Origin of the sequence: Sphaerisporangium sp. NPDC051017, assembly GCF_040683095.1 — a bacterium.
Lineage (GTDB): Bacteria > Actinomycetota > Actinomycetes > Streptosporangiales > Streptosporangiaceae > Sphaerisporangium.
Genome location: NZ_JBFBCI010000050.1, coordinates 1 through 57671, shown reverse-complemented (window position 1 = coordinate 57671; position 57671 = coordinate 1). Strand labels below are relative to the sequence as shown.

Sequence of the window (57671 nt, the reverse complement as noted above, 5' to 3'; positions counted from 1 at the left end):
GTGAAATACCAGGCATAGACACCGGCCGCCGTCGGCATGGGGCAGTCCCGTGCCCGGATCTCCTCCGCACTGTAAAGCCGGGCAGGACGAAGCAGGGCGTCTTCCGGCGTCACAGGCAGCTCCCACCAGTCTTACCCGCAAGGCGCCGCTTTGCCCGATCTCGGGATCGTTTGATCACAAATTAGAAGAGTACGCGCAAGGTCCGCTACGGGATATATACGCAATGATCTTCGTCCTCGCAGAGACCAGTGCTACGCGAGAGTGGTTCGGCGACGGCCTGGCCACGGCCGAGATGATCAACATGTAGTAGCCGATGTTTCCGGCCAGCGCATCCACGGCCTCGGTCGAGGCGGCCATGCGCGACAGCAGCGTCGGGCTGCCTCACGTCCAGGCCGCCGAAGGTTCGCCCCGAGCATGTGATCGGCGCCCGGGCCGTCCGCTGCTTGGTCAGGGGGCCGGAAGAAATAGCCGAATCCCGGAGAGTCACCTACGCATCACGATTGGTTATGCCAGGTTGGCATGGCGGAGGTGGCGGGTGCGCCGTACGGTGACCTGCCTGGGACGACGGCGGAGAGGTGGCCGATGAGTGTACGGCTGTGTCCGGGGTGCCGGGGGACCAGGTTGAGCCGTGACCCGGTGTGCGCGCCGTGCCTGCGGGCGAGCCGGGGTACTCGTCCGGCCAACCCGGCGTGGCTGTGGGACTCGGCGCCGATGCGCGAGGTGCTGGCCCGCGGCGACCTGCCGGCGTTCGTCGCGCTGGTCCGCGCGACCATGGGGCTGAGCCAGCTGGAGCTGGCGAGCCTGGTCGGCTGGTCGCAGAGCACCGTCAACCGCATCGAACGCGGCGAGCGCGGCACGCTGTACGACGTCCGGGAACTGGTGCGGTTCGCCGATGCCATCGACATGCCCCGCCATGCCCTGCTGCCGTTGATCATGGGCAAGCCGGTGGCGATCGATGACTTCGCGGGCACCAATCCTGATATGGAGATGGATCGGCGGCATTTCGCCGGCGTATTGGCCGGTGGTCTCGTTGTAGGGATGGGCTGGGGCTCGGCAGAGATTCCAGCCAGGGTCGACGTGGCGCATCTCAGATTCCTGGAGGCGACGCTTCGGCGTCTCTGGGTCCAGGACCAGCAGATCGGCGGTGGCGTTCTGCTCGGTCCCGCGCTCCGCCGGCTCGCGGGCGTACGGCGCATGCTCGACGAAGCCGACTGCACCGAGGCGGTCGGGCACCGGCTGTTGTCCATGGCCGGGGAGCTGTGTCTCTGCGCAGGATGGCTCGCCTACGACTCCGGACATCGGGACGCTGCCCGGCAGTTGTACGGCGAGGCTTACCTGTATTCGGGCCAGGCCGGTGATGAGCAGCTTCGGGTGAACGTCGCGTCCTATCTGGCCATGCAGGCCGTGCGGGACGCGCGGCGTAATCCCGGCCGGGCGCGCGAGGCGTTGCGGATGGTCGCGGTGGGAAGGGACGCGGCGCGCGGCTGGGCGACGCCTCGGGTGTACGCGCTGTTGGCGATACGGGAGGCCACCGCCCAGGCGGCGCTGGGTGAGCAGCTGCCATGCCGCCGGGCGATCGCGACGGCCTGGCGGGAGATCGAACGCGGCGGCCACGACGACGACCCGGAATGGACCGGGTTCCTGACGCCCAACGTGCTCACCTACTTCGAGGGGTTGACCACGATGGTCCTCAGCAGACCGCTGGTCGCCGTCGACCGCTTCCAACGTTTGCTCGCCGATCCGGAGCTCGGGGAACGAAACCGTCTCTACTACCGGTCATGCCTGGCGAACGCGCTGCTTGCCTCGGGAGAGACCGCCGATGCCCTGGCGGAGGGAATGGACCTGCTGGCGAGGGTGAGCGGCTCGCGCAGGACGCTGGAGGAGCTGGCTCCGCTCCGCGACGCGGCCGGAGCCTCCTCGGAGTTCGCCGAACTGTACGACCACAAACTCGCCGCGTAATCGTACGGTCCCGCGAAGGATCGGCTCCCCGCCATCGCAATCGGGCGTGCACCGGGCCGGACTGCTGGCTGCGCCTGATCGGCTTCGCGGACAGACCTTCTGTCCCCTCCCCCGCGTCCGGAGCGGAACTTCCGCGGTTCGGTAGGGCACCGCACCTGGACCCTGCGGGCCACGACCGTCACCGGCGGTCGGGTGACCGGCTTCACGCTTACGTACACGGTCACGGATCCCACCCGCACCTGCGGCGGCACCCTCGGCTTCCGCGGCGCCCACCCCTGACCGGGCGGCCTGGGGGCCATTGCGAGATGTGCGCGGAACAGGGCCGCTGACCAGTCGCCGGAGGGCCTGGTCGGAGCCGTCCATGTCAGAGCACGCGGGGCAAGGCTGAGCGAGAAGCGCGCGGTTAGGGTGCCAGCAGTCAGATGAGGTGCAGCTTGTCGAGCGTGTGCAGGCAGTCGTTGAGCCGGGCTGGGGTCATGCGCTTCGCCGCTGCATCTTCGGGGGCTTCCTGGGCTGCGCCGTACTGCCACCACACGCGGCCAGTGGCCCGGTCGGTGACCAGGAACCGGTCCTTGACGGCGGGGCCGCGGACGATGAGGGAAACCGTGTCGGGTTCGGCGACCGCAGCGTGGACCATCGTGTGGTGCAGGGTGTAGCTGTCGCCGGCCTGCTCGACGCGCACCATCTTGGCGTGCAGCTTGGCAACGCCGGTCGACTCGTCGAACCCTTCCTCGGTGCCGTAGAGGGTGTGGGTGTAGCTGCCCGTGAGGAGCCGGGCGGAGTAGGTCCACCGGTGGTTGTGCGGCCGGTCGTAATGGTCCGGGCCGAACAGATGCAGCCGGATCCGGAAGCCGGATTCCGGGTCGTCGTGCAGGACCAGCTTGTCGAGGATGTCATAGTGTTCGCACAACCCCTCCAGGTGAGGATCGCCGCTGATCGCCTCGACGGCGGCGCGCAGCGCGGCACGGTCAGCGGCGAGTTCCGCCAGCAGCCCGGCGGTGGCGAGCTGGACCTGGGTGGTGTTCTCCCAGTTGATGGTGCGCAGCGCGGGCAGGTAGGCGTCGATCATGGACATACCGCTACTCCTGTAGGTGACGGTGTGTGGCCGAGGCGGCCGGGATGACCACTCGGTGGGGCGCAGTGCGCCGTGCCGATGACGCAGGCCCGACGCAGGGATATGGAGATGTCGTGGCCGGCGAGGTAGGCGGCGGCGAACCCGGCGGAGAACGCGGCACCAGCGCCGTGGGTATGGGCGATCGGGCCGCGACCGGCCAGGGCGCGGTGCCGCGCGCCGCCCCGGTGGGCGATCGCGCCGAGACTGCCGAGGGTGACCAGTACCATCTCGGCGTCGAGGCGGCCGGCGAGTTCGTCGGCCAGGTCGTCGGCGCGGTGCGCCTGGTGCTCGGGCAGGCTGGTCTGCACGATGGCGACTTGCCCGACTGCGGCGTGCTCGATGTCGGGGTGCAGCGGGTCGCCGCCGAGATTGAGCATCAGCGGGACGCCGGCACCGACGGTCGCGGCGATGGCCTGGGCCGCAGCCATGGTGATCACTTGGTAGCAGTCGATGTAGGCGAGCCGGGTGGTGGTCAGAGCGGCCAGGTCCGCGCCAGCCAGGCCCGCATAGGCGGGAGCGAGGTGAGCGAACCAGGTGCGGGTCCCGACTCGGTCGGTGACGACGGTGAGCTCGGCGGTGATGCTGGCGGCCCGCAGGGACAGCTGGTGCTGGACGCCGGCCGCGTCCAGGCGGGAGAGTACGGCCTTTCCGGTGACGTCGGCGCCGACGTGGTTGGCCACCAGCGCCGTGCGCAGCCCGAGCGCCCGGCCGGTCATCGCGGTGATCGGGCCGTCTCCGGCCAGCGAGTGGGTGACGCTGTGGACCTCGGTGCCGGTGTCGGCGGCAGGGTACCGATCCACAGCCAGCAGGCGGGCTCCGGCGAGGTAGCTGAAGCAGGCGAGGTCCACAGCGCCGTCCATGTCAGGCCCAGCCGCGTTCGGAGTACACGTCGCCCTTGGCGTAGTGGGCGAGGGCGTCGACCGCGTAGGGGATCATCTGCTCGGGCAGCGCGTCGAGCGGGAACCAGGACCAGCCGGAGCACTTGTCGGGCTCTCGGTTGACCACCTCGCCGGTCCACCGGGTGACCTCGAAGAACAGGGCGGTGCGGGCGTCGTCGGTGTAGTGGTGCATCAGGTGGACGAAGCGGACGTCGGCCGGTTCGACGGTCACGCCGATCTCCTCGGCCGTCTCGCGGATCAGCGCTGCGCCGGCGGACTCGCCCGGGTCCAGGTGACCGGACGGCAGGTGCCAGTCGCCGTCACGCCACCCGGTGTTCTGCCGTCGGCCGAGCAGGATCTCACCCTTACGGCGGAGGATGAGGTGGACGTCGACACACGTCTTGTAGCGCTCCTTGGGCATGTTCACTCCTTGTCTTCTCGCTGGTACGGCTGGTAGCCGCAGGTCGGCAGCATGGCGTGGTACGGCACGCGCTGCGGTGGGATCGAGGAAACGGTGGCAGTCAGTTGGCAGGGATCGACTTCCACAGCCGGCAGACCGGGACGACGTCCTTGTCCTCGGCGCACGACGCCGCGCCGTCGACGATCTGCTCGGCGGGGCAGCCGCCCATGCAGGAGCCGGGGGCCTTGCAGCCCCCGCAGCCGTGCTGGGCGAGGGCGCCGGTGAACAGGTCGAACTCGTTGGGGCCCTTGTTCAGCTCGATCCGCCCGTCCGGGGTGATGGTGGCGAAGTGCAGGTCGGTGTCGAACAGGAAGGAGCAGACGTAGGCGCGACCGTCCGGGAAGATCGAGATGCGGTCCAGGGTTCGGCCGATACAGCCGCGGTATCCCTCTGCCTCATAGCGGGGCATCTCCTCCCGCCGGGCGAAGGTCGGCTGGTACCAGACGCGGGTCCGGTGGCCGGCTGCGGCGGCGGGAAGCCGGTCGCAGAAGTCCAGCCACTCGCGGGGCCGCATCCCCCAGTTTTCGTTGCCGTGTCCGCGGCCGATGACGGAGAAGACGTGGTACTTGACCAGTGACACGCCGAGGTCGTCGGCGATGTCGAGGAGGTTCAGGCAGTCACCCTGGTTGGCCTTGTTGACGGTGCAGATGATCCTCGTGTCGAACCCGCGCTGAGCCAGCTCGCCCGCCGTCTCCAGTGTCTCGGCGAAGGTGCCATGGCCGCGGACGACGTCGTGTGTGGCCGGCGAACCGCCGTCCAGGCTGATCTGCACGTAGGCGAAGTCGGTCGGCTGCAGGCGAGCGAACTTGCGGCGCGCGGGCCGCAGCCCATTGCTGGTGGTGATGACGTGCTCATAGCCGAGCTGCCCGGCCAGGCGAATGGTGTCCTCGTACCGGGGGTGCAGGGTGGGCTCCCCACCCAGGATCGTGAGTTTCGACCCGCCCATCTGCCGCCACGCCACCAGGTTCGCGCGGATCTGCTCGAACGGCATCTTCAACGCCCGTTCCAGCCGGGCGCCCATGTAGCAGGAGCCACAGCGCAGCTGGCATGCCTCGGTGATGTACAGGTACACGTTGCGGAACCGGCCGTAGGGAATCCTGTCGATGTGCCGGGCGTTGGCGGCGTCGCCGGAGGCCGGCATACGGGCGTGCCCGTAGGCGTCCAAGCGGTCCCGGGAGGGCATGGGCAGGTCGACGGTGGTCATGGGATAAGCGCTCCCGGGTCGAAGGACAGGTACGGATGGTTGCCGAGGACGGCGTCGGCCGCCGCCACGACGGCCGCAGGCGGGCACCGGGTGTCGATCGTGTGCCAGGGCACACCACGTTCCTGGAGCCGGCTACGGATGCGCGGGTAGTGATGGTGGAATCGGCCGGTACGGGCGGCCAGCGAGCCGGCGGTGTCATCGCGGCGTTGCTGCAGTCGGCCTCCGCAGCGGGCGCACTCCCCGTCCGGCCCGACCTCGGCGGGCCGGTGGGGTTCGGCGCCCGAGCCCGGCCCGCATACCGGGCAGACCCGCCGGGTTCGTGCGCGCTGCCAGGCGGTCTCCTGGTCGACCTGCAGGTCCAGGACGAGCAACGCCGCCCCGACGCTCGCTGCCAGATCGGCCAGGTGGGCGGCCTGAACCGGGTTCCCGGGATACCCCTCCAGCAGGAGCAGGACGCCGGGCGCCGGGCGGAAAGGGCCGCGCACTGCGTCGTTGACGAGGTTGCCGGCCACCGAGTCGGACAGCCACCCCAGCGGGTCCTTGCTCGCGCGCACGGCATCGGCGAGCGCCGCATCCTGCGCCGCGCGGTGGCGGGCGTACTCGCGTAGGCGAAAAGTCGAGCTCGGGTGCCGAGATGCGAGGGCCGCGGTCAGGGTGGACTTACCGCTCGCGGGTGGTCCGAGCACGGAAACAGCCACCGGCCGATCCGGAGTAGTCGTCGTCACAGTGGGCTCCTCACGCGCATCGAGCAGGGGCGGCGCTGTTGTAGGCGCGATGACGGGTGCTGGTGACACATGTTCGATGGATCTCCTTGCTCGTCTTTCGTGCCGTCGCCAGCACACACCGGCACCAGGCGCGCCATCCAGATGCGCGCCCATGCGCCACCGGGGCTCATCCTTGAGAGGGTTGTGCGGGGTTGCGTGACGCCGGTTCAGGAACACAGCCTGCGTACGCGGCTCTACGGTGAGTGCAAGAGCCTGGGGCCAGGCGCCGTTCGTCGGGAGCGTGGGTGTAATGCAAGGACGGCCGGTCACCAACCACGAGCTGCGGTCCCTCATCACGGCCACCGGCCGCTCCCATGGCGCTCTCGCGCGGAAAGTGAACACCCTCGCCGCCGACCGGCACGGCTTGGACCTACGGTACGACCAGGCGAGCGTGTACTGGTGGCTTCGCGGCCGGGTACCCGACGCTCCCGTCCCGGAGTTGCTGGCCGGTGTCCTACAGGACTGGCTCGGCCGCAGGGTCGAGGTCGCCGAGCTCGGGTTCACCGATCGTGGCGACCAGCTGGGACTGACGGTGGCGACCACCGCCGAGCAGGCCGCCGCGACCGCGTCGCGCTTGTGGAGAGACGTTCTCCAGCGCAGGGGCTTTCTCGGCTCGACGTACGTGCTCACCGCCACGGTCGGTGCCGGGTTCGACTGGCACTTCACCCCCGCCGCGACCACCGTGCCCCGCCACGATGGTGATCGGACCGTCGGCATGGCCGACGTGGAGCGGCTACACAGAGCCCGCCTGGAGTTCATCGCCCTCGACCGGGCCAACGGCGGCGGGTACGCCTTCCCCTGGCTGGTCGACCACCTGGACCGGGTGGTCACCCCTCTGCTGGCCGGCCGGTACACCGCGGCCGTCGGCAGAGAGCTGTTCTCCGGCGTCGCGTCGTTGATGGAACTGGCCGGTTGGATGGCGTTCGACCAGCACGAGACCCACGGGCAGGGCACCGCTCAACGGTTCTTCATCCAGGCCCTGAGCCTCGCAAGGCACTCGGGTGACCGCGCGTACGCTGCTCACATCCTGTCGAACCTGGCCACCCAGGCTCTATTCCTCAACCATGGCGCGGAGGCGGCCCGGCTGGCACGCGCGGCCCGCTCCGGAGCCGGACGAGCCGCCACCCAGACCCTTCTGGCGCGCCTGGCGGCGGTTGAGGCACGCGGCTGGGCGCTGGTCGGCGACCACCGCGAAGCCCGCGCAGCCATCCGCTGGTCGGGCCGGGCGATGAGCCGATCCGACCCCGGCGCCGATCCGAGTTGGCTGACCACTTTCACTCCAGCGCACCACGCCGGATCCGTCATGCACGGGCTACGCGACCTCGGCCTCTACCAGGAGGCGGCCCGGCACGCTGCCCAGGCTCTGGACCTGCCGGCCTCCAACATCCGCGCTCGCGCACTCCACCAGACCCTGCTGGCCACCATCCACGTCGGCCTCGGAGATGTCGACGCGGCCTGTGCCACTGCTCAGCAGGCTCTTGCCGTCTACCCGTCGCTGACATCAGCGCGGCTGCGCGCACGGCTGCGTGACTTCAGCCGCCGCCTGCAAGCGCACCGGGACGCGCCATGTGTCCGCGACTACACTGAGGAGGCACACCTTCTACTGACGAGTTGATGACGGATCAACCTGAGGCCAGTCGCCGTACCACGTTCGTCGAGCCGGAGATCTACTACTCCCGGCTCGCCACCGTGCATGCGGCCACGGGTGCGCTCATCACCGACCCGGCAGGTCGTGTCCTCATCGTCAAGCCAAACTACCGGCCGCACTGGCTCGTGCCCGGCGGGATGGTCGATGACGGGGAACGCCCCGACGTCGCCTGCGCCCGGGAACTGAAGGAAGAACTCGGCCTCGACCTCCAGATCGGCCGGCTCCTGGTCGTGGACTGGGCACCGGCCTACGGCTCGCGCAGCCGCCCCATCATCTACTTCCTGTTCGACGGCGGCACCCCGCACACCCTGCACCTCGCGCTGCAACACGACGAACTCGACGACTACGCCTTCGTCGCCCCCGTAGAAGCAGCGGCCCGGCTCTCCTCCACGGTCGCAGCCCGCGTTCCGGCCGCGCTGGCCGCACGCGCATCGGGCACCACGATCTACCTGCCCACCATAGCCCAGGAGTAGGCCCGCGCAGGCGTTGTGTCTGATCTGCCGTGCTGTCCTGAGCAGGCGCCTTCGTCGAGCGCAGGGGCAGCAGCCCTTGACGCGTTACGCGTTCGTGGCCAGGTCGGTGAGGAGGGTGGAGAGGGCGAGTTCCTCTTCTACTCGTACGGCGCGTCGTTGCATCGCTTTGGCCAGGGGTGGGTCCCAGGGGGTGGGGTGGGGGCGGCCGGTGAGGGGGGTGGTGGAGGGGGTGGCTGCGTAGGCTTAGGTGTCGAAGCGCCAGGGTTGGAAGCCGTGGCGGTCGTGGATGGCGGCGGCGATGGCGATGCCGCCCCAGTCGAAGTCGCCATGGTAGGCGAACCTCGCTCCCCCGGCGGCGAGGAGGTCCAGTAGCTGCCAGGCCGCTGCCGAGGGCCGGCCGCCGACGCAGATCAGCGGCGGGCAGGCGGGGCCGAGGTCGTCGGCCGCGGTGGCGATCACGACGGGGTTCTCGCAGATCCTGACCAGGCCGACGGCGATCGGCGTCTCGTGGCGGCGCAGTTGACGCAGGGTGATGGCGGAGGTGGCGGCCTTCAGGACACGCGCGGTGGAGGTCGTCGCCGGGCAGGCCCAGGCACAGGACGAGGGAGGAGACCGACAAACCCGCCCAAGCCCAGCGTCCCGCAGCAGCATCACCACCGTTCCGGTGATCGGTTGGTCCGGACCAATCTAAGCTGGCTTCATGGCGCGCAGACTGCAGTCGATCACGGTCGAGGGATACACCTCGATCCGCTCGGCCCAGGTCGAGCTGCGTGATCTCAACGTCCTGGTCGGTGCCAACGGCGCAGGCAAGAGCAACTTCATCTCCGCGCTCGCTCTGATGGGCCGCATCGTCGACGGAGAGCTCAACCTCTTCGTCGGCCAGGCCGGCGGCGCCTCCGCCCTGCTCCACGGCGGCCCCAAAGGTGACGCGCGCATCGCGTTGCGACTGGACTTCGCCCCCAACGGGTACGAGGCGACATTAATCCCCGCCGCTCGTGATGAGCTGATCTTCGGAGAAGAACGCATCTGGTTCCACGGTGAAGGCCACGCCACGCCGTTCGACGCATCCCTGGGACGAGGACACCGGGAGACCCGCCTGCTGGACGAGATCGGCCAGCGCGGATGGAACTCCGTCGCCGGGCACGTGGTCGACATGCTGCGCGGTTGCCGCGTCTTCCATTTCCACGACACGAGCACGAACGCTCCTGTCAAGCAGACCGGGTACGCCGCCGACAACATCGCGCTCCATCCCGATGCGGGGAACCTGGCCGCCGTCCTGCTCCGCCTGCGGCAGGCCGACACCGCCTGCTATCGGCGGATCGTGCGTACCATCCGGCAGGTCGCCCCCTTCTTCCGGGACTTCGTGCTCATCGAGGAGAACGGCCGGTTGCGGCTGCGCTGGCAGCAGGAAGGCTCCGACGTCGTCTTCCCCGCCGACGCGCTGTCGGATGGAACTCTGCGGTTCATCTGCCTGACCACCCTGCTGAGCCTGCCCGATCTGCCCAACCTCGTCGTTCTGGATGAGCCCGAGCTCGGCCTGCATCCGTACGCCATCGTGCAGCTCGCCGACATGCTGCGCGCCGCGAGCCATGCCAGCCAGGTGCTCATCGCCACCCAGTCCGTGACGCTGATGAACCAGTTCGAACTCGACGACCTGATCGTCGTCGAACGCTCCGGCGGGGCCTCGGCATTCGACCGCCCTGATCCGGAGCGACTACGCGACTGGCTGACCGACTACTCCCTGGGCGAGCTGTGGGAGAAGAACCTGCTCGGCGGCAGGCCACAGGCCGAGTCCCGGTGAGCGTGATGCGCCGGCTGCACATCCTGTGCGAGGGCCAAACCGAAGAGACCGTCACCCGCGAGATCATCGAGCCTTACCTGCAGAGCACCGACGTCTACGTCACGCGATCCATCTTCACCACCAAACGCCCCGCAGGCGGCGCTTCCCGCAAGGGAGGATTGTCCACATGGGGCAAGCTCGAAGCGGAGATCCGTCTACTCCTGCGGGACTCCTCCATCACCGTGCTGACGACCCTGCTGGACTACTACGGGCTCCGTGCGGACGTTCCCGGGATGGCCACACGTCCGCCCGGTTCGCCATATGACCGGGTGGCCTACGTCGAGCGTGCCATGACCGAAGCCGTCGGTGACCACCGTTTCGTGCCCCACCTGGTCCTCCACGAGATCGAAGCATGGGTGCTTCTCGGCCATGAGGCTCTCGGCGAACTCACCGGCGATGCCGCCTTGGCCCACGCCGCAAAGGCGATCGTGGCCGACGCCCAGGGTGCCGAACTCGTCAACGACGGAGCCGCCACCGCCCCGTCCAAACGGCTCCTGCGCCTCTACCCGCGCTACCGCAAGACATCCGACGGCCCACTTGTCATCGCCGAGATCGGCATCGACGCCATCAGGAATGCCTGCCCCCACGCCGACGCCTGGTTCGAAGCAGTCAACGCTGCTCTCGCAAAGCAAGGGTGACCGTTTCAATTCGGCCGCGGCAACAGTCGAGGCCTCGCTGAGGCCCTGTTCGGACGCGGAGTCACTCTTCTGAATTGATCCCACATGCTCCGTGCGTGCTCGCATGTCCGACCCTGCTGGCTAACTCCTCGACACCGGCGTGGGTGCGTGATCTGACTGGTTCTGTCCGCGATCATGCGTGCACCGCCGGGGCATCCGCGGCCAGGTCGGCGAGGCAGTCACCCTGGTTGGCCTTGTTGACCGTGCAGATGATCCGCGTGTCGAACCCGCGCTGAGCCGGCTCACCGACCGTCTCCATTGTCTCGTCGAAGGTGCCCGGGCCACGGACGACGTCGTGGGTGGCCGGCGAACCGCCGTCCGGGCTGATCTGCACGTAGGCGAAGTCGTTCGGCTGCAGGCGAGCGAACTTGCGGCGCGCGGGCCGCAGCCCGTTGCTGGTGGTGATGACGTGCTCATAGCCGAGCTGCCCGGCCAGGCGGATGGTGTCCTCATACCGTGGGTGCAGGGTCGGCTCACCGCCCAGGATCGTGCCTGAACCGGGTTCCCGGGATACCCCTCCAGCAGGAGCAGGACGCCGGGCGAAAGGTCCGCGCACGGCGTCGTTGACGAGGTTGCCGACCAAGCCGCCGCCGAGGGCCGGCCGCCTACGCAGATCAGCGGCGGCGCAGGCCTCGGCCGTTCCCCTCGGCGGCCCGCGGGAGTGGTTCGCCTGGGGCGGGTGTGGGTGGGAGCAGTCCCACGAGGCCTGTCTCGTGGGGCCGGCCTCACGGGGCGGCGGGCGCGCCTCACAGGAGCAAGGCGCGTTCCCGCGGGATAAGGCTCCGACTACTGGACCAAATGGGTAACCGTGGCGGAGGCGCTGGCGCCCAGCTCCAGCAGATCCTCGCCCTGGTACTGGGCGTAGAAGGCGTGCTCGCCAGGGGGGAGGGCGGCGGTGGCGTACACGATCTGGTGCGAGCCGGGGAGCAAGTCGCGGCCGAGGTGCAAACCGTCCATGAAGAACTCGACGTACTCGCCGCTGAAGGACAGCCCGCTCTGGCCGATCGCCTCGACCGTCGCGGTCAGCCGCACGGAGCCGACGAGGTTAGGGTTCGGCGAGACGGACAGCGTCGTCAGCGTCCGGGCACCGTTCGCCACGTAGACAATGGGGGAATCGACCTTGGTGCCGCCGGCCACCGCGCGCACCTTGAGCCGGTACCAGAAGTACGCGGACGCGGGGTACGTGAACGACGTGCCGGTCGTGCTGCCCAAGACCACTTCCCGGTCGTCCGGCAGGGTCAGGTGGATCACGTCGTAGCGGACGGCGCCGGGGACCGCGTCCCAGGTCATGGCCAGGCCGGTGCCGTCGGCGTTTACCTTGAAGTCCCGCGGCGCGGTGAGGGTGACGGCCACGGTGGTGGCGCTGGCCTCAGGCGAGTTCTCCGACACCCGGGTCTCGTCGGTACTCTGCACGACGTAGCGGTAGGTGGTCCCCGACTCCAGGCCGGTGTCAGTGTGGCTGAGGGACGTGCCGGTGTGGACGAGCGTGTAGGGTCCGCCCGCGGTGGTGGCGCGCAGGAGGCGGTAACCGGTGGCGTTGGTGCCGACGTCCCAGGTCAGGGTGATCTCGGAGGTGGACAGGGTCTGCGCGCGCAACTGGGTCGGCGGGAGCAGCGGCAGCTTGAGCGTGGTGCCGCTCACCTCCGCCGAGTACGGCGACGTCTGGTTGCCGCGCACGCTCTGGACCACGTAGTAGTAGGTCGTATCGGGTCGCAACCCGGTGTCGGAGGTGCCGTTGGCGTCGGTACGCCGCACCTCCGCGTAGGGCCCGCCGGGGGTTAGGCTGCGCAGCAGGACATACTGCTCCGCCTTGTCCACCGTGGACCAGAAGATGGTGATCTGCTCGGGGGACCACACCTCCGTCCTGAGGTAGCCGGGGGGCTGGATGCTGCCAGCATGGGCGATGGTCCCGGAAGAGCCGGATAGCAGCGCCGCAACCGCCGTCAAGGCGAGCAGCGCGCCGCGTAACACGCGCATGGTCCCTCCTGGTTGGTCGTCAAGATCGGGACCACAACCTAACCGGGAGGGGTCCGGAAGATCAACCAAGGCCATCAGGACCGAGTTCCGGCTCTTCTGTACGCGAGTGAACCAACTGGAGGAGTCGCGCACGCTCTTCACGCACCTGATCTGGCCTGAGCTGGTCGATCAGCCGGTGAAGATCTTCGTACTCTTCCTGCGGTGCCGTCATGCTGTCGAGTTTACGACGCGATCGCGGATGACAGGAGGTTGGTAGTGACCATCGATTCAGGGCTGATCCTCAGGTCAGAGGCACGGAAGGGCCGGGGAAAGGTCTCTCTGTAAAGCTGTGGACAGTCAGACAGGGCGTCGCCACGACATCCACCCTCACGATCGCCTTGCGGTGGTTGGGCGCCGTGCGGGGTTGGGGGCGATCGACGGGACGGGCCTCGTGCCTCAGCCCGTCCCACCGGGTGTCGGGGCTGGGGGTCGTTGCGGGATATGCGCGGGACGACGCTGACGGCCAGTTGGTTGCCGAAAGGTTCCGGTGCAGGTCGGAGGGATGATTGGCCACGTGGGTGGCGGTCGACTTCTAATCCGACGGTCGCAGGTTCGAATCCTGCAGGGCGCGCCGGGGCTTCACCCCGATGTGCGGAAACGGGGCTGGCTGCCCACGGCAGGGAACGTCGATGGTTTGCGGCCCTTGGCCGGGGGCGATCTGTTAGGCGTCAGCCGCGAGGTCGGTGCGGAGTGCTGGGATGAGGCGTTCCTCCATGACGGCCCGGCCCTCGGCGGCCATCGCCTCGGCGAGGGCTGTATCCCAGGGGCTGCCGGATCGACTGCCGGTCAGCGGAGTGGACTCGCCCTCCGCCAGGCCGGCCGCGTAGTCAGCCGCGCTCATCCGCCAAGGCGACGCGCCATGCCGTACGGCTGCCGCCTCTACGATGCGCAGCCCCGTCCAGTCGAAGTCGGCTCGCCAGCGCAGTCGTGACCCGGCTGCCGCTGCCGTGGCGAGCAGCTTGTGGCAGGCGGCCGACGGGATCCCCTCGGTGCAGACCAGGGCGGCTGACCGGGCTCCGAGTTCGGCCGCCGCCGCCCGGAGCACCGCTGGATTCTCGCAGACGAAGATCTCCTCGGCGACCGGCACGACCGGGTGTTTCCCCTGCTGGTGAAGGGTGAGCCGGAACGGGATCCCGAACGCGGCGGCGTCATTCAGCCACCTGGAGACCACCTCGTCGCCACGAGTCCTGACGTTGAGCACCAGCACCTGGCTGGCCAGGTCGTCCACGATCACACCTACGGACTCCCACAGCGCCCGCTGCCCCGCCCTGCCTGAAGGCGGAGCAGGAGAACCGGACCGGAGCGCCAGGGCGCGTAGCACGAGCGTCGCCAGCGGGCTGCCGGCGACGAGCGCCTTGGTGTCGCCGGTGGCCGACTCGGCCAGGACGGGAAGCGGGACGAAGGTTGCGGGCAGCCGGTCGAGTACGGCTGTCGCCTGCCCGATCAGGTGGGTGTCACCACGCCGGACCAGGCGGGTGAACGTGCCGTCCGCAGTCATCGCCGACAGCCACTCGGCGAACCAGGGTTCCGAAGCACACATCGCGGACTGAGCCGCGGCCAGCAACGCCTGCCTGCCGGAAACCTCCGCGGCTCGCTCCGCGGGCCGGTCCCGGACCGGCCCCCCCACCGAAGCCAGCGCCTGGAGCAGTCCCATGCCGTGCATTTTCGTGAGGGCGTCGTCTAGATCGGCCAGTGACACGGTGAGCCGTTTGACGGTCTCAGGCCGGTAGGTCCCGGTGATGCCTATGATCACCCGACGTTCAGCCTCGGACGGGTTGGCGAGTCCGACGGAACCGTCGATCACGCCCCCGGTCCGCTCCAGCCTGCGCCGGGCCGCGGCCAAGAGACGCTGCCATCCCGCACCCTGCAGCTCACCCGACAATGCTCGCCTCGATACGGCGAGTCCCGGGGGAGCCCAGCGCGATGGTCAGCTCTCCCGCGTCGTCGGCGAGTAGTTCGGCGCCGTCCCAGACCAGCAGCAGCGCGCTGACAGTGTGCTCCACCGGGGAATGGGCCAGATCGTAGTGAGCCGCAGCGGGCACCGCGGCATGCGTGGCCCACAGGTCGTACCCGGTCATGAACAGGTCCAGGTCGAACTGGGCGGCCAGGCTCATCAGCTCGCTGCGCCCGGTGTCGTCCACCCCGGCGAACGCCTCATCCAGGGCGAGCAGCCGTGGCGCGTCGGGCCGCGCCGAGTTGAGCATGGCGTGCGCGGCGGCGAACAGCGGCAGGTGCAGCGACACCGATTGCTCGCCGCCGGACAGCCGGCTGTGCTTGGCGCGGGTGAGGCGTTCCTCGGCACCGCCGGGCCGGACGAGCTGGAAGGTGAACTGCCGCCACCGGCGGTAGTCGAGCACCTTCGTGAGCAGCTCCCGGTAGGGCAGCTCCCGTTCGCGGGCCCGGGCGTTCTTGATCTGGGTGGCGAAGTGGCCGCGCATCCGGCTCAACTCGTCTGGGCCGAGCCGGGCCGCGTCGGCGTCGAGCAGACCGCAGACAGCCCGCTGCTCGTCCTCCAGATTGTCGGCGAGCTGCCAGCTCACACCGACCGTGGTCCCCGATGACATCCGGCGCGAGCGCATCTCGCTGTTCATCCGCCGGATCAGGTCGCGCGCGTCCACCGTGCGGTCGTGGATCTGCTGGGCCAGCCGGGTGAGCAGCGCGTCCTCCAGGATCCGCTGCTCGGACTCGCTGAGCAGCTGCTGCTGGTCCTTGCGGCTGGAGGTCATCTTCGCGGCGAACGCGCCCACAGGCAGCGGCCCATCCTCGTCCGCCACGCGGACCACGATCACCCCGTCCGCTCCGTCCCACTCGGGCCGGTAGTCCTGACCGGCGGCCGTGAGCTGCGCCTGGAGGTCGTCCAGCGCCTTGGTCAGCCGGGTGGTGGACTGCTTGAGCGAGATCTCGGTCGGGGTCAGGTCGCGCGTCACGGTGAGGATCGCCTCGTGGACCGCGGTCACCTCCGGCGGCAGCTCCCACTCGCCGGACATGGAGCCCAACCAGTCGGCCTCCTGAGCGGGCCAGGCCAGACCGGGCGGGCACTTCAGGACGTCCAGCAGTTCCCGCTGGGCGAATGGGGCCAGGGCCTTGGCGGTCTCCCGTTCCTCGCCCGCCGCAACGTGCAGGGAATCCTGCGCGGCGGTCAGCTTGGCCTGCGCGGTGGCGACCTCGGTGAGCGCCGTCCGCTCGGCGGTCCGCGCGGACTCCGCCGCCCGCGACGCGGCGACGATCCCGGTCTCGGCCAGCTGGACCTCGGCCAGCACCTGGCCGGCTTCGGCGCCCATGGTCTGCTGGAGGGCGTCCAGCTTGGCGGCTTCCTCGGTGTGCTTGCGCCGCGCGCCCTGCTCGGTCTGCGCTGCGGCCGCCTCGTCGTCGGCCGCCGACTCCAGCCGCTCCGTGCTGCCCTCGACCGCGTCGCGCTGCCGCGCCTCCTCGCGCCGGCGTCCGGTCAGGGTGCCGGCCATGGTCTCGAAGCGCTGTACGGCCTGGGCCACCTCGTCCACGACGGCGGGATCGAGGCTGTGTTCGGCCCCTGTCCGGCGCAGCGCCCGCTCGGCCGCGCCACAGGCGGCGACGGCCTCGTCATAACCGTTCTGCGCGCTGTCGGCGGTCTCGCGGGTGGCACGCAGGCGCCCGGCGGCCCCCTCGTGCTCGCGGAGGGCCGACACGATCGGACCCGTCTTGGGCAGCGCGGCCCGGGCGGTACTGATCGCTTCAAGCGCGGACTCGGCCCGGGCGCTGCGCCGGTCCAGCCCGGCGATGGTCTCGGTCAGCGCAGTGATCCGGGCGTCGCATTCGGCGAGCCGTACGGCCCGGCGGCGGGCCCGGGCGGTCGCCCCGATGTACTCCGCGTTCACCTTGTGGTGCGCACCGACCTGGATGCCCTGGGCGAACCGGCCATCGGGGGAGATCTTGGGCCGGTCGTCGTCAGCGTCCCCGCCGAGCGCGACGGAACGCAGGATCGCGGTGATCCGCTCGGCCGCAACCGGGGTCTCCTCCTCGGGGACCAGCAGGTCCGCCAGGCTCGGCGTCACCGGGGCACCCGGCACCAGGTAGCCCTCGGAATCCCCGGCGGCGACGCGCTCCGGAACGGGAGTGACCCAGGCGTCCAGCAGGTTGGACGCCTCCAGCGCCGCTTCGACGGCGGCGGCGTGCTCCTCGGCCACGTGGTCGGCGAATCGGACCAGGCGCCAGAACGGGGCTCCGGCCTTTCCGTCGCGTTCCGCCGTACGGGCCGCGAACGCGGGTGGCGCGTCATCGTGCTCGGCGACGATCTTCGCCCGCTCGCCCTTGACCTGGGCCCGCTCCCGCTCGGTGGCGGCCCGCTCGGACTTGAGCTGGGCCTGGGCGTCCCGCAGGTCCTGTACGGCTTGCGCGGTCTCGGCCCCGAAAACCGCATCAAGACTCGGCGCGTCCGGTTCGCCGGTCTCCTCCAGGGCCTCGGCGAGCGCCTGCATGTCGGCCGGCACGTCGCGGTGCCGTTCCCCCCAGGCGGCTAGCCGGCTTCTGGCGTCCCCGCGGGCGGCTTCCACCCCCTTGGCGGCCTCCGCCTCGGCCAGCTCGGCCCGGGCAGCGGTGGCGAGGGCCTGGTCGAGGGCGATCCTGGCCAGGTCGCGGGTCTGCTCGGCCTTCTGCTGGGTGGCGATCGCGGCGCGGACCGCGCGCAGGTCGCCGGTCCGGGAGGCCACCCGGCCCCCGACCCGGTCGGTGAAGCCCGCCGGGTCGGCGTCGGCGGGGCTCCAGGTGATCCCCGCGGCGGCGGCCTCGTCGGCCAGGTCGGTGGCCGCGCGGGAAACCGCACCCTCAAGCTCGGCCAGCAGCCGCTGCGCGGTTGCGAGCTCGACGCGGGCCTTCTGTGTGGTGGCGGCGCGCCGATCCAGTTCGGTCCTGGCTGCGGCGGCGGTCTCCGCACACGTCCGCACCAAGCGCTCCAGGTCGGCGAGCTGTTCGAGGGCCTGGTAGGCGGCGCTGCTCTTGAGCTGCTCCAGCCGGGCCCGCAGCCCGGCCAGGGCGTCCTCGCTCACCGACAGCGTCTGCTCGGCCTCCGCCTGTGTCTGTTTCGCGGTGGCCAAGGTGGCGGCAGCCGTACTCAACGCGGTGCGATGGGCGGCGACGTCCTCGCGGCGGCGGGTCAGCGCGTCGGCCGCCCAGCGCGAATGCGTCCGCAGGTAAGTGGTGTAGCTGGACAGGAACGACTGCGTCGCCTCGTCGGCGGCGACCAGCCCCTCCAAGGTCCGCTGCACCGTCTCCATGTCGTCGAAGGAGCGGGACGCCTCGGCGATCAGGTCGTCGTCGATCGGGCGAAGACCGTCGGTGAGGGTGTCCGACAGCTTGCCTGGGTCCAGGTTCTTGGCGAGTTGCGGGCGGCGCAGCGTCAGGATCAGGGTGATCAGCTGCTCGTACCGCTCCCGGCCGAGCCCGAACAGCCGCTGGTCGATCGCGTGCCGATAGTCCGAAGGAGTGGCGGTGAGCGCGTGCTCGCCCAGTTCCTCGGTGAGCTGCTTCTTGGTCATCGGCCGGTCGTCGGCGGTGAGCAGCGAGAAATCAGCACCCACCCGGCCCTCGGCGACGAAGTGCCAGCGGACCGGCGTGTCGCGGTGCCGCTGGGCGTGCAGGCCGATCCCCACCGTCACGGCTTCGCCGGTGTCGCGGTGCCGCAGCTCCAGCCAGACGTAGCCGAGTGCGCTGTCCTGCCCGCGGAAGAGCAGGTTGGACTTCATCGTCCGGTCCTCGGAGGCGAACGGGTTGAGCCGCTTGGGGTCGATCCGGCCGTCCAGCACGAAGGGGAACAGCACCTCCAGGGCCTTCGTCTTTCCCGAGCCGTTCGGCCCGCGCAGGATCAGCCAGCCGTTCGCGAAGGTGAACTCCTCGTCCCGGTAGTCCCACAGGTTGATGATCCCGGCCCGGGTGGGGACGTAACGCGTCACTGCGCTTCCTTGACGTCGAAGAGGGTGTCGGTCTGTGCCTTGGTCCTGCGTGCCCGAGGCTTCACCTCGGCGGTGGTGCCCCGGTAGCGGGCGAGCAGCGGGAGCGCCAGCACACCGCCCTCGACCCTGACGACCAGGCGGAGCGAGGCGAGCAGGTTCAGCGCCTCGCGGAGCAGCCGGTCCGGATCGCCCCGCCATGCTACGGCGAAGGCCGTGCCGTAGGTGTCCATGAGCTGTTTCATCGCGCTCCGTAGCCAGGCGTCGGTGACGAACGGGTAGACAGCCGTCTCGTCCGCCGCCTCCCGCTCCCGCTCATCGGGTCCGGCCTCACTCAACTCGTCCATGACGCCCTTGAGGGGCAGGCCGGCGTCGATCCTGGCCGCCAGGGCCACGTCACGCTCGGCCGCCGTTGGAGCGGGCAGCGCCGGTGGCTTCGATTTCGTCACGTACGCCGCGATGCGCGCCGACAGCAGCAGCGCGGCCTGGAAGGGGGTGCCGCCGCTCGGGAAGCGCAGGTCGGACAGGCGCCCGGAGGCGTCGATGAGTGCCACCCCCTCGGCGCGGCGCTCCACGGTCTGCCCGGTCAGCCGCTCCAGGTCCTCGATGAGACCGGGGTGGCGCAGCTGGCCGCGCAGCGATTCACTCGCGTCCGCGTAGTAGACGACGGGGCGTTCCAGCACCAGCCGCCGCGCTCGCCGGGACGCGGCCTCGCGGACCCGGTGCCGGCCTTGGGCGAAACCGGGATCGGAGTCGAGCAGCCCCGTCACCGAGCGCATGTGCTGAAGCACCCGGCTCGGCCGGTAGATCGCGAAGACGACCTCGCGGTCGATGTCGTAGAGCGCCTCGGCCCGGTCGGGGTTGTTCACCCAGTCGGCCGCCGAACCGTCGGCCAGGGCCAGCGCGCCGCGCTCAGCCAGCCAGGCCACCGCGTCGACGAACGCGTCTCGATCCGGCTTGCGCTCGGTGTCCAGGCCGAGCCCGTCGATCCGGGCGGCGTCCGCGCCGACCGCCTCGGCCAGCTCGCTGAGCGCGATCTGGGTCCCGGACCGGCCGAGAGCCGCCAGGGTGAGCACCAGATAGGCATACCGGCGCCGGTCGAACGGCCGGTCCGTCTTGGTCCGTGCCGGACGGGTCACGTCGAGCTCGTCCTGCGCGCGGAGCAGCCGCGTGGTGTTCGCCGTGGTCACGAGACGGTAGCCGAGCACCTCGTGCAGGTCGGCCCGGAGCTGATCGGCCCATCGGCGGATCAGCGGCAGCGCGACCCGGTTCGGGTAGGCGTCGGTGATCAGCGGATTGCTCAGCAGCATCCGCACCGCCCGCTGGTAGTCGGCCAGCTCCAGCGAACTCACGTTCTCCGCGACCTTGCTCATGAGGACACCTCCAGCGTGACGCCGGAGAGGTGAAGCCGGCCGTACACGGTTTTGACGGTGGTGGAGCCTTCGAAGGGGCGCAGCGTCAGCCGTACGCCATGGGCCGAACCGCTCGCGGTGACCTTCCTGCTGGTCGGCACCCGGGCGTTGAGCGCCAGGTCGAGCAGGCCCAGCAGGGCCTGGGTCTCCGGCTCGTCCAGCACGCGGCCGTAGAGGCCGTCGGCGGCGAGGGAGGCCGCCGCGTCGCGTCGCTCCCGGGTCAGCTTGAGCTGCTCGGCTCGGAGTCGCTGCCGCTGGGCGTCGTTGCGGTCGATCCTGGCGGTGGCCCCGGTCATCCGCGGCTCCCGGCCCGACTCCACCAGGCCCCGGGCCAGCCGCACCGGCTCGGCATCCCACCACGACAACCTAGGGGGGATCAGCTCCGGATCCTCGTGGGTGACCGAGATGTGCCGAGGTCCGCCCAGGTCGAAGACCGCCTGGAAGAGCCCGTGGGCCGCGTTCTCGTCGGGGCAGGAGACGAACCACTGGGCAAGGTGCCGGAGCTGGCTCTCCCGGCTTACACCCCCGCGCCGTGCCTCGGTCACCCTTCTCAGCAGAGCCAGCACGTTCGCGATCGCGGTGACGGTCGCGGTCTGCAGCCGCTCCGCCTCACTCTGGGAGTCCCGGCCCGCGCCGACACCGAACCAATGGGTCAGGCCGGACCAGCGCTGCCGCCAGTCCTCCTCCCGATCCCCGGGCGCGCGGAAGAGCCGGTCGTCGGCCGCCGCGGCGTGCGCGATCAGGGCGTCCACTCCAGTGTCCGCCACGGCCTGTACGGCTCCCGCCAGCCGGGGCGTGAACCGGGCGAGCTCCGCGGTGAACTCCCGCATGTGAGTGAGGAGCGCGTCCTTGTGGGTGAGGAACACCTCGGGCCGGGTGTCGTTGGTGCGAGCCAGGTCGCCCAGCATCAGATAGAAACGGGCGGCCCGCTGTGCCATGTCGCTCAGCACCTGGTCCAGGCGACTGAGCTTCCGGTAGACCTCATCGCCGTCGCCCGTCCGGTTGGCCTCGGCCAGCGCCTGGAGGTCAGCCAGGATGTCGGGAAATATCAGCCTTGAGAGCTGAGCGTCCTCCAAAGTCGACCCGAGGACGTCCTCGACCGCCCGGTATGCGCGGTAACCGGCCTGGGTGAACTGATAGACGTAGTGCCGGTTGCGGTATTCGGCCAGGTTGGCCGCGCGGGTCCCGTCGTAGCTACGATCCAGCAGCCGCCACTCGTTCAGCGAGTCCAGCAGTGGCTGCACCTCGCTGACCGCCGGGCAGTCCGGGTGCTCCTCGCGGAGCTGGTCCAGCAGGTCACGGGCACTGGAGGCGTGCAGCAGCACCTGGTAGTTGGCCCGGCCCCGGTCGAACGCCCGCAGCAGCCACAGATACTCGTTACGCTTCTCGGCCGCCGCGAAGTGAAACAGCCGCAGCCGGTCGTCCAGCGTGAACGCGTCGATTCCGAAAGAGCTCGTCTCGACGGGGCTGTCATCCGCTGGAGTCTCGTCGATGAGGGGCTTGGGGAGGTCCACTGTTCCCGTCCGGCTCAAAAGGTCTGTCAGGACCCATCAAGCATGCCGCACCGAACCGACGACTGCCGCCACCTTGAGTTATGTCCTCCAGCCATACTCCACCGGAACCATCGTCGCCTCAGGTCAGCATGAGCGTGCCACCGGTGGTGAGGGCGCGCAGGACCTGGAGGGCCGCGCCGCGGCTGAGTTGGTCGTGGTGGCGTTCGTTGTGACGGGTGCGCAGGCAGCCGTAGCACGAGGTCTCGGCGCCGCAGTCGCAAGAGGCGACTCGCTTGAGCGCGGCGCCGGCGACCACGTCGAGTGACTCGGCGATGCGCAGCGCGCTGCCCGCCCCGCCGGGGACCGTGTCGAAGACCACGAGTCCGGTCCGGCCGTCGGAGCCGGGGTTGATCGCGCCGTCGATGTCGTTCCTGCTGATCTCCAGCCCGTCCGCGGCCCCTTCGAGCAGTGCGTACAGGGCCGAACGCCAGTGAGCCGTCTCGATGAGACCGGGTGTGTCGAACCGCAACTCCAGGATGTCGGTCTCGAAGCTGTGCGCCAGGGAGCGCCAGCGCAGCGGCCCGGTGCAGTCGTTCTGCCGAAGTGGGTTGACGTGCGACTTAGCGGTCTTGCCCTGGTTCGGTGCGCCCCAGCCGCACCAGTCGCAGATCAGGAAACCACTGCCGGTAGGTCCCTCGGACAGGACGACCAGCCGGCCTCGGGAGCCGGAACGGCACCAGACCGAAGCCCCGCCGGGGGACGCCCAGCGGCGTTCGGCCAGCTCCTCGCCCAGGGAGACGATGTGGGTGGCGCCGTTCCAGGAACCCTTCGGCGGTGCCGTGGCCGGTTTGGCCGTCCGGTGGTCGGCGACGAAGCCGAACTCCGGCACGTAGTACTGGCGCAGGGCTCCCTCGCTTGCGCTCCCGCACGCGGGACAGGCCGCTTCCAGCGTCTCGTCGCCCTCACGGTAATGCTGGCAGGTTCGGCAGACCGTGTAGCTCCTGCTGATCAGCTCCCGGCCGGGGAGCCGGTAGACGCCCGCCGACCGCCAGAGCACGCCGCCGGCCACCACCTCGGAACCGGGTGCGTACTCATAGATCGCCGAAGAGAGGTCGCGGCTGAGCTCCAGCCGGGCTCCCACCTGGCTGTCGCAGTGCGCGGTGCGCAACTCCACGCTGTCCACCGGGAAGCCGTACTTGGGCAGCACGTTCCGGTTCGCCAGGTAGCCGATCAGGGACCTCCGGGTGACGGTGTTGACGGTCCGCTCGTAGCGGGCGGCCAAGTCGCTGCGGCGCTTGGCGAACGCCTCACGGCGGCGCTCCTCGAACGCCTCGATGTCCTGGGAGAGTTCGAGACGCACCTGTTCCAGCAGCTCACACAGGTCGGTCACCCACGCGCCCGTCTCCACTCCGAGTTCCGCCTGCACGGAGGCGGGCAACACCTGGCGCAGCGAGGCCAGCACACCGGGGGGGACGGGGGTGAGGAACGCCTTCACCTGGGAGCTCGCCCCGGACAGGAAGAAGTCGCCTGCGGTCTTCCAGACCGTCCCCGAGGTCTCTTTGGCGTACCGGAAGAAGGCGGCTAATGCCACAGAATGGGCATGCCGCCGGTCGATCCGGTCGTTGCCGAGTGGCACGTACGGCGCCCGCACCTGACCGGCGATCATCTTCTCCGGTTCCTGATAACGGGACAGATCGTGCGAGCGCCGCTGGGCGTAGGTCAGCACGAGGGCCGCCGAGTCTGCGCGCCGTCCGGCCCGCCCGGCCCGCTGGATGTAGTTGGCCGTGGTCGGCGGCATGTTACGGAGCATCACCGCCTGGAGTTCGCCCACGTCCACGCCCAGCTCAAACGTGGTCGAGCAGGACAGTACGTTCACCTCGCCGCGCAGGAACCGCTGCTGGATGTCGGCCGCCTCCAGCCCCGTCCACTGGGCGGTGTGCTCCTTGGCCAGCAGCGGCACCGGCGTCATCGCCTGATACAGCACCCGGTGGTGGTCATCGGCGTCCGGCTTGGCCGGGGTCAGCACGCCCTGGCAGCCGAGCGTCGGGCAGACCGCACGCACCGAGGTGGCGCTGATCCGCCGGCACAGCCCGCACTGGTAGATCTCATCTGCTGGGGACAGCTTCAGCCACGTGTGATCCAGCTGGTGCACCTGCCCCAGCCTGGGCAGGGCGGCCGAACTCAGCCAACCGTCTCGCAGCGAGGTGAGGAGTTTCCAGCAGCCGTCGAGGATCTGCCGGGCGTCCGCGCCGGATCCGAGGGCGGCCAGCACCCGGCGCAGGTAGTCGAGTCGCCGGTTGACGCCGCGCGTCGGCAGCCAGCTCAGCACCTTCAGCTTTGCCTCGGCGCCATCGCCGCGCACGTAGATCGGCCCGCGCCGGGGGTCGAACAGCTCATCGCGCGGATCGACTTCCTCCGGCATGGTGAGCGCGCCCTGCTGCCGGAGCGAGCGGGCCAGTTCGCCCAGGAGCAGCCAGCACTCGTCTGGGGTGAGGCCCAGCTCCAGCAGCGGTGCGGGCAGCCGCCAGCCGGGCTCGCGGTCCAGCTCCACCCGGAGGACGCCGAGGCCTTCCAGGGACTGGCGTTCGTCCATCGCCACCAGCTCCCGCATGACCCACAGGGCCACCTCACGGCGGCGCTGCTGGCGGGAGGCCCGGCGTTCGAACACCCCGGCCTGTCCCGCCGCCGCGACCACCTCATCCACCAGGTCGTCCACGGTTGCGGTGTCGTCCCTGGCGACGGCGCGACGGAGCCCGTCGAGGATCAGCCGCCGCTGCTGGATCTGGGCGTAGCTGGACTCCAGGTAAGGGGCGAAATAGGCGGCCGCCTGTCGGCTGTCGCTGAAGGTCAGCAGCTTGCGTCCGCCGCCGGGCCGGTCCTCCTGCTCAGGCATCGGCGGCAGCGCCTGGTAGAGGGCGGTGGCCAGGACGGCTGCCGCCGCCTCGTTGCCGCTCTCGAACTGGCGGATCATACCTGAGCCGCGCGCCCCGCAGGCCAGGCAGCCGCTGGGCGAGCTGGCTCGCGTCTTCAGCCGCCGCACCGGACGCAGCTGGGTCTCCTGGCAACCGTCCCGGCCGCACTCGCTTTGCCGTACTGCATGAAGCGCCCCACATCTGCCACACAGGAACGCGTCCTGAGCCTCGGTCTCCGGCACGGCTTCGAGGGTCTCATCGTCTTCGTCGGCCATCTCGGGGGCGTCGCCGAGCAGCAGCCAGACCCTGGAGTCGCGCCCGCTCACCCGTGGGCTGAACACCTGTCCCCCGCCGGACAGCTCCACCGCGCCGATCAGGTGGACCGCTCCGCATCTCTTGCATGCACCGAACTCGAAGACCGCCCCCGAACAGCTGGTGCACGTCTCGTGGCGGCCCAGGGACACATGTGGTCCGATGAGGCAGGTGAACGCACCCTCGGTGGCGCGGGCGAACAGGTGGTAGCGGGCCGACAGCACCGCGCTTCCCGAGAGGCCCCGGACCTTCCCGCCTACCGTCACCAGCGCGGCGAGGGCCTCAGCGGGTTCTTCCTGACCGCCGAAGAGCAGCTGGGCCAGGTCGGCGAAGGGCCGGGGGCCGCCGGACAGGGTGCCGCGCAGGGTGGCCATGGCGTGCTCGCGGGCGAGAGCCGTACCGGCATCGGGCAGGCCGGACCGGCGGACCAGTTCGGCCGCCGGGTCCTCACTCACCGCCAGCCTTCGGTAGTCCGCCGCGCTCAGCGGCCCCCAGAACGGCCCCGACGGCGTGTCAACCCGGGCGGCGGTCACCAGATCCTGGCGGGCGGGGTCATCTCGGACCCACTCGAACGGAGCGTCGAACAGCTTGGCGGCGAAGTCCATGACCGCGCCCGGCTCGTCGCCGACGGTGGCGCTGGTGGCGATGGCCTGCAACGTCCTGCCCCGGGCCACTCGGTCATGGAGGCGGCGCAGCAGCATGCCGAGTTCCTCGGCCCTGGCACCGTCATACACATGGGCTTCGTCCAGGACCACGAACCGCCACCTGTCGGCGTGTTCGAAGAGCTCCAGGTCGGCCGGGCGAAGCAGCAGATATTCGAGCATCGCGTAGTTGGTGAGCAGCAGATGCGGAGGACGGGCCCGCATCTCCTCCCGGCTGAGCAGCTCGTTCGGCAGCCTGGGCTGACCCGGATTGAGCTCGTCGAACAGGGCTGCTCCCTGCTGTGCTTTCTCCGGCGTGTCACCTGTGTAGCGGCCGAACGTGATCTGCGGTACGGCCGACAGCAGCTCGCGAAGCCGTTTGAGCTGGTCGTTGGCCAAGGCGTTCATCGGGTAGAGCAGCAGCGCCCGCACACCGGGAGACAGACGTCCCTCGGAAATGAGCGCGGACAGGATCGGCAGCAGGAAGCTCTCCGTCTTGCCCGAGCCCGTGCCGGTGGCCACCACCAGGTTCCGTCCGGTGGCCGCTTTTCGCAGCGCCTGCTCCTGATGCAGGTAGAGCGGCCGGTCCAGGGGAAGCGCAGGGCTACCCAGCGCCGCGAACGCTGGATCGAGGACGCCGTCGCCGATCAGCTCGCGGAGGGTCGCACCGGTACGGTAGGGCGGGGTGGCCTCCAGCAGAGGGCCCCTGGTCAGCAGCGGGCTGGCCGCGATCTCCGCCGCGAGCGATCCGGCGATCGCTGGATCCCGCACCGGCAGCAACGAGCGGAGATAACGCCGGTAAGTCCCGGCGATGAGCGCGCTGGTGGCAAGGGGATCCATAAGGTCAATCGTTGCAGAGCCACGGGTCCGGGATGGTTCGCGGTGCGGGAGAGATCGTCGCCAGCGGGATGGGACACCCGTCCGGCCGGACCACCAAGGTGGCGTGCCCGTGCGCGGCCACCGTGTCCAGCACCCGGCGCAACGGGTAGTCGCCACGGACGTGCGGGGTCAGCACCTGCACGCTCTCACCTCCGCTGACGACCTCGACGGGAAGCCCCTCCCGTACTCCTGGAATCTCGAACCGCAGTCCCCCGAGTTCCTCCAACGCGGCCACGGTCAGGCGGAGGGGAGCCGTACTCCACTCCTGGCCGGCCAGCACCCGCATGTGCGGCGGAGCGACGAACAGAGCCAGCGCCTGCCCCGAGGCGACACACGTGATCCGGCGCACGGTCTCGCGCGGGCCGAAGTTCAGCGCCTGCGGCGTCACCGTCAGGCCGGCCCCGGTGCTGAACAAGGTGTCCGCCGGCATTAGGCCCTCCTCGTCGAAGAGCCGGACCGGAGGGTCGTGGCGCACGGCGAGACCCTCGGCGATGGTGACGGTCTCCCGCATCGCCCGGCCGCCCCCGGTCCTGGCGGTGACGGTGAAAGTGCCGAGCAACGGGCGCGGCAGCCGCGCCCACAGGTCGGCGGGGTCGGCGGGCGCCGCCGGCGCGGCACCGGCCCGCTCCACCGTGACCAGCCATTCTCCATCCGGTAGCCGCAGGGCGGGAGGCGCGGCCGATACGGCGGAGCCGTCCGACGCGGTCACGCCGGGCAGGGGTCGGTCGATCAGCAGCCGTGGTCTGGCCTGCCCCCTGACCGGGCGGTGCAGGCCGTCCGCCAGGGCGAGCCAGGTCGCGTTCTCCAGATCGACCTGTGCCAGCCGCCAGCCGTCCCAGCCGACAGGCAGGAGACCCTCGGCGATGATCCGGAGCGGGATGTCGGCGGTCGGCTCGCGGTCCCGGGGATGGGCGACCCAGACCGGGCAGGGCGGTAGCTCCGCAGGCAGGTGGCGCCCGTCTTCGGCGAAGACGAGCAGGCAGTCCTCCGTGGGGTACGGCAGCGCCACACCGTCACGCTGGATCCCGTGCCCGAAAGGGTCGAGGTGGAGCCGGGAAACCTCGGCCGTGGCACCCAGGCCCGCGTGTGTCATGATCGAGTGCTTCGCGTCCGGCTCGGCTCGCAGGCCGAAGGCCCGCAAGGCGTCCAGAAACGCCGCACCCCACTTGCTCGTGCTGCCCCGGTGGCGGGAGGCCGCCCACCAGCGCGGCCAGAACGCGCCACCTCCGCCATGGCGGGCCGCCACGCCGGCGATGCTCACCGCGACGCACGCGGGCCAGCGGGTGGCGAGCTCCTGATGGCCGAGCCGCCGGTATGCCTGTCCCAGAGCGTCGGCTGCCGCCTCGATCATCTCCTCGGGCGCGTCGGCCTCGATGACCAGCGACACACGGCGCAACTGCACGGTCCACGACCGTTCGAGCAGATCGAGGAGGGCTGCCGCGTCGAAAGTCTGGCGGTCGGGCACGGATACGGAGCACCTGCAGGAGAAGGGATATCGCCGCTCAGCATACTGGAGCGGAGGCCGTGCGCATGGTCCAGATGGTCGGCGGAGAGCCCACCCTGCACGCGCTGGTCGACCATGCCCTGGCCGTCGGCGATGGTCGGCGGAGGGCATGGATGTGAACGGCCGGGCCGCGGTCAGTGGAGTTGGTCGCGTAGTCGGGCGCACTCTCGGGCGAAGCGGGTGGCGCGGCCGCTGTCCGCGAAGGCTGACACGGCTGGGATCTCGCCGCGGGCCTTCACCCAGGCTGCCACGTCGACGGCGAGCGCCACGGCCTCGGAGTGGGTGGCGGTCGGCCGCTCACCCTCAGCGGGCAGCAGGACCGGCAGCATGCTCCGGAGGATTTCCCAGACCTGCCGGTGTCCCCCTTGGTGGGCGGCCTCGGTCAGGGAGGCGAGGACCGGACGGGTCTCGAACCAGGTTCGGCGGATCAGGAGTGCGAGCTGGTGGCCGACCGCTTCGGTGGGCAGATCTCCCCTGGCCGCCATCCGCAGCAGCAGCGGCACCGCCTCTGGATGCCGTTCGGCCAGGAAGTAGGCCAGGATGAGCGCGGTCGCGTCCCCGAGCGGGCCGTCCGTCTCGGACAGGGCCGCGAGATAAGACGGGTAAACCCCCGGCGCGTTCCACTGGTAAAGCAGGTGGGGCAGGTAGTTGACGGAGACGACCTCGCGGTGTGACGGCAGAACCGCCGGCCACCACCCCATGGCGTGGCCGTGATCCTCCCCTCGCCATTTCAATGGCTCGTGCAGCAGTTCGTCAATGAGATGGTGTCCGGTCGGCTCCGCTCGCAGCACCGGCACCAGATGGACCTCGCCGACGTGTCGCGGTGCGCGTTCGTCGAAGAGGTACGCGCTGGCGTCCTCGACGTAGCCCCACTTCAGGCCTGTCTCCGGGTCGGGCAGGCCACCACCGGCCAGCCAGACGGCGGCCGCCGACGCCGCCCGTGAGCCTATACGCGTGGCGCGTTCCGCGGCGTCGGGATGGGTTCCTCTCGGCAGCCGCAGCAGTGCCTGCTGCAGGTCCGCGGCCAGCGGTTCGACACCCGCGGCCGCGCACGTCTCCAGTCGGCCCACCAGCACGTCAGGGTCCAGGTGCCCGGTCATCACCGTGGGCGTCGCCAGGAGGACGGGGGGCAGCGTCCGCTCCCGCAGCGCCACGTACAGCTCGCTGAGCCGGTGCAGCAGGAACATGTGCGGCGGCGAGACTCGCTGCGGCTCCGGCAACCGGCGTCGCCTACGGAACTCCACCGCGGGATCGGGCTCTTCGAACAGTGGCCGGTAGCCCATGTAGGCGATCCCCACGCGGAACCCCGGTTCGCCGGGGACGGGCGGGGGCACGGGCAGCCCGTCGCGCATCGCCGCCACCCGGTCGGCGGAGACTCCGATCTCCGCGATCTGGCGGAAGATCTCCTCCCGAACATGCTCGGGTAGGTCGCCGAACGCCCGCCCGGGCTCGGAATCGTCTTCCGGCTCTTCCCCCTGATCCTCTTCCAGCTCTGCAGCCGTTGCGGCGGTGACGTGCACCGAGAAGCTCGCTCCCGCCCAGGGATCGACCGGCTCCGGATCCCGCACGCCGGGATCGGTGCCGGGACCGATGATCTCCTTGGCCAGGGCGGCGATCCAGGCATCGGGGTTGTGCCAGGGCTCGGTCTCGTAGAGGTAGGAGAAGGAGTCGCGGAAGGTGGGCATCAGCGTCTCCCGCAAAGCCTCACGGTCGCTCCACGCCTGCCGGACGAAGCCGGCGAGCCACCACTCGCACGCCGCCCAGCCGTGGAGATCCCGCGTGCCGAGGTTCAGGGTGTGTGCGGGGAACAGGCCGGGCTCCGCGAGTTCGGGCAACGCCACAGGAGTGAACGGCTCCGGCGCCTCCTCCACCGCCACCTCGCCCCCGAACGTCGCGGCCACCTGCGCGCCGAGGTCGGCGGGAAGCATGGGTACGGCGTCGGCGATCAGTGCGGAACCCGTGTCGAACGCGGTGGCGTGTTTGACAGCGAGCTTGGCCGCGCGCCGTTGAACCTCGTAGGACGTGTGCGCGAACGCCGTGACCAGCGCGGGTGCCAGCTCGCATGCGCCCGCGGGCGAGCGCCGCACCTCCTCGTCCAGCCAGCTCAGGCCCGCCCGGGCCGGTTTGGCTTCGGCGCGGAAGGTCAGCGCGCCGATCGCCTCGGCGACGTCGGCGGCATCGTGAGGGCCGGTACGGCGCACCTGGGCGAGCGCCAGCTCCGCGACCGTGCCGGGGGCGGCGGGGAGCAGCCGCAGATAGTCACGCGCCCGCGCTGCCGCCTCCTGTGGTGCGGGATCGATCAGGTCGTGCAGCCGCACGAAGAAGCGCAGGTCGATGGCGTCGCCTCCACGCAGGAAGCGGCTTATGCAGCCGTCGAGGACTTCCTCGCGCGACACCCGGCCGGCCCCCAGGAGCAGCCGGAACAGAGCGAGCCAGGGCGTGGGCGCGGGGGTCAGCCGTTCGTCGCGCAGAGCGCGGCCCGCTCCCTCCGCCTCGAAGATCCTTGAAAGCAGCGGCCCGACCAGCGGGTCGTCGCGTACCACCTCGGTGGAGAGCCAGGCGACCACGAGCGGGTCGTGCTTGGGCGGCTCGCAACCGGAGGCCCGCAACAGGGCGAGCACCAGTGGGGCGATGCGGTCGCCCGCCGTACGGATCTTCTCGGAGAGCCGGACCGCCACGTCGGCCTGCCAGTCGTCAGGTCGGACGGCCAGCACGCGAACCAGATCGGCCGGGTCCGGGGTCGTCGTCCACCGCGGGTTGAACTCGCGGCGGGTCAGCCAGGCGACGGCGGCGGCCGGGCTCGAGAACGTGCCCGCGCCCGCGATCCGCAGCGGCTCCGCGAACTCGGCGATCGCGTCGCTCACCTGCCACCGGACATCCATCTGGATCTCCGCCCGCTCCCAGTCGGGCCGGGCGCCCTCCTCATCGCCGAGGCCGTCGTGCCCGGCCGTCCACCCCTCACGGGCCATCTGGGCGGCCGTGTCGCGCATCTCCTTGAGGAACCCCGGCAGCCGGTCTGCCACCTCGCGGCGCTCGCCCTCGGTCAACGCGACCACGCGGTCGGCCAGCGCTCCGCTCCTGCGTTCGGTGATGAGGTCGCGCACCTCCTGCCAGACGCTCACCGGGCCACCTCCACGACGGCACGGGCGGCGATCCTGGCGGCCGGCACGTGCTTGCACGGCCCGCGCGAGCCACGGTGGTCCCCTACCCTGGCCAGCGCCTCACGCAGCGGCCCGTTGACGTCGACGTTGGTCGCCCCCCTGTCGAACACCTCGCCGTCCAGGGCGCCGCCGAGCAGGTCGAGCCGGGCGTAAACACCGCCGCAGGCGGAGAACGACTGGAACCGTAGCCGGTCACCGCCGCACGTCACGACCGGGTCGCGCGTCCACCCTGGACGCGGTTTGTGGTAACGGGTAAGGGCCACGTCCGCCACGCCCAGCAGGGCCGCGGCAGCGGGTGCCGCCTGCGTCACCAGCCCGCTGAAGAACTTGGGCGCGAGAGCGCGTCCGCTGAGGGCCCTGCCCCCGGACGTCGGCAACCCCAGACGTCCGTTCACCAAGGTAGCAGGCGAGGCGTAACTGTACGCCTGCGTCGCACTTGTCATGCCCGGGAGACTAGAGATCATCACCGACAAAAGCCGTCCTATCGTCATGCCTGGCAGAGTGAAGGACGGGAACCGCCTTGACCGGCCCTCTGCGGAACCGGCGACGGCCGCCGCTTTCGTCGCGATACCGGTGCCGAGTTCGCCGTTATGAATCGCGGAGGGGAGGCCAATGCCCGGCCCGATCAACGCCATCTGCTCGGTCTGCGGCACGGCGTACGTCGCCTTCCACACGACGTCCCTCGATCGCGTCCCGGCCCGGCTTGCTCGAGGGCTGCCATAGCGCCGGCCCGGTGCCGAGCGGGACTACGGGCTGAAATGTCCGGGGTCCCGCTCGTCTTCCAAGGTCAGGCGCTCAGCTCACCGGACTGAGGTGTGCATCGGCCACCCGCTCTCGTCCGCGATCATCGAGATGCTCACGCAGGTCGAGACGGCCGGCAGATTCGACCGGACGGAGTCCCCTGTACTGCTCGACTTCGTGTCGCCGATCGGCCTACCGGGCGCGGCGCCGGGCCGAGGATCTCGCCGACCGGCTGATCTGGATGTGGACCCCTTCGGCCGCGGGAAGCTTCCGGCCCCGGGGTATCAGGTCACGCCTGCACGTGTGCTACGTTGGATGCAGTTGCAGTTGTGGTAGCCATAATGAACTTGTGCACCTGACGGTATGTGGCCTCAGGTGCATTTTTTGTTTGCCGGTCCTCTCCGGGTGGGCCTATCGCGGCGACGCGGAATTCGTGCAGTACGGATTCCGGCTTTCACCTATCACTAGAGGAGATCAACATGGCTACTGGCACCGTGAAGTGGTTCAACGCGGAAAAGGGCTACGGCTTCATCGAGCAGGACGGCGGCGGCGCCGACGTCTTCGCGCACTACTCCAACATCGTCTCTCAGGGCGGGTACCGCGAGCTGCGCGAGGGCCAGAAGGTGGCCTTCGATGTCACCCAGGGCCAGAAGGGCCCTCAGGCCGAAAACATCGTTGCCGCCTGACCAAAGCAGTACACGCTGAGCGTTTCGTACCCGCCCGCCCAGCGTGTTCAGCAAGGGGCCGATCGCCTGGTCGGGGTCGACGTCTGCGCGGCCCTGCGCAGCGGGGTCGGCTCCCTAGGGTCTTCCAGACGGCGGGCCACTACCCATCATCTCCCGGCTGGACGGCACACACGCGGCCGCCCGTGTCACGGTGTCACGAATGGTGTATCGAGATCTCCCGGAGCGGCGTCCCCGAGGTGACCTTCTCGCAGATGCGCAGCAGGTCCAGATTGGCGGGGTTGCGCAGCCTCAGGTATCCCTGCGGAGGATGCCACGCCCCGAGTTCGGCGCGAAGGTCCTCCGCCGACACACCCGTGTACTCACGCACCCGCAGGATCGGAATCGCGTACGCCTGCTCCAGATCACGGACGTACTCCAGCACGCTCGCCCCGTTGCCCGGCCGAGCCTGTTCCGCGATCGCAGCGACCACCTCGGGGGTGTCCAGCATGGCAGGGCCCAGGTCGATGACCGCGCCCAGGCTCGATGCCGGGGCGTTCAGGTACACGTACCACCTCGTGGCCCTGCCGGCCAGGAACCGCCGGCGGAACTCGTGCCGCTTCAGCCCCTGCCAGATGAGCTGGTAGTACTCCTCGTGCAGCGCCATGACAACAGGCTCGGCGTCGAGAGTGTCGTCGCCCTCGAACAGGGATGCCTGCACGGGTCCTCCAAGCTGAGCGTGGACCAGCATCATGGTGCCGCCTGACCGGTCATCTGGGAGGCGCATCCGGGAAACCCTTACCCGAACTCATGCCAGGGCCTTGTTGGGCTGACCCGAGGTTCCGGTGGCTGCTACAGCGACTGATTGAGCCTCGAACCCGGAGGCCCGCACCGAACTGCGCGCCGCAGGTGGACGCCCCGGCGGGCCGTGCTGACCGGGGAGCAGGCCCTCACCCCGAGCGAGCACCGGATCGCCGAGCTCGCCGCCGCGGGCCACCCGAACCGCCACATCGCCCAAACCCTTTTCATCACCCCGAAGACGGTCGAAGTCCACCTGAGCAACGCCTACAGAAAACTCGGCGTCAGGAACCGCCTCGAACTGGCCAGGACCATCTCGCCCAAAGATCAGCGTTGACCGTCAGGCGGGCGCGCCGGGAGGGCCGACCAGGCGTCTGTGAGGATCTGGGGGAGGTCTGATCTTTTGGGTCGCCAGTCGAGGTCGTTCTGGATGCGGGACGGGTCGGCGAGGGACACGGGCGGCTCGGGGGCGGCGGGGCCGTGGCGTACGGGGACGGGGCGGCCGGTGACCTGCTCGGCCGCCACGAGCACGTCGCGGATCGAGGTCATGCGGCCGCTGCCCACGTTGTACGGGCGCCACTCCCCCGGCTCGCAGGCGTCCAGCGCGCGGGCGAAGGCGTCCGCCATGTCCAGGACGTGCACGAAGTCGCGGACGGCCGAGCCGTCGCCGTTGACGACCAGCTCGCCGGCATGACCGGCCTGGACGGCGAGGATCTTCGGGATGAGACGGGTCGTGTCGCGGTCGTGGTGACCGGGCATGCCGCCCGCGATGTTGAACGCGCGCAGGCTCACGGCCCCGACGAGCCCGGTGGCGGCGACATCGGCGGCGGCCTGGTCGGCCGCCAGCTTGCTCGTGCCGTACGGGCTGCCGGGCCACAGCGGCGCCTCCTCGTCCACCGGCTGCCTGCCGGAGTGCCCGTACACGGCGGCCGTGGAGGCGAGCACGATCTTCTTGGGACGCGCGCGGGTCGCCGTCCTGGCCAGCGCGTCGAGAAGGTTCACGGTGCCGCCCACGTTCGTGCGCCAGTAACGGGCGGGCTCCTCAAGGGACTCGCGGGCCCGGACGAGCGCGGCCAGATGGCACACGCCATCGACGTCGGCCACGGCGGCGTCCAGGCTCGCGAGGTCCAGCACGTCACCGGTGAGCGTCCGGTGGCTGCCGGGGACCGGCCGGCCGGTACGGGTGAGCGCGGTGACGTGGTGGCCGTACTCCGCCAGGACGGCGACGATGGCGATTCCCAGGAATCCGGACGCACCGGTAACGAGCACACGCATTTGTCACACCCATCTGGAGACGACACACCAGACTGTAGAACGAGGCCCTGAAACCGCTGAACGAAGCCGGGCGCGGGGGCGTCCAAATATTCGTTGACGACGGCGTGGAGGCGATGATGACCAGAGGTGAACCGCGGTTATTAGGAGCGTTGTCCGGGGGAGCGCTCCTGATCGGTGTGCTCGTGGCCGGATGCGGTGAGGAGAAGGTGAGCGAAACGTCGGCGCGGGTCGACGCCACGCCGTGGCGGCCCTCCCGGCAGCCGTCCCTGCCGGGCGGCGCGCCGCTGGAGAGCGGTCCGCCACCGCAGAGCGGTCCACTGCCGTCGAACCCGCTGCTCACCACCGTCCCGGAGCCGACCCCCTTGGTGTCGGGCACGCCCGTACCACAGCCGCCCGAGCCGGCCATCGGGCCCGTTCTCCAGATCACAAGCGAGGATCGGATCCCGCTGCCGCTGGATCCGTACATGAACTCGATGGACGAGTTGAAGACACTCGCCCTCGCGCAACTGGCCCAGGCGGGCGCGTGCATGCGCGCGCTCGGATTCACGCGGTGGAAGGACGGCACGGTCCGTAACTGGGACGAGCACTCGTTTCTGGAGTTTGACTTCTACGAATATCTGGACCCGGAGAAGGTCAGGGCCGAGGGATACCCGCGGCGGAAATCCGACCCGGATCCGATGGCGAGGATTCGCACGGCCCCCGACCGTGCAGCCACGGCGGACGAGAGGGGGGCGTTCAGCGGCTCCGCCGAGCGTACGGAGTCGGGCAGAACGATCCCGCCCGGGGGATGCGACGGGCAGGCGCACGCGGAGGTGTACGGGGACATGAAACTGCCGGTCGACGTGCGGAGCCTGTCGGCGGATTCGAAGACGCGGGCCATGATGGACAGCCGGGTGAAGGCCGCGGTGGCCCGCTGGCGCGACTGTACGGCCAAGGACGGCCTGAACTACAGCGACCCCTTCATCGTCTTGGAGCGGACGCGGCAGGCGTCAGGCGACGGGCCGACGAGTGAAGAGGAGAAGAGAGTCGCGGGCATCGACGCGACCTGCCAGAAAGACGTGAACCTGACGGGAATCTACAAGACGGTCCAGATCGCGATCCAGAAGATCCAGGTGGCGGAGAACCACGACAAGCTCACCGAGAGCCGGGCCATCTTCGCCGAACGCGTGAAGGCGGCCAGAGCCCTGCTCGAGAAGGAGTGACCCCGGGAAACGCGGTCGTGCGGCCGTCTCCCGTCTCGCCGCGGCGGTCAGGGAGTGCTGAACTCGTGGGATTTCAGGGCGTTCAGGACCGTGGCGGGGTCGTCGGCGAAGAAACGGATGGTGGTCACTTCCACCTGGGAGCCCAGGGGGCGGGTCACGGTCAGCGGGCCGGTGAGCTCGACGGTCACGTTGGTCTGGGAGGAGACGGCCACGGCGAGGGTGCCGCCCGCTACGGTGATCATGCCGCGTTCGTCGTACTTGCGGGACGCGCGGACCGAGGCGATCCGGTCGCGGGGGACGCGCACGTCCAGGTGGACGCCGTGGCGGACGCGCAGTTCGCCGGCCGTCACGACGTGGGGGTGCGTGACGGACGACGCGGCGTACGCGAGCCCGATCACCACTCCGTAGACGTCGATCAGCAGGACCGGGACGCGTACCCCGGCCGGCACGTCGAAGGCGCCGAGCAGGAGGTCGACGGCCACCGTCTCGACGATCATCGCGAACAGCATCATCAGCAGCATCGGCGTCTGTTCCCTGGCGTACGACGCGGCGGTGGCGCCCCGCGGCACCCCCTGGCGGCGGCGCGCCATCCAGAGCACCACGCTCGCCAGGGACCTCAGCTCGAAGCCCATGATCCTGCGCACGGGCATGGGGACGAGGTGGTGGAGGGTCTCCCTGAGCGCCGCACGCCGGTCGGCGCCGCGTCGGCGGGCGGCCCTGAACAGGCGGTACGCGGTGGCCGCCTCCAGAACGAACACCAGCGCGACCACCGCCTCGGTGACGGCGAACACCGGACCGGGCAGCCTCACCCCGGACACGAGCAGGATGGCGACGAGCAGTTCGGCCGGAAGCACGGCGTAGAGGGCGGCGCGGGCCAGCCGGATCATCATGGCTCCTTCACGGCGTGGGCGAGGGGAATCGTCATGTCCGCTCCTTGACGGCGTGGGCGAGGGGGGTCGTGGCGTGTGCTTCTCACGGTGGCGGCGTGAAGCCGGGTCATCGGAGCCGGTCGTTCAGCGTGTCGATGACCAGCCGGAACACCTCGATCTGGGCGGGTGACAGCTCCGACAGCACGGCCTCCATCCAGCGCCCGTCCCCGGCCTCGGCGTACGAGCCGGGGGGACGCAGCCGCGTGGGGACCGCGTCCAGGTTCTCGGCGATCGCCGACGCCATCTCGTCGGGGAGCTGGGCGGCGAGGTCGGCGGCGAGCGGGGCGACGCGGGGGTCGCCGGGACGCGCGCCGGCCAGGTCGTCGAGCCGGCGGTAGAGGGCCTGCGCCCGCGCGAGGACGCCCGGGTCGGTGAAGGGCCGCATCAGGGCCGCCATCCGCGCGCGTTCCTCGGGATCGGCGATGGTGTCGAGCAGGGTGAGCACGTCGCGGTCCATGTCGGCGATGCGGGAGCCTCCGGTGGACAGGTCGCGTAGCATCGCCGCCATGTCGGCGGATCCCATCGAACCTGGACGAAGGTCCGCTCCCGCCAGCAGCGCGGCGACCCGTTCACGGCGGATCCTGAGGGCCTCCTGCTGCCGGGCCAGGTCCGCGTCGAGTTCGAGGAGCACCTCGCGCAGCTCGCGCCCCTCGTCGTCGGCGAGCGCGTCGCGCAGTTCGTCCAGCGACAGGCCCAGCTCGGCGAGGTGGCGGACGCGGGCGAGGGCGACGGCGTCGGCGAATCCGTACTCGCGGTAGCCGTTGGCCCGTCTCACCGGCTCGGGGAGGAGGCCCAGGTGGTGGTAGTGACGCACGGTCCGGGTGGAGACCCCGACGAGTGCGGCGAGTTCGCCGATTCGCATCCCTCGATTAGACACGTTGACGCTACGACAAGGTCAAACGCCCGCCCGGACGCGCGATCCGGGAACGTCCGGGCGCGCGCTCCGGACATTCCCGGGCCGGTACCCCACGTCGGCCCGGCGCCGTCCGGCGGCCCCGAGTACCGGGGACCCATAGGGAGGAGCGGGCGAGGAGCGGGTGGGGAGCGGCCCGGACGATCATTGCCCTCAGCCGATCGCCCAATCGACGCCCGACGCCCAGTGCCCAGAGACGCCAGTGCATCAGAACGGGAGACCTGACATGACGCTTCGCCAGGAGGTAACCCCCTCCGGGCCCGGCTCGGCGGACGCCGAGGCGGCGGTCGTCGACCTGGAAGGCGTGACGAAGAGCTTCGGCGCGGTCCAGGCGGTGCGCGGGGTGACCCTGCGCGTCGCCCCCGGGCAGGTCTACGGCGTCCTCGGCCCGAACGGCGCGGGGAAGACGACGCTGCTGCGCACGCTGGTCGGCCTTGTCCGCGCCGACGCGGGCACCGTCAGGGTGCTCGGCAGGCCGCCCGCCGACCCGGTGGCGCTGCGCCGGATCGGCGCCTTGATCGAGTCGCCGGCGTTCGTGCCGCACCTGTCCGGGCGGATCAACCTGCGGGTCCTCGCCCGCGCCCGCGGCCTCCCGGACGCGGAGGTCGCCCGGGTGCTCGGGGTCGTCGAGATGGACAAGGCCGCCGACCGCCGGGTCTCCGGCTACTCGCTGGGCATGCGGCAGCGCCTGGGTGTGGCCGCCGCCCTGCTCGGCGATCCGGCGCTGCTGATCCTGGACGAGCCGACGAACGGCCTGGATCCCGACGGCATGGCGTCGATGCGCACGCTGATCAGGGAGCTGGGCGGCCGGGCCACGGTCCTGCTGTCGTCGCACATGCTCGGCGAGATCCAGCAGGTGTGCGACCGCGTCGTGGTGATCGACAAGGGCACGGTCGTGGCGGAGGACTCGGTGTCGGCGCTCCTCGACCGCGCCGGCGCCAGGGACGTGGCCGTCTGGGCGAGGCCGATGGACGTGGCCGGGAAGGTCTTCCAGGCGAACGATCTCTGGTCGGGCGCGACCCGGGCGGGCGGCGCCGACGATCCGCACTGGCGGCTCGAACTGGACGAGGACGGCGTGCCCGCTCTGGTGCGGGCGCTGGTCGAGGCCGGCGCCGAGGTGCACGAGGTGCGGCGCGAGCGCCGGTCGCTGGAGCAGGTGTTCTTCACGCTGACCGGAGACCACACAGGCGGGAGCGGCAAATGATCAACGCACTGTCCGCCGAGGTGTTGCTGCTGCGCAAGCGTCCCGCCGCGTTCGTGGTCGGGGGCGCCTGGGTGCTGCTGGTGGTGGCCTTCGGCTTCGCCGTGCCGTACATCGTGTACTCCACGCTGGACCCGGTGAAGTACGCCGCGGACCGGGGCCAGCTTCTGGACATCCTGCTGCCCTCGGCGGCGGGGGGCACGGCGGCCGGCAGCTATCCGCTGTTCGGCGGGGCGATCATGCTGATCCTCGGTGTGCTGATCACGGGCTCGGAGTACCGCTGGGGGACGTGGCCGGCGCGGCTGGCCCAGGGGCCCACCCGTACCCAGGTCGTCCTGGCGAAGGCGGTGGCGGGCGCCCTCGCCATCGTCGTCATCGCCGCGGCGGCCCTGGTGGCGGCGATCGTGGCGTCGGTCGTGATCGCGTCGGTGGAGGGACGGCCGCTGACCTTGCCCACGCCCTCGGCCCTCGCCGCCTCCCTCGGCGCCACGACGCTCATCTCCGTCGCCTGGATGAGCGTCGGCGCGGCGCTCGGCGTGCTCTTCCGGGGCGTCGGCACGGCCCTCGGCGTGGGGCTGTTGTGGACGCTCGGCCTGGAGAACGCGCTGTCCGGCCTCGCCGGCGTCGTCCCCGCGCTGGAGCCGGTGCGCACGGTCCTGCTCGGGCCGGCCGGCGGCTCGCTCGTCGCCGCCCTCGGCGTCCCCTCCATGAGCGAGGGCGGATCGCCGGGAGTGGCCGCGTACGTCACCGCGCCGGTCGCCTGCCTGGTACTGGCCGCCTACACCGTCGCCGGCGTGGCGCTCGCCACCGCCCTGATCCGCCGCCGAGACATCACGTGAGGCTCGGCATCGACCCCCGGAGGCCGTTGTGACAGCCCAGACGCGTGAAGTCGTCCGCCCTCGCATGCGCACGGACATGGCCTTTCTCGAGACCCGCGACGGCGTGTACGTGCACGGGCACGGCGACGCGTTCGTGATCAGGGGCGCGGCGGCGTACCGCTACCTGTCGGCGCTGCTGCCGCATCTCGACGGCTCCACCCCGCTGAGCGACCTGGTGGCGGGGCTGCCGAAGGCGCACGCCGACAGCGTCCGGTCGCTGATCGGCACGCTGGCCTCCCGCGGGGTGATCACGGACGCGCCGGAGGCGAGCGCCGTGCGCGACCCGGAGCTGCGCACCCGGTTCGCCGGGCAGATCGCCCTGCTGGAGCAGCACGGGGACGACGGCACGGGCTTCCTGCGCGCCGCGACGGCGCGGGTCGTGGTGATCTGCGAGGACCCGGCGCAGGCGTCCGCGCTGGCGGAGGCGCTGACCGCCAACGGCGTCGGCGCCGCTTCCCCCGGGTCGGTGCGGCCCGGGTGGGTGCGGCCCGGGTGGGTGCGGGTCGTCACGGCCGGGGACGTGCCCGCCGCGACCATGACCGACGCCGACCTGGTGTGCCTGATCGCCGCGGACCGCACGTCGCCCGCGCTGTTCGATCTGGCCGACAGCGCCTGCGCGGTCGGAGCCGCCTTCGTGTCCCTGGTACGGGTCGGCGATCTGCTGGTGCTCGGCCCCTGGCAGCCCGCCGACGGCGAGAGCTCGGGCGTCTACTCGGTGATGCTGCGCCTGACCGACAACGGGGTCGCGGGCAGCGCGGACGTGTGGCTCACGGCCGGCGCGGGCGCGGCGGCGGCCGCCCCGGCGACGAGGCTGCCCGGCAACGCGGTGTCCATCGCCGTCGGGATCACCGCCTTCGAGGTGTTCAAGGCCCTGACGGGCGCCATCCGGAGCGACATCCAGGACGGCGTCGTGATCGTCGACCCCGATCGGCTCACGGTGCGCGTCGAGCGGGTCGTCCCCCATCCCGCCGCGCCCGGCGGCCTGTCGTCCGGTGGTGCGGCCACGGGCCTCTCCCCCGCCGAGCCGGACGACGGCGCCTCGCCGGCCGAGCGCGCCTACCAGCGGTTCGCGCCCGTGGTCTTCGACACGGTGGGCATCATGCGCAGGTTCGACGACGACGCGATCTCGCAGGTCCCCGCGAAGGTCTCGGCGCTGATCGCGCCGTCCGCCGATGCCGCGCCGATCGTGGCCTTCGGATCGGAGACGGTGCTGGAAGCCCGGCTGGCGGCCCTCGAAGAGGCGTCCGTGCGCTATGCCGTGAACGTCCAGCGCCGATGCGCCGACCTCCTGGCCCCGGCCCTGCCGGACGCCGAGGTCGTCGAGGCCGGGCGGATTCGGACCTGGCTCGGGGGCACGCCGCTCCCCGAAGACCCGCTGGTCGCGGCGACCGACCTGGACGGATCGAGGCCGCTCGCCGTTCCCCGCGGTGCCGTGCTGGCGGGCCCGTGGGATCGCCGGGCCGCGCGGTTCGAGCCCGATCTGGTCGGAGTGGCCGCCGGCGACTCCCCCGAGGCCGCCGTGTCGCGGGCGCTGCTCGCGGCGGCGGGCGCGGACACGCTGGCCGCCGTCGCGCGCGACGAGATCGGCCTCGGCCCGGTCGACGACTCGGCCCTGACCGCCGACCCCGACGCCGAGCGGGGCAAACGCCTGCGCATGCTGGCGCGCGAGGTGGGGCGCGAGGGCCGCTCGCTCACGTTCTATTCGGCGCCCGGCGTCGTCCCGGTGGCGGTCCTGCGGGTGCGGGACGGCGCGGGCGAGGAACTCGTCGCCCGCGCGGGAGGCTCGTGGTTCGACGCGGCCGAGTCGGCGTTGCTGGCCCTGGTGGCGGTACGCCAGATCGCCGAGTCCCCGACGAACTGGACGGCCGTGAGCGCGCCCGCCGCCCCGGCGTTGTCCGGCGCGCGGGTGTCGGAACCGCCCGTCGACGTGGCCACGCTGGCCGAGGTCGTCGGCCTGGACGTGGCCGTCGCCCGTCTGCGCGCCGGCGGGACGCGCGCCGGGTTCGTCGACCTCACCCCGCCCGACCTGGCCGGCGTCACGAACGTCGTCAGGGTCCTGCTATTCCGGCAAGCCGGTTCGCCGAGCTGAGGAGGATCCCGTGTCGGACCTGGACCGAGAGCTGATCGCCCTGGAAAGCGTCACGTTCGAGGTGGATGACATCGCCGACCTCGGGCGTGACGCCGCCGACTGGTGCAGTTCCAGCACCAGCACGTCCAGTTGCTCGTCGTGCAGCACGTCGAGCTGCTTTGACGCGCTCTCCGGTATGAATGCCGGAGATTCAGCCTGTGCCACGCGTGCGGCACTTCTGCGGCTTCCTGCTTCACCGACCTGCGCCACCGAAGCGGTCTTACCGGGTCTCCACAGGCTTTCGAACCCGAGGGCTCCGTTCCCACCCGCCCGGCGGTACCTGACGCGAGCAGGCTAACAGACGTCGATCCGCCTTGGCGGCGGATCGGCTTTCCCTAGACCGATATCCGATGAGAGGAGGTGAATGACCATGGCCCTCAGTCAGGAACTCCTGGCCCTCGAGACCGCGACGTTCGAGATCGCTGACATCAGCGACCTCGGGCAGGACGCCGCGGGTTGGTGCAGCTCGTCGTGCAGCTGCTCCAGCTGCAGCTCGTGCAGCACGTCGAGCTGCTGCTCGTGCAGCACCAGCACCGGGTGCGGCGGCGGATGAGCCCTCGCACCGATCTGCTCGGTACACACAAGGGAGGTACGAGATGAGCAAAACCCTCGGCCTGGAGCTGATGGAGCTCGAGGCGGCGACGTTCGAGGTCGTCGACAACGTCGACCCGTCGATGGACATGGCGGCGACCAGCTCGTCGTGCAGCTGCTCCAGCTGCTGCTCGTGCAGCACGTCGAGCTGCTGCTCGACCAGCACCAGCACGTCAAGCTGCGGCTGATCCGCACCTGAACGCTGCGGGCCAAGGGCCCTGGCCCGCAGTCACAGCCCCGTCCCGGCCGCGCCACACGGAAGGTCCGCGTTCCTTGACGAGATTGACAGACGAGACCGCCGTCAGGCCGACGTCGACGGCGCCCACCCGATCGGCCGTCGCCGTTCTCGGCGACCGGATCGCGGCCATGGTGTCCGCCGCGGCGGCCGAGCGCTGCGGCGCCTTGGACGTCGCCACGCTGGGCATTCCCGGTGACACCGGCCATCTCACGATTCCCTTGGGTTCCCTTGGTTCCAAGAGTTCCTTGGGTTACTCGGCCGCGCCGGACCGTACGCCTTCGGTGAGCGTCCGCCGCCACGGTGAAACGATCATCATCGCGGCCACGCCGGGCGGCGAGGGCCCGTGTCCGCGGTGCCTGGATCGGCGCTGGACGACCTGCAGGCCGATGGTGGAGCGCCGGATCCTCGACGAACCGTACGGGGTCGTCCGTTCACCGGCCACCACACCGGGCCCGCATGTCGTCGCGATCGCCGCCGCACTGGTCGAAACGGCCGCCGGACACGCCGGCGACGACGGACCGAACCGGCCGGTGTGGGAGATCGACATCCTGACCGCCCGGGTCGACCGCTTCAGCCTCATCAAGGATTCGTCCTGCGAGGCCTGCTCCGCGCCCGTACCGGACACCGCGGAGAACGCCCGCGTCCGCCTGGCCCCCACACCGGCCGCACGTCCGGGCGGCACGCGATCGCGCCGGCCCGAAGACCTCGGCCTGCCCATGGAGGCCCTGGCCAACCCGGTGTGCGGGATGCTGGGCCGGCCGCCGATGCGGGCGTACCACGCCACGGCCACCGCTCCGGTCACCGGCCGGTTCATCGTGCGCAGCAAGTACGGCCTGCACGAGATGTTCTGGAGCGGGCACGCGGAGAGCTACGCCCGCAGCGAGCTGCTGGGCGCGCTGGAGGGGCTCGAACGCGACGCGGGGCAGCGTCCCCGCGGCGTCGAGGTGACGCGGCGCGCCGCCGTGACCGAGCTGGACGCCCCTCATGTCTCGATGGAGCAGTGCGGGCTCTACGAACCGGAGTTCTACCGCGCGCACAGCGAGAAGTACGTGCCGTGGTCGGAGAACCCCCGGGTGCCGTGGGTCTGGGGGTGGTCGCTGCGTGATGACCGGGCGGTGCTCGTACCCGAGCAGCTCGTGTACTACCTCGACCACCGCGCCGACCACCGCAACACCGTCCAGGAGTGCTCCAACGGCTGCGCGTCCGGGAGCTCGGTGACCGAGGCGGTGCTCCACGGCCTGCTCGAACTCCTCGAGCGCGACGCCTTCCTGATCAGCTGGTACTCCGGGCTCACCCCGGTGGAGATCGACCTGGACACGGTGGACCACCCGCTGGTCCGGCAGATGCGCGCGCACGTCGACCTGCAGGGCTACGACCTGCGCTGCTTCGACATCCGCACCGACCTGCCGGTCCCGGCCGTCGGGGCCGTCGCGGTGCGCCGCGACGGCGGGCTCGGCACGCTGTGCTTCGCCGGCGGCGCGTCCCTGGACCCGGCCGACGCCGTGCGCGCCGCCGTGTGCGAGGTCGCCTCGTACGTGACCGGCTTCCCCGACCGGGTCACCGCGTCCCTCGAACACGTCGAGCTCATGGTCACCGACTACAGGCACGTCACCGAGCTGGAGCATCACGCGCTGCTCTTCGGCATGCCGGAGATGGCGCGGCACGCCGAGCACTGGCTGCGCCAGACCCGCCGCACCCCGCTGGAGGAGGTCTTCGCCGACTGGACGACCGGCCGCGCGCCGGTCACCGACCTCGCGGAGCCCACCCGGGAGATCGTCGACCTGCTCACCGGGCGCGGGTTCGACACCGTGGTGGTCGACCAGACGACGCCGGAGCAGCGGTCGATGGGCCTGCACACCGTGGCGACCGTGGTGCCGGGGCTGATCCCGATCGACTTCGGGTGGCGGCGGCAGCGGGTCCTCACCATGCCGCGCACCCTGTGGGCGCCCTACCAGGCGGGGCTGACGTCCCACCCCCTGACGCCGGAACAGTTGCACCTCGTCCCGCACCCCTTCCCGTAGGAGTTGAGTCCCGGTGAGTACGCCGCCCCGCCTCCACGATCACCCGCATGCCCCCGCGCCGCCCGAGACCGACGACCACCGGGGCCCGCAGGGCAGCGCGGAGATCGCGTTGGACTACGCGCGCCGCATGTTCGAGCGGCAGCACGTGGCGCTGCCGCCGCTGGCCTTCCAGGTGGACTGGGACGACCAGCCGTCCCGGCACAAGCTGTACCAGGACGACGAGGGCATGGTGAAGGTGCCGCTGCCCGAGCCGTTCCGCGCGATGCCCCCGGCCGGGATCGGCGAGGCCCTGCTGACGGCGCAGGGCCCGGCGCGGGCCGGGGAGGCGCCCGGTCTCGGCGTCCTCGCCTCGATGCTGGGCACCTACGGGGTGACCGGCCGCCGCACGGAGCCGAACTGGAACGACGACAGCCGGGTCAAGATGCGCAGCGACCGGGCGGTGTGGGCGCGGCCCACGGCCTCGGGTGGCGGGATGTACCCGGCCGAGAGCTACCTGGTCGTCGGCCGATCCGGGCCGCTGTCTCCGGGGGTGTACCACTACGACACCGGGCACCACTGCCTCGACCGGCTGTCGGACCGGGACCGGTGTGACGAGATCGCCGCGGCCACCGGGGTGCGGGCGGGGCTGTACGCGGTGGCGACGCTGCGTTTCTGGAAGAACGCCTTCAAGTACAACTCGTTCAGCTATCACGTGGTCACGCAGGACCTCGGCGCGCTGCTGGCGTCCTGGCGCCTGGTCCTCGCCGCCCACGGCACGCCGGTCGAGCCGGTCCTGTGGTTCGACGAGGCGGCGGCCGGCGCGGTGCTGGAGGTCGACGGGCACGCCGAGGCGCCGTTCGCCGTCGTCCCGCTCGGCCCTGCCACGGCGGAGACGTCCCCGGCGCCGGTCCCGGCGGACAGGATCGGCGCGGACCCGCCGCACCGCGTGTGGGAGCGGTCGCGGCGCGTGCGGGCGTTCGAGCTGGTCAGCCGGGTCCACGCGGCGGCGCTCGTCGGTGACCGGCCACGCCCGGGCCCCGAGGTCGCGCGGGCCGGGGCACTGACGGACGCACCGGCAGAGCCGCCGTCCTCGGGTGCGGAACCCGGCGCGCCTGTGGTCGCGCTGCCCGATCCCCTGCCCGGACCGGCCGATCTGGACGTCGCCGCCGGCCTGCTGGCCAGGCGGACGAGCTTCGGCCTGTTCACCGGCCGGCCGCCGCTCGACGTCCGGGACCTCGGCTGGGTGCTGGCGTCGGTCGCGCGGGCGGGCCTGGCCGGGACGGACGTGGCCCCGGCGCCACGCGCCCACGCCTGGACCGGGCAGTGGGTGCTGGCCGGCAGTGTCGCGGGGCTGGAACAGCGGGCCTACCGGTACGACGCCACGGAGAACCGCCTGGTCGCCGGGGCCGCGCTGGACGTCCCCGGCCTGCAGCGGCTCTACGCGCTCACCAACTACAGCATCCAGGAGGCCGCCGCGGTGATCGTCGTCACCGGCCGCCTCGACGCGCTCGTGGCGGCGTACGGCGCCCGGGGGTACCGGATGCTGAGCATCGAGGTCGGCCAGGCCGCCCAGACCGCGTACGTGGCGGCGACCGCACGCGGCCTCGGCGTCGGCGCGGTCCTCGGGCTCGACAACGTCGGGATCGACGCGCTGCTGGGCATCGACGGAACCGGCGAACGCAGCATGATCTTCATGCTGCTCGGCCACGAACGCCCCCGGCACCACTACGACCACAGCATGTACCGCTCGGACGGCCGCGGCGACGCGGGCGCGAATCAGGAAGGGGCGGCTCGATGACCGACCTCCTCGACCACCCGGCGGGCGACCTGGACGACGACGCCGCGCCGGCGGACCGGTGGCGGCTCGGCGAGGGGTTCCTGCTCCGCGTGGCCGGCCAGCCCGCCGGCGTCACCGCCGTACTACGCACGGAGAACGCCGTGGCGTGGACCCGGCGCGTCTTCGAGCGCGAGGCGGCGCGGGACGCGGCCGGGGCGCGGCTGCGCGAGGAGTTCGACAAGGCCCTCGCCGAGCTGGACGCCACCGACCCGGGCCGGGTCGCCCTGGTCAACCTGCGCCGGGACGTGTACAACACCCGCCGCCCGCGCCCCGCCACCCTGGCCAAGGCCGGGCCGCTGCTCACGCCCGACCGCGCCGCCCTGCTCGCCGAGTGGACGCGGGCCATGGCGTCGGTGGACGACGTCATGGCCGAGGGCGCGGACGTCCTCGGCGCGGACGTGGCCGCCGCCCGGGCGCGGGCCCGGGCGGTGCTGTCCGACGACGCCCTGCGCTGCGCGGTGCTGCTGCAGTCGGAGGTCCTGGAGCGCAGCATGGACCGCTACCTCGACCCGGCCAGGAAACTGGACAAGAGCGGCCGGCAGGTCGAGTGGACGCTGCTGGAGCTGCTCTATCGCGCCGCCCTGAAGACCAGCCCGTTCAGCACGCTCACCTCGGTCGGGCTCGGCCGGTTCACCGGCGACTTCACCGGCGATGCGGCGCGGCCGGTGCCCGAGCCGGTGTCCCTGCGGCTGCGTTCGACCGTGCGGCTCAACGTGGCGGTGCTCGCCCGCCTGTCGGCGGTGATCCTCGCCGACCCGGAGTTGCGCTCGGAGATCCCGGTCGCGCTCGCGCCTGGCGCCAGCACGGACGGCGAGATCACCCGGTACGTCCGCCGCAGGACCACCGCCGGGGCCGACCCCGATGCGGTGGTCGCCATCGACGGGGTCCACGAGGACCTGTTCTTCCTGCCGAGCGGCCCCGCGCTGAACGACGTCGTCACGATCACCCGGCAGGACCGGCTCACCCTGCGCGAACTGTCGGAGCGCGTGGCCGCCGCCGGGGACGACCGTACGGTCGAGACGGCCGACCAGTTGCTCGGGCACCTGCTCCGGCTGGGGTTCCTGCTCGCCCCGGACCTGCAGATCGACCTGCGGGCGCACGACCCGGCGGCGGCGTTCGCGGCGGCGCTGGCCGCACGGTCGCATCCGGTACTGCGCCGGGTCGCGGCGACGCTGGCGGACGCGGGTGATCTCATCGACCGGTACGCGACCACGCCGGCCCGCGAGCGCGCCGGCCTGCTGGCCGCGATCCGCCACCTGGTCCAGGACGCGTTCGCCCTGGTCGGGGCCCCGGAACGGCTGGTCCCGCGCACCCTGGTCTACGAGGACACCACGACCACCGCCGAGGGCATGGCGACCGATCGCGGCGCGTGGGAGGGCGCGCACCTGCCGTCCCTCGCGGCCCTCGCCGACATCCTGCCCGCGTTCGACCTGAGCCTGCCGCGGCGGCTGACGGCCCTGGGGTTCTTCCGGGCGCGGTACGGATCCGGCGGCCGGTGCGAGGACGTGGAGCGGTTCTGCCACGAGTTCCAGCGCGACTTCTTCTCCCCGTACGGGCAGCGGTCGATGCGCAGGCGCGCCTTCGACGAGGGCAACAACTACGTGCCGCAGGAGAACTGGTTCAAGCTGCCCGCGATCGCCGCGCTCGACCGGGCCCGCGAGGCCGCGTCCCTCCACCTGCGCGGCCTCGAGCCCGAGCCCGGCACGCCGGAGGAGATCCGGCTGGGCCCGGACTTCGTGGACGCGGTGCGCGCGCACCTGCCGGGGGACCGCCGGTTCGACCAGCCGTGGTCGTTCTTCGTCCAGCTCGCGTCCCCCGGCCCCCGCGAAACCGAACGGCCGGGCGAGGGCAGACTGGTGCTCAACCAGGCGTACTCGGGGCTGACGCTGATGTTCTCGCGGTTCGCGCACAGCCTTGACCTGGACGGGGCCGGGGCGCGGGAGCTGTTCGCCGCCACGCTGCGCCGCTACACGCCCCCCGGCGCGGTGCTGGCCGAGCTGCGCGGCGGGTATGAGACGACGAACCTCAACATCCACCCGGCCGTCACCGACTACGAGATCGTCTGCCCTGGCGACGTCAGCACGCGGCCGGCGGACGAGCAGATCCCCCTCGACGACATCGTCATGGTGCACGACGAGCGCGCCGACCGGGTGCGGCTGATGTCCCGGCGGCTCGACCGCGAGGTGATCCCCCTCTACCTGGGCTTCCTGCTGCCGATGGCGCTGCCGGAGGTGCAGCAGGTGCTGATGTGCTTCGCGCCCGGCGGAATGGCCCAGATCGACCTGTGGGCCGGAACCGGCCGGCCGATCCCGGCCGAGGGCATCACGATGTACCCGCGGCTGGTCCTCGGGGACCTGGTGCTCCAGCGCCGCATGTGGAAGCTCAACACCGCCGTGTTCCCCTTCAGGGACCCCGGCCACACCGACGCCGAACACCTGCTGCGGGTGCGGCGGTGGCGGCGCGAGCACGGGCTTCCCGAGCGGGTCTTCGCCCGCGTCGACGCCTCCGGCCGCGGGTCGGCCCCGGCCCGGCCGGATTCAGACGGGGGCACAGACGGGGGCACGGAGCCCGCGCGGCCGGGCGACGAGCGCAAAGCGGCCCGCAAGCCGCTGCCCGTCGACTTCGAGAGCTGGATGTCGATCCAGTTGCTGGAGCAGCTCGCCCGCGGCGCCTCCTCGCGCATCGTGCTGACCGAGTGCGGCCCCGGCCTGGACGAGCTGTGGCTGCGCGACGAGCACGGACGCGCCCACGTCAGCGAATTCCTGATCGAGCTCTACGACACGGCAAGAGGTCAGCATGGGTGACGAGATGAAAGACATGGGCGGCGACTGGGTGGCCCTGCACGTCTTCTACGCCAGCGACGCCAACCCGATCGTCGTCGAGGCCGTGCGTCCCCTCGTGGAGCGGCTGCGCGCGGACGGCCTCATCAGCGGGTGGTTCTTCATCAAGTACTGGAAGGAAGGGCCGCACCTGCGCGTCCGGCTCAGGCCCTCCTCCCCCGAGGTGCGTGAGGAGGTCACCGCGCGGGCCCTGGACGCGGTGCGCGAGTTCCTCACCCGGCGGCCCGCGCTGTACGAGAACGACGTCGAGGGCCTCGGCGACCTCTACAAGCGGATGTACGTCGCCGAGTACGGCGAGGCGGGCTGGGCCGAGGAGTACGGCGCCGACGGCCGCATGCCGTTCCAGCCGAACAACAGCGTCGCCCTCTACCCGTACGAGCCCGAGTACGACCGGTACGGCGGCGAGGAGGGCATCCGGATCGCCGAGTGGCATTTCGAGCACTCCAGCGACATGGTGGCCCAGCTTCTGAGCACGTCGAACACGCACGTGCGGCCGGTGCTGCTGGGCCTCGCCGCCCAGCTCACGCTGATGACCGCCTGCACGTTCCTCTCCGGCGACGACGCCGTCCACCGGTTCTTCCAGCGCTACCGGAGCTTCTGGGAGACCTCCTACCAGGAACCCGCCGCCGACGCCCACGGCTCGTTCGACAAGAGCCTGGAACTGACCCGCGACACGTTCGCGGCGCGGATGACCCGGATCCGGGCGCTGGCCGACGCCGAGGGCCACGCGGAATCGTCCCGGATCGAGCGCACCTGGCTGACCCACTGCCGGGAGCTGCGGGACCGGGTGCGCGCCGCGGCGGACCGGGGCGAGCTGCTCTTCCCGTCGCGGGACGGCGGCGGGACGGCGCCGATGCCCTACGGCGAGGACCTGGTCACGATCCTGCTGAGCTCGTACATCCACATGACCAACAACCGGCTGGGCGCGGCCATCCTGGACGAGGTCTACCTCTCCTACCTCATCGAGCGCCTGCTGGAGCCCGGCACGCTGGCGAGGTCGGCGTGACGGTCGGCGAAGAGGTCACGCCCCCTCCGGCCTGGCTGGACGAGGCCCGCCCCCGCCTCAGGCCGGGTGTCGTCGTGGGGCCGGGCCTGACGAAGGGCACCTCCACCGTCCACTTCGTCGCCGACGGCGAGACCGGGGCGTACCTGCAGGTGGGGCCGCGCGAGGCGTTCCTCATGAGCCGCCTGGACGGCACGCGGTCGCTCACCGAGATCGGCGCCGAGTACGCCGGGCGGTTCGGCAAGCGGCTGGCCGCCGAGCACTGGGGGCAGTTGCTGGGCCTGCTGGGGTCGCGCGCGCTGCTCGAACCCGCCGACCCGGCGCAGCTCGACCTGCTGCGGGAGAAGGCGGAGGCCGCGCGCGGGTCCGAGGGCCGCTCGGCCCTGCTCTGGCGCATGCCGATCCCGCGCGCGACCGACCTCGTCCCCCCGGCCGCGCGCCGGTTCGGATGGCTGCTCAACCCGGTCGTCGCCGTGCCGCTGACACTCGCCGGGCTCGCGGTGGGCGTCCTGGTCGGGCTCAACTGGGCCACGTTGTACGCCGCGATCGAACAGGGCCCGGCGCGGTGGCCGTTGACGCTGGCCGGGATCGCGATCACATGGGTCATGATCGCGCTGCACGAGCTGGGCCATGGGGTGGCCTGCCACCGCTACGGAGGACGGCCCACCCAGATCGGCCTCATGTGGCGCTTCCCGCTCGTGGCGTTCTACTGCAAGGTCGACGACGTCGTGACCTTCCGCACGACGCGCCACCGGGTCGCCACGTCGTTCGCCGGGGTCTACGTCAACCTCGCCGCGCTGCCGCCGATCGGCGCGCTGTGGCTGTGGGGGCCGCAGGCGGGGTGGGTGCACAGCCTGGCCGCCTCGCTGCTGCTGTTCGGGACCGTCGCGATCTTCTTCAACCTGCTGCCGGTGCTCCAGCTCGACGGCTACCACATGCTCGAACACGCCACCTCGACCGTGCACCTGCAGTCGGAGGCCGCCCGTTTCACCGCCGCGTTCCTGCGCCGCGGCCCGGCCGGGGTGAGCGGGTACCCGCGCCGGGCGCGCTGGATCTACGCCGGGTACGCCGTGCTGGCGGCGGCCGTCCTCGGCCCGGCGATCTTCCTGCTGGTGCGGCTGTGGTTCGGCACCCTCGCCGGGCTGTGGGGCCCGGCGGCGGCCGCCCTGATCCTGATCGCGGAGGCCGCGGCCGTCGCCGCCTTCCTGACCTGGGCCGTGCGCAGGCGGCGATCCGCCGCGCGCTAGTCCTGACGCGCTAGTCCTGATCCGCCCCGCGCCGGTCCCGGCGGGCCACGACCGTGCCGACGAGCAGGTCGGGGTAGGTGCGGCCCGAGGGCGTGCAGATCATCACGGCCTGGGCGGCGAGGGCGGCGTACGCGCAGGCCAGGAGTGTTTCGCCCCGTTTCCGGCCCGCCTCGTCCTGGACGTCCCACACCCCCTGGTGGGCGAGTTCCCAGGGGATCGCCGTCTTGAGCGCCGTCCGGAGCAGCGCGGCGGCGTACGGCGGGGACGACCGTCCGTCACGCCCGCGCACCTGGAGCCCCAGCAGCCGTTTCCCCGGCGAGCCGCCGGTCGCCTCGGCCGCCGCGAGGCCGCAGGTCACCGGCACGGTCAGCGCGAGCGCCACGGCGACGCGGGCCCGCGCGCCGCCGATCGGCCGCCCGGCCCGGCCGCGCCGCACCTGGAGGAGTCCGAGCAGTGCCAGAGGGACGGACACGAGCGCGTAGTCGACGGCGGTCGCGGCGGCGCGCCGCCCGAGCCGGGCGGGAAGCGACAACCGGGCACGCCGCGCGGGAAGCGACGACCGGGCGGGCGGCCGGGTCACGCGATCCCGCCGAACGCGCCGATCGGGTACTCGACCCGGGCCTCGCCGTCGAAGGGGTCGCGGGCGAGGGGTGGCCTCCACAGGGCCGGGTCACCCCGCAGGATCGCCGTCTCCAGGCCCTTGAGCACGGGACTCGGCTCCAGGCCCAGCTCGTCGGCGAACATCTGCCACGTCTGCCGGTAGACCGCGAGCGCCTCGGCGGTACGCCCGGACCGGTACAGCGAGAGCATCAACTGGGCGCGCAGCCGCTCCCGGAAGGGGTGCTCGCTGACCAGCCGGTAGAGCTCGGCGGTCACCTGGGCGCTCCCGCCGAGGGCCATCTCCAGGTCGATCCAGTCCTCCTGCGCCGACAGCCTGCGCTCGGCGAGCCGGGTCGCCTCCTGCTGCATGATCCGTCCGGGGACGCCGGCCAGCGGGGCTCCCAGCCACAGCGACAGCGCCGACCGCAGCCGCCCGGCGGCCGTCGCGAGCCGCCCCTCCGCGGCCAGCTCCCGGGCCTCGGCCACCTGCCGGTCGAACACCGTGGCGTCGAGGCGGCCCTCGCTGACGTGCATGGTGTAGCCCGCCGGATATCCGATGATCTCCACCTCGGACACGCCGATGTCGCGGATGCGGCGCCGGAGCATCGAGGCGCAGTTCTGGATCTGATGGCGCGCCCCCTCGGGCGGGCCGTCGTCCCACACCGCCTTGATCAGCGACTCCACCGGCACCAGGCGGTTCGCGTTCAGCAGGAGCGCCGCCAGCACCACCTGCTGCCTGGGGCTCTTGAGGTGAAGGCACCGATCCTCGTTGCAGACGTGCAGGGGCCCCAGGACGCGAAACCCGATCTTCGACATGCGGACCTCCGGTTGCTGCTTGGCGACCGTCTCATACCTGATCAGACTGGGGTACATTTCCGGTCTATCGGAAATACACTGACGGAAACTCCCAGAACGGGACGATCGCACCACGAGACGCCTAGAACGGTCGCCGGCGTGCAGGTGCACGGATCGCGTCGGCCCCAGGTGAATGGCGGGTTGGCAAATCCTCATCATGCGGACACCGCAATACTGGCAGAGTTCACGGCGATTTCCGATGATTAGCCCTTTACGGGCACGCGCGGGCGATCGACTATGGGGCCATTGACGCCCCCTTTACTGTCCGTTCGGTCATCTTGACCGTACTCTGGCCTGGTCAGCGCTATCCCGGAGCACGACGATCGTATGGAATTCGGCCTGCTTGGACCCCTTGCCGTCAAGACAGCGACCGGGCGGGAACTGTCCTTGAAGCGCGCGAAACACCGGCACCTGTTGGCCGCCCTGCTCCTCCAGCCCAACACCACCGTCGCCGCGAGCCTCCTCATCGACCAGATGTGGGGCGAGCGGCCCCCGCAGTCCGCGCGCAACAACCTCAAGACGTACGTGTGGCAGCTCAGGAGGATGCTGGCGACGCTCGACCACGGAAGGGCGCACATCGAGACCTCCGGCAATGGCTACCGGATCACCGTCCGTCCGGACGAACTGGACACCCTCCTGTTCCAGGAACTGACCCAGCGGGGCGGCCAGGCGCTGCGCCGGGGTGACGTCGCGCTGGCCGAGACCACGCTCGGCAGGGCGATGGACCTGTGGCGCGGCGAGGTGCTGCAGGGCGTCACGCTCTCCGGGCCGCTCAGCGCCTGGGCGGTCACCCTCGCCGAGGACCGGCTCGAAGTGCTGGAGGACCTCATGGAGGCCCGGCTCGCGCTCGGCCGCCATTCCGAGGTGATCGGCCCGCTGCGCCGCGCGGTGCACGAGCACCCGCTGCGGGAACGGCTGTGGATCCAGCTCATGACGGCGCTCTACCGGGACGGCAGGACCGGCGAGGCCCTCCAGGCGTACCAGAGCCTCCGGCTGCATCTGGTCAGCGAGATCGGGGCGGAGCCCGGCCCGGCCGTCCGCCACCTCCACCAGCGCATCCTCGCCGCGGACCCCGTCCTCGACGCGAACGCGCCCACGGCCTGCCTCCACGGGTGCGAGGACGCCTCGGCGCGCGGGGCCTGGTGCGCCGCCGCGCACACGGGCCCGGCGGAGCTGCCGTCCGACGCCGGCGCGTTCGTGGGCAGGGAGGCCGAGCTCGCCCGGACCATCACCGTCCTCACCCATCGCGGAACCGGCCCGGGGTCGTTCGTCGCGATCGACGGCCCCGCGGGCGTCGGCAAGTCGCGGCTCGCCGTCCGCCTGGCACACGCCGTCGTCTCGTCGTACCCCGACGGGCAGCTCTACATGAACCTCCACGGGGCGACCCCGGGCCTCGTCCCGCTCGCACCGGGCGAGGTGCTGGCCCGGTTCCTGCGCTCCCTCCACGTCCCCGGCGTCAGCGGGCGAATCGACGTCGACGAGGCCGCCGCCCTGTTCCGGACCCGGACGGCCGGCAGGCGGATGCTCATCGTGCTGGACAACGCCGCCGACGCCCGCCAGGTGCGACCGCTGCTGCCCGGCGGGTCGACGTCGACCGTCATCGTGACCAGCCGCGCCCGGCTCACGACCTTGGACGCCACCGTGCGCCTGCATCTGGACACGCCGGGCGAACGCGACGCGATCGCCCTGCTGGCGGCCTTCGCCGGGCCCGAGCGCGTCGAAGACGACCCGCAGGCCGCGTCCAGAATCGTCGAGCTGTGCGGCCGCCTGCCCCTCGCCGTCCGGATCGCGGGCGCCCGGCTGGCCGCCCACCCCCACTGGACGGCGGCGCGGCTGGCCTCGCGGCTCGCGTCCGCGGAGAGCCGGCTGGACGAACTGGCCCACGGCGACCTGTGCGTCCGCACGAGCCTGGCCGCCGGTCACGAACTCGACCGGCATCCGGAGGCCGCCGAGCTGTTCACGCTTCTCGGCCTCCTGGACATCGCCGACGTGACCGCGCCCGTCGCCGCCACGCTGACCGGCCGCGGCCCGGACGACGCCCACCGCGCCCTGGACGCGCTGGTCCGCGCCCGGCTGCTGGAGTGCCACGCCGCGGACGGCTATCGCATGCACGACCTGGTCCGGCTGTTCGCCCGCGAGCGGGCCGTCAGGACGCTGCCCGAAAGCGACCGCGCCGCCGCCGTCCGCCGGGCGGTCCACTTCCGCCTCGCGGGCTCCCTCGGCGCCACCGTCCTGCCGTCCCTGTCCGCGCTGATCGGCGCATGAAAGGCCGGGTCGTCCGGCCACGGCGCCGGCGATCCGAGGACCGGCGGCGCGCGAGGTTGACCCCGTAATGTCCTGATGGGCATGGTGGCCTGGTGACCAGCGATGAGACGCGTGACGGAGTTCCGCTGACCAACCTCGACCAGCCGCTGTTCGACGGCGCGGGCGCGACCAAGCGCGACCTGGTCGACTACCTGGACGCCGCCTCCGGCCGCATCATCCCGGCGCTGCGCCGCCGGCCGCTGTCGGTGATCCGCGTGCGGGCGGGCCAGGAGCCGTTCATGCAGAAGAACGTCCCCAAGTACACCCCGGAGTGGGTGCGCACGGTGACGCTGTGGGCGGAGACCTCGCGCAGGGAGGTCTCCTACGCCCTGTGCGACGACCGGCGCACGCTGCTGTGGTTCGCCAACCAGCGCGCGGTCGAATACCACCCGGCCCTGGTCACGGCCGACCACCTGGACACGCCGACGCACATGATCCTCGACCTGGACCCGCCGGAAGGGGACGCGTTCGGCATGGCGGTCCGCGCGGCGCACCTCGTCCGCCGGGCGCTGGCCGACGACGGGCTGGCGGGCGCGGTGAAGACCAGCGGGGCCAAGGGGCTGCACGTGTTCGTCCCGCTGGAGCCGGGGATCGGCATGGAGGACATGGCGGCGGCCACCCGCGCCGTCGCCGCGCGGGCCGAGCGCCTGGACCCGGAGCTGGCGACGACGGCGTTCATCCGGGAGGACCGCGGGGGCAAGGTGTTCCTCGACTCGACCCGGGCCGGCGGGGCGACCGTGGTGGCGGCCTACAGCCCGCGCATCCGGCCCGGGGTGCCGGTGTCCTTTCCGGTGGCGTGGGACGACCTGGACCGGGTGACGCCGAGCGACTTCACCCTGCGCACGGCGGCGGCCCTGGCCGGGGACGGCGACCCGTGGGCCGAACTGATGCCCCCGCCGCAGCGGCTGCCCGCCGACCTGATCGAAGAAGGGCACACGATCCCGGTCGCCCGCGTACAGGCGATGCACGAGGGCAAACGCCGCGCCCGCACCCGCCGCGGCTGACCCCGTAGAGCAGTGCCCTTGCCCTGGCGCCGTACGGCCTGGCCATCAGATCATCACCTGTGATTTATCAAACCGGCCTAGAGATGGAAGGGGCATGGCGCGGCGGCCATCGCCTGCGTGGCGATGGCCGCTGGCGTGCTGGATTCCGCCCGGAAACGTAAGCGCAACAAGTGAAGCGCCGCGCCTGTGTGAAGAAAGACTTCATGGCCTGCAGGCAGGGGCCGCCGCGTTTTCTCACTGGGCGCTTAGCACGAAGGCGGGCAGGCAGGTCTCCATCGTCATGCCTGCCGTGACCTGCTACATTCTTTCGGGAATTCACAGCGTCCAACACGCAAACAACAACAAGTAGCTGAATAGAACTCGAGGGTGGCCACCCTCCTTCATCCGACGCAGGAGGGCCGCTTGATGAGTCGACGTAGGGTGACGAGGCGAGAAGTTACCTTCGCGACACTCTGTGGCGGCGGGATGACTTTGGCGCACATGGTGGATGCTGTCCTCAATCAGGGGACAGTAGTCGGTGGTCTGGTGGCCGGAATAATTCCGGGCATGCTTCTAGCCGGTGTAATGATCTTATCTGCCATGTTCAGTGACCCGCCCTCTAAAAAATGAATCACCGGCGCCAAGAAAGGCCGCCATCGCGTAGCACTACAGGAATGGACTGCTACTACTTCCCGAGACGGCGAGGGAAGAACGCATTCCTGCACGCACTGTAGAACGCGCTCATGGCGATTACCATCGGAGCAGCCTCCGCCAAGACGATCGGCGACAATCACGAGGATTACTGCAGTCCGAAATGTGGCTACTGGACCAAGATGGACCTGTACACAACAAAAGCCTGGGCAGAACCCCGGGATACAACGTCAAGAGAAGTAACCCGAAAATGGCGAAGAATGCCTTCTGGGTGGCCGACCGGCTCAAGAATTGGGGTTGGTATCGACTCAAGTGTACGAATGGAAAAGCTGTCATACTGCTATCGGTGAGGCTGGGTGAGCGTTATGTTCAGGTCGGTTCTGCTCGGAGTCATGTTGGTCGCATGCTTGGCTGCGTGCGGAGGCTCGGGTGTGTCAACGGCGGCTGAATGCTGACCCCTTGGCGTCGTCTGAATTCTGACCCCTCCGTTGCGATTGATCGTTACTGGTCGTTGCTGTGGTCGGCCG

At 71.1% G+C, this 57671-nt stretch carries 43 protein-coding genes and 1 pseudogene (1 of these 44 running past the window's edge); 19 read left to right on the top strand and 25 right to left on the bottom strand.

Features of this window, described 5'->3' with window-relative positions; translation table 11 throughout:
• Window positions 1–113, bottom strand: partial view of a GIY-YIG nuclease family protein gene (locus AB0M95_RS30665; protein ID WP_363771972.1) — the start only. 481 nt of this gene lie to the left of the window's left edge; only the first 113 of its 594 coding nucleotides appear in the window; the start codon lies at window positions 111–113; its stop codon lies beyond the left edge, outside the window.
• Window positions 114–621: 508 nt separating this feature from the next.
• Between AB0M95_RS30665 and AB0M95_RS30660 the strand changes: the two genes are divergently transcribed.
• Complete coding sequence (locus AB0M95_RS30660) at window positions 622–1959, top strand: helix-turn-helix transcriptional regulator (RefSeq protein WP_363771969.1); 1338 nt, start codon at window positions 622–624, stop codon at window positions 1957–1959.
• A 418-nt stretch (window positions 1960–2377) separates the two neighbouring features.
• Here the strand turns inward: AB0M95_RS30660 and AB0M95_RS30655 are convergent, their stop codons facing one another.
• The 5 genes from AB0M95_RS30655 to AB0M95_RS30635 all read right to left on the bottom strand — a co-directional run bounded on the left by AB0M95_RS30655 (window position 2378) and on the right by AB0M95_RS30635 (window position 6340).
• Window positions 2378–3034, bottom strand: a complete 657-nt coding sequence (locus AB0M95_RS30655; protein WP_363771966.1) for a hypothetical protein — start codon at window positions 3032–3034, stop codon at window positions 2378–2380.
• Window positions 3025–3933 carry a PfkB family carbohydrate kinase gene (locus AB0M95_RS30650; RefSeq protein ID WP_363771963.1) on the bottom strand — a complete coding sequence of 303 codons (909 nt, stop codon included), beginning with the start codon at window positions 3931–3933 and terminating at the stop codon, window positions 3025–3027. Before AB0M95_RS30650 ends, AB0M95_RS30655 begins: the two co-directional genes overlap by 10 nt.
• Before the next feature lies 1 nt (window position 3934).
• Window positions 3935–4372: an NUDIX domain-containing protein gene (locus AB0M95_RS30645; RefSeq protein ID WP_363771960.1), complete on the bottom strand. Its 438-nt coding sequence runs from the start codon at window positions 4370–4372 to the stop codon at window positions 3935–3937.
• A 100-nt stretch (window positions 4373–4472) separates the two neighbouring features.
• Window positions 4473–5615: a radical SAM protein gene (locus AB0M95_RS30640; protein ID WP_363771957.1), complete on the bottom strand. Its 1143-nt coding sequence runs from the start codon at window positions 5613–5615 to the stop codon at window positions 4473–4475.
• Window positions 5612–6340, bottom strand: coding sequence for a nucleoside monophosphate kinase (locus tag AB0M95_RS30635; protein ID WP_363771954.1), 729 nt, complete (start codon window positions 6338–6340; stop codon window positions 5612–5614). Before AB0M95_RS30635 ends, AB0M95_RS30640 begins: the two co-directional genes overlap by 4 nt.
• A 289-nt stretch (window positions 6341–6629) precedes the next feature.
• Here AB0M95_RS30635 and AB0M95_RS30630 point away from each other — a divergent pair, with 289 nt between their 5' ends.
• Together AB0M95_RS30630 and AB0M95_RS30625 are read left to right on the top strand one after the other, a co-directional pair.
• Window positions 6630–7994, top strand: coding sequence for a hypothetical protein (locus AB0M95_RS30630; protein WP_363771951.1), 1365 nt, complete (start codon window positions 6630–6632; stop codon window positions 7992–7994).
• Entirely contained in the window at window positions 7994–8500 is a 507-nt protein-coding gene (locus tag AB0M95_RS30625) for an NUDIX hydrolase (RefSeq protein ID WP_363771948.1), read from the top strand. The genes AB0M95_RS30630 and AB0M95_RS30625 overlap by 1 nt, the downstream gene beginning before the upstream one ends.
• Window positions 8501–8584: 84 nt before the next feature.
• On the opposite strand, the pseudogene AB0M95_RS30620 reads toward AB0M95_RS30625, so the two are convergent.
• Window positions 8585–9151 (bottom strand): annotated as a pseudogene (locus AB0M95_RS30620) (DUF2399 domain-containing protein).
• Window positions 9152–9200: 49 nt separating this feature from the next.
• Here AB0M95_RS30620 and AB0M95_RS30615 point away from each other — a divergent pair.
• Together AB0M95_RS30615 and AB0M95_RS30610 are read left to right on the top strand one after the other, a co-directional pair.
• On the top strand, window positions 9201–10301 hold the full coding sequence (locus tag AB0M95_RS30615; RefSeq protein ID WP_363771945.1) for an AAA family ATPase: 1101 nt from the start codon (window positions 9201–9203) through the stop codon (window positions 10299–10301).
• Between the two features lie 5 nt (window positions 10302–10306).
• Complete coding sequence (locus tag AB0M95_RS30610; protein ID WP_363771942.1) at window positions 10307–10978, top strand: DUF4276 family protein; 672 nt, start codon at window positions 10307–10309, stop codon at window positions 10976–10978.
• Window positions 10979–11150: 172 nt separating this feature from the next.
• Here AB0M95_RS30610 and AB0M95_RS30605 read toward each other — a convergent pair whose 3' ends face one another.
• From AB0M95_RS30605 to AB0M95_RS30555, 11 genes are all read right to left on the bottom strand, one after another.
• Window positions 11151–11600, bottom strand: coding sequence for a radical SAM protein (locus tag AB0M95_RS30605; RefSeq protein ID WP_363771939.1), 450 nt, complete (start codon window positions 11598–11600; stop codon window positions 11151–11153).
• A gap of 203 nt (window positions 11601–11803) precedes the next feature.
• Window positions 11804–12994 carry a fibronectin type III domain-containing protein gene (locus tag AB0M95_RS30600; RefSeq protein ID WP_363771936.1) on the bottom strand — a complete coding sequence of 397 codons (1191 nt, stop codon included), beginning with the start codon at window positions 12992–12994 and terminating at the stop codon, window positions 11804–11806.
• A gap of 61 nt (window positions 12995–13055) precedes the next feature.
• A complete protein-coding gene (locus tag AB0M95_RS30595; RefSeq protein WP_363771933.1) occupies window positions 13056–13205 on the bottom strand; it encodes a hypothetical protein in 150 nt (49 codons plus the stop codon).
• A gap of 489 nt (window positions 13206–13694) precedes the next feature.
• The gene (locus AB0M95_RS30590; protein ID WP_363771930.1) at window positions 13695–14837 is read right to left on the bottom strand and encodes a TIGR02679 family protein; all 1143 of its coding nucleotides are present in this window, start codon (window positions 14835–14837) and stop codon (window positions 13695–13697) included.
• Between the two features lie 67 nt (window positions 14838–14904).
• Window positions 14905–18957, bottom strand: coding sequence for a TIGR02680 family protein (locus tag AB0M95_RS30585; protein WP_363771927.1), 4053 nt, complete (start codon window positions 18955–18957; stop codon window positions 14905–14907).
• On the bottom strand, window positions 18954–20327 hold the full coding sequence (locus AB0M95_RS30580; RefSeq protein ID WP_363771924.1) for a TIGR02678 family protein: 1374 nt from the start codon (window positions 20325–20327) through the stop codon (window positions 18954–18956). Before AB0M95_RS30580 ends, AB0M95_RS30585 begins: the two co-directional genes overlap by 4 nt.
• A complete protein-coding gene (locus AB0M95_RS30575) occupies window positions 20324–21880 on the bottom strand; it encodes a TIGR02677 family protein (RefSeq protein ID WP_363771921.1) in 1557 nt (518 codons plus the stop codon). Before AB0M95_RS30575 ends, AB0M95_RS30580 begins: the two co-directional genes overlap by 4 nt.
• 118 nt (window positions 21881–21998) lie before the next feature.
• Window positions 21999–26564 carry a DEAD/DEAH box helicase gene (locus AB0M95_RS30570; RefSeq protein ID WP_363771918.1) on the bottom strand — a complete coding sequence of 1522 codons (4566 nt, stop codon included), beginning with the start codon at window positions 26562–26564 and terminating at the stop codon, window positions 21999–22001.
• A gap of 4 nt (window positions 26565–26568) precedes the next feature.
• Entirely contained in the window at window positions 26569–28068 is a 1500-nt protein-coding gene (locus AB0M95_RS30565; RefSeq protein WP_363771915.1) for a hypothetical protein, read from the bottom strand.
• 173 nt (window positions 28069–28241) lie between these two features.
• A complete protein-coding gene (locus AB0M95_RS30560; protein WP_363771912.1) occupies window positions 28242–31229 on the bottom strand; it encodes a DUF6493 family protein in 2988 nt (995 codons plus the stop codon).
• Window positions 31226–31711 (bottom strand): hypothetical protein, encoded by a 486-nt coding sequence (locus tag AB0M95_RS30555; RefSeq protein ID WP_363771909.1) that lies wholly within the window; start codon window positions 31709–31711, stop codon window positions 31226–31228. Before AB0M95_RS30555 ends, AB0M95_RS30560 begins: the two co-directional genes overlap by 4 nt.
• A gap of 777 nt (window positions 31712–32488) precedes the next feature.
• Between AB0M95_RS30555 and AB0M95_RS30550 the strand changes: the two genes are divergently transcribed.
• Window positions 32489–32695, top strand: a complete 207-nt coding sequence (locus AB0M95_RS30550) for a cold-shock protein (RefSeq protein WP_363771906.1) — start codon at window positions 32489–32491, stop codon at window positions 32693–32695.
• 193 nt (window positions 32696–32888) lie between these two features.
• Here the strand turns inward: AB0M95_RS30550 and AB0M95_RS30545 are convergent, their stop codons facing one another.
• Window positions 32889–33392 (bottom strand): hypothetical protein, encoded by a 504-nt coding sequence (locus tag AB0M95_RS30545; RefSeq protein ID WP_363771903.1) that lies wholly within the window; start codon window positions 33390–33392, stop codon window positions 32889–32891.
• A gap of 144 nt (window positions 33393–33536) precedes the next feature.
• On the opposite strand from AB0M95_RS30545, the gene AB0M95_RS30540 reads away from it, so the two are divergent.
• Entirely contained in the window at window positions 33537–33806 is a 270-nt protein-coding gene (locus AB0M95_RS30540; protein ID WP_363771900.1) for a helix-turn-helix transcriptional regulator, read from the top strand.
• Here the strand turns inward: AB0M95_RS30540 and AB0M95_RS30535 are convergent.
• Window positions 33797–34744 (bottom strand): NAD-dependent epimerase/dehydratase family protein, encoded by a 948-nt coding sequence (locus AB0M95_RS30535; RefSeq protein WP_363771898.1) that lies wholly within the window; start codon window positions 34742–34744, stop codon window positions 33797–33799. The two genes, AB0M95_RS30540 and AB0M95_RS30535, sit on opposite strands and share 10 nt — an antisense overlap.
• Before the next feature lie 206 nt (window positions 34745–34950).
• Here AB0M95_RS30535 and AB0M95_RS30530 point away from each other — a divergent pair, with 206 nt between their 5' ends.
• Window positions 34951–35946, top strand: coding sequence for a hypothetical protein (locus AB0M95_RS30530; protein WP_363771896.1), 996 nt, complete (start codon window positions 34951–34953; stop codon window positions 35944–35946).
• A 47-nt stretch (window positions 35947–35993) separates the two neighbouring features.
• On the opposite strand, the gene AB0M95_RS30525 is transcribed toward AB0M95_RS30530, so the two are convergent.
• Both AB0M95_RS30525 and AB0M95_RS30520 read right to left on the bottom strand, forming a co-directional pair.
• Window positions 35994–36836 (bottom strand): hypothetical protein, encoded by an 843-nt coding sequence (locus AB0M95_RS30525; RefSeq protein WP_363771893.1) that lies wholly within the window; start codon window positions 36834–36836, stop codon window positions 35994–35996.
• 106 nt (window positions 36837–36942) lie between these two features.
• The gene (locus tag AB0M95_RS30520; RefSeq protein WP_363771890.1) at window positions 36943–37737 is read right to left on the bottom strand and encodes a MerR family transcriptional regulator; all 795 of its coding nucleotides are present in this window, start codon (window positions 37735–37737) and stop codon (window positions 36943–36945) included.
• A gap of 277 nt (window positions 37738–38014) precedes the next feature.
• Here AB0M95_RS30520 and AB0M95_RS30515 point away from each other — a divergent pair, with 277 nt between their 5' ends.
• The 4 genes from AB0M95_RS30515 (at window position 38015) to AB0M95_RS30500 (ending at window position 42293) form a co-directional block, all read left to right on the top strand.
• Entirely contained in the window at window positions 38015–38992 is a 978-nt protein-coding gene (locus tag AB0M95_RS30515) for an ABC transporter ATP-binding protein (protein WP_363771887.1), read from the top strand.
• Window positions 38989–39828, top strand: a complete 840-nt coding sequence (locus tag AB0M95_RS30510) for a hypothetical protein (RefSeq protein WP_358524179.1) — start codon at window positions 38989–38991, stop codon at window positions 39826–39828. The genes AB0M95_RS30515 and AB0M95_RS30510 overlap by 4 nt, the downstream gene beginning before the upstream one ends.
• 76 nt (window positions 39829–39904) lie before the next feature.
• Window positions 39905–41956 carry a hypothetical protein gene (locus AB0M95_RS30505; RefSeq protein WP_363771884.1) on the top strand — a complete coding sequence of 684 codons (2052 nt, stop codon included), beginning with the start codon at window positions 39905–39907 and terminating at the stop codon, window positions 41954–41956.
• 10 nt (window positions 41957–41966) lie between these two features.
• The gene (locus tag AB0M95_RS30500) at window positions 41967–42293 is read left to right on the top strand and encodes a thiazolylpeptide-type bacteriocin (protein ID WP_363771881.1); all 327 of its coding nucleotides are present in this window, start codon (window positions 41967–41969) and stop codon (window positions 42291–42293) included.
• 83 nt (window positions 42294–42376) lie between these two features.
• Here the strand turns inward: AB0M95_RS30500 and AB0M95_RS30495 are convergent, their stop codons facing one another.
• Complete coding sequence (locus tag AB0M95_RS30495) at window positions 42377–42577, bottom strand: hypothetical protein (protein ID WP_363771879.1); 201 nt, start codon at window positions 42575–42577, stop codon at window positions 42377–42379.
• Between the two features lie 282 nt (window positions 42578–42859).
• Between AB0M95_RS30495 and AB0M95_RS30490 the strand changes: the two genes are divergently transcribed.
• Genes AB0M95_RS30490 through AB0M95_RS30470 form a run of 5 tightly spaced genes read left to right on the top strand, consistent with a single transcriptional unit; the run spans window position 42860 to window position 51751 of the window.
• The gene (locus AB0M95_RS30490) at window positions 42860–44845 is read left to right on the top strand and encodes a TOMM precursor leader peptide-binding protein (RefSeq protein ID WP_363771876.1); all 1986 of its coding nucleotides are present in this window, start codon (window positions 42860–42862) and stop codon (window positions 44843–44845) included.
• Window positions 44846–44858: 13 nt separating this feature from the next.
• Complete coding sequence (locus AB0M95_RS30485) at window positions 44859–46622, top strand: SagB family peptide dehydrogenase (protein WP_363771873.1); 1764 nt, start codon at window positions 44859–44861, stop codon at window positions 46620–46622.
• On the top strand, window positions 46619–49465 hold the full coding sequence (locus tag AB0M95_RS30480) for a lantibiotic dehydratase (protein ID WP_363771870.1): 2847 nt from the start codon (window positions 46619–46621) through the stop codon (window positions 49463–49465). The genes AB0M95_RS30485 and AB0M95_RS30480 overlap by 4 nt, the downstream gene beginning before the upstream one ends.
• The gene (locus AB0M95_RS30475) at window positions 49458–50507 is read left to right on the top strand and encodes a thiopeptide-type bacteriocin biosynthesis protein (RefSeq protein ID WP_363771867.1); all 1050 of its coding nucleotides are present in this window, start codon (window positions 49458–49460) and stop codon (window positions 50505–50507) included. Before AB0M95_RS30480 ends, AB0M95_RS30475 begins: the two co-directional genes overlap by 8 nt.
• Window positions 50504–51751: a hypothetical protein gene (locus tag AB0M95_RS30470; protein WP_363771864.1), complete on the top strand. Its 1248-nt coding sequence runs from the start codon at window positions 50504–50506 to the stop codon at window positions 51749–51751. Before AB0M95_RS30475 ends, AB0M95_RS30470 begins: the two co-directional genes overlap by 4 nt.
• A gap of 10 nt (window positions 51752–51761) precedes the next feature.
• Here the strand turns inward: AB0M95_RS30470 and AB0M95_RS30465 are convergent, their stop codons facing one another.
• Window positions 51762–52331, bottom strand: a complete 570-nt coding sequence (locus AB0M95_RS30465) for an RDD family protein (protein WP_363771861.1) — start codon at window positions 52329–52331, stop codon at window positions 51762–51764.
• The gene (locus AB0M95_RS30460; protein ID WP_363771858.1) at window positions 52328–53224 is read right to left on the bottom strand and encodes an AfsR/SARP family transcriptional regulator; all 897 of its coding nucleotides are present in this window, start codon (window positions 53222–53224) and stop codon (window positions 52328–52330) included. Before AB0M95_RS30460 ends, AB0M95_RS30465 begins: the two co-directional genes overlap by 4 nt.
• A 369-nt stretch (window positions 53225–53593) precedes the next feature.
• On the opposite strand from AB0M95_RS30460, the gene AB0M95_RS30455 reads away from it, so the two are divergent.
• A complete protein-coding gene (locus AB0M95_RS30455) occupies window positions 53594–55471 on the top strand; it encodes a BTAD domain-containing putative transcriptional regulator (RefSeq protein WP_363771855.1) in 1878 nt (625 codons plus the stop codon).
• A 92-nt stretch (window positions 55472–55563) separates the two neighbouring features.
• Complete coding sequence (gene ligD, locus AB0M95_RS30450) at window positions 55564–56514, top strand: non-homologous end-joining DNA ligase (protein ID WP_363771852.1); 951 nt, start codon at window positions 55564–55566, stop codon at window positions 56512–56514.
• Window positions 56515–57671: the final 1157 nt, after the last annotated feature.

Bases quoted from the DNA above. Each gene is read 5' to 3' on its own strand.
- AB0M95_RS30655 (WP_363771966.1), bottom strand. From the start codon at position 3,034: ATGTCCATGATCGACGCCTACCTGCCCGCGCTGCGCACCATCAACTGG.
- AB0M95_RS30650 (WP_363771963.1), bottom strand. From the start codon at position 3,933: ATGGACGGCGCTGTGGACCTCGCCTGCTTCAGCTACCTCGCCGGAGCC.
- AB0M95_RS30645 (WP_363771960.1), bottom strand. From the start codon at position 4,372: ATGCCCAAGGAGCGCTACAAGACGTGTGTCGACGTCCACCTCATCCTC.
- AB0M95_RS30640 (WP_363771957.1), bottom strand. From the start codon at position 5,615: ATGACCACCGTCGACCTGCCCATGCCCTCCCGGGACCGCTTGGACGCC.
- AB0M95_RS30630 (WP_363771951.1), top strand. From the start codon at position 6,630: ATGCAAGGACGGCCGGTCACCAACCACGAGCTGCGGTCCCTCATCACG.
- AB0M95_RS30625 (WP_363771948.1), top strand. From the start codon at position 7,994: ATGACGGATCAACCTGAGGCCAGTCGCCGTACCACGTTCGTCGAGCCG.
- AB0M95_RS30615 (WP_363771945.1), top strand. From the start codon at position 9,201: ATGGCGCGCAGACTGCAGTCGATCACGGTCGAGGGATACACCTCGATC.
- AB0M95_RS30610 (WP_363771942.1), top strand. From the start codon at position 10,307: ATGCGCCGGCTGCACATCCTGTGCGAGGGCCAAACCGAAGAGACCGTC.
- AB0M95_RS30600 (WP_363771936.1), bottom strand. From the start codon at position 12,994: ATGCGCGTGTTACGCGGCGCGCTGCTCGCCTTGACGGCGGTTGCGGCG.
- AB0M95_RS30595 (WP_363771933.1), bottom strand. From the start codon at position 13,205: ATGACGGCACCGCAGGAAGAGTACGAAGATCTTCACCGGCTGATCGAC.
- AB0M95_RS30580 (WP_363771924.1), bottom strand. From the start codon at position 20,327: ATGAGCAAGGTCGCGGAGAACGTGAGTTCGCTGGAGCTGGCCGACTAC.
- AB0M95_RS30570 (WP_363771918.1), bottom strand. From the start codon at position 26,564: ATGGATCCCCTTGCCACCAGCGCGCTCATCGCCGGGACTTACCGGCGT.
- AB0M95_RS30555 (WP_363771909.1), bottom strand. From the start codon at position 31,711: ATGACAAGTGCGACGCAGGCGTACAGTTACGCCTCGCCTGCTACCTTG.
- AB0M95_RS30550 (WP_363771906.1), top strand. From the start codon at position 32,489: ATGGCTACTGGCACCGTGAAGTGGTTCAACGCGGAAAAGGGCTACGGC.
- AB0M95_RS30535 (WP_363771898.1), bottom strand. From the start codon at position 34,744: ATGCGTGTGCTCGTTACCGGTGCGTCCGGATTCCTGGGAATCGCCATC.
- AB0M95_RS30525 (WP_363771893.1), bottom strand. From the start codon at position 36,836: ATGATGATCCGGCTGGCCCGCGCCGCCCTCTACGCCGTGCTTCCGGCC.
- AB0M95_RS30520 (WP_363771890.1), bottom strand. From the start codon at position 37,737: ATGCGAATCGGCGAACTCGCCGCACTCGTCGGGGTCTCCACCCGGACC.
- AB0M95_RS30515 (WP_363771887.1), top strand. From the start codon at position 38,015: ATGACGCTTCGCCAGGAGGTAACCCCCTCCGGGCCCGGCTCGGCGGAC.
- AB0M95_RS30510 (WP_358524179.1), top strand. From the start codon at position 38,989: ATGATCAACGCACTGTCCGCCGAGGTGTTGCTGCTGCGCAAGCGTCCC.
- AB0M95_RS30505 (WP_363771884.1), top strand. From the start codon at position 39,905: ATGGCCTTTCTCGAGACCCGCGACGGCGTGTACGTGCACGGGCACGGC.
- AB0M95_RS30480 (WP_363771870.1), top strand. From the start codon at position 46,619: ATGACCGACCTCCTCGACCACCCGGCGGGCGACCTGGACGACGACGCC.
- AB0M95_RS30475 (WP_363771867.1), top strand. From the start codon at position 49,458: ATGGGTGACGAGATGAAAGACATGGGCGGCGACTGGGTGGCCCTGCAC.
- AB0M95_RS30460 (WP_363771858.1), bottom strand. From the start codon at position 53,224: ATGTACCCCAGTCTGATCAGGTATGAGACGGTCGCCAAGCAGCAACCG.